This is a genomic window from Arthrobacter sp. 05N33_2 (assembly GCF_056397425.1).
In genome coordinates this window covers 1-54,680 of the sequence record NZ_JBFTNJ010000018.1, presented here as the reverse complement: position 1 = coordinate 54,680, position 54,680 = coordinate 1, and the positions used below count along the sequence as shown (strand labels likewise).

Genomic DNA, 54,680 nt, shown 5'->3' with positions numbered 1-54,680 from the left:
GCAGAAGGTTGTGCTGGCGAAATGGATGTTCACCGACCCGGACGTGCTGATCCTGGACGAGCCCACCCGCGGGATCGATGTCGGGGCCAAGTACGAGATCTACGGCATCATCCAGAAGCTCGCCAACGAGGGCAAGGCCGTGATCGTCATTTCCTCGGAGCTGCCCGAGCTGCTGGGCCTCTCGGACCGGATCTACACGATTTTCGAAGGCGCCATCACCGGCGTGCTGAACAAGGACGAAGCCAGCCAGGAAAGCCTCATGAAACTCATGACGTCCGCCCGCAAGACCGCTTGACCCTTTGGGACAAACCAGAACAATCCGAACACCCCGGACACAAGGACTGAAACAATGAACGCGCTCAAGAAGCTCTTTGGCGGCAACACCCGCCAATTCGGCATGATCTTCGCCCTGGTTGCGCTGATCGTGTTCTTCGAGATTTTCACGGAGGGCCGCACGCTCACATCGGGCAACGTCATCAACCTCTTCAACGGCAACTCCTACATCCTGATCCTCGCCATCGGTATGGTGCTGGTCATCATCGCCGGGCACATCGACCTCTCGGTCGGTTCCGTCGCGGCCTTCGTGGGTGTCTGCGTGTCACTCTTCATCCGCGACTGGGGCCTGCCCTGGTACATCGGCGTCCTGATGGGGCTGGGACTCGGCGTCCTGATCGGGGCCTGGCAGGGATTCTGGGTGGCCTACGTCGGCATTCCCGCGTTCATCGTGACGCTGTCCGGCATGCTGATCTTCCGCGGCGCCAACCAGTTCGTCGGCAAGTCGAACACCATCCCGGTCCCGGCGGATTTCCAGTACATCGGCTCCGGCTATCTGGCCGAGTTCGGCCCGAAGACCGGCTACAACAACCCCACCATGCTGATCGGCCTGCTCGCCGTAGCGTTCGTAATCTTCAGCGAGATCCGGTCCCGCCGCAACGCCAAGAAGCTCGGCGCCGAGGTCCCTGAAGCCTGGGTCATGGTCCTCAAACTGGTGCTGGTCTGCGGCGCCATCCTCTACGCGACATACCTCTTCGCCACCGGCCGTCCGGGCACGTCCTTCCCGGTTCCGGGCCTGATCCTCGCCGTCCTCATCATCGTCTACGGCTTCATCTCCTCCAAGACCGTCATCGGCCGCCATATCTACGCGGTCGGCGGCAACCGCCACGCTGCGGAGCTCTCCGGCGTCCAGTCCAAGAAGGTCAACTTCCTGGTCATGATGAACATGTCCTTCCTGGCCGGCCTCGCCGGCATGATCTTCGTCGGCCGCTCCACCGCCTCGGGACCGTTCGACGGCGTCGGCTGGGAATTGGACGCCATCGCGGCCGTCTTCATCGGCGGCGCCGCGGTCACCGGCGGCGTGGGCACCGTGATCGGCTCGATCATCGGCGGCCTGGTCATGGCCGTCCTGAACAACGGCCTGCAGCTGCTCGGCGTCGGCGCCGACCTCACCCAGATCATCAAGGGCCTCGTGCTCCTGATCGCCRTCGCCTTCGACGTCTACAACAAGACSCARGGCAAGAAATCGATCRTCGGMATGMTGATGAAAAACTTCGRCCGCAGCAGCGAGATCAAGGCCGACGAGACCACCCAGACCAAAGAGGTCATCTCGAGGGGCATCTGACCCCCTCCCCCGGTTCCCCAACCCCACAGTTCTCCGCACACCACCAAAAGAAAGTGAACCAAGCAATGCGAATGATTGGTAAAGCAGGAAAGGCAGCAGCAATCGCTGCTATTGCGGCACTGGCGCTGACAGCCTGCGGCCGTTCCGACACCGGAACCACCAGCGGTTCCTCCACTGGAGGCGAAGCATTCCCGAAGGGATCCGCGATCGGCGTCGCTCTCCCCCAGAAGACCTCCGAAAACTGGGTCCTGGCCGAGCAGCTGTTCAACGACGGCCTCACCAAGGCCGGCTACAAGCCGGACGTGCAGTTCGCCAACGGCGGCGTCTCGGAGCAGCAGAACCAGATCAGCGCCATGATCACCAAGGGCGACAAGCTCATCATCGTCGGCGCCATCGACGGTGCACAGCTGGGCACCCAGCTCCAGCAGGCCAAGGACGCCGGCGCAACGATCATCGCGTACGACCGTCTGCTGCTGAACACCCCGAACGTGGACTACTACGTGGCCTACGACAACTTCAAGGTCGGTGAACTCCAGGGCAAGGCGCTGCTGGACGGCATGAAGGGCAAGAAGCCGGAAGGCCCGTACAACATCGAGCTCTTCGCAGGTTCCCCTGATGACGCCAACGCGAAGGTCTTCTTCGACGGCGCCATGAGCGTCCTGAAGCCGAAGATCGACGACGGCACCCTCAAGGTCCTCTCCGGCCAGACGAGCTTCGAGCAGGCTGTGACCCAGGGCTGGAAGGCAGAGAACGCCCAGAAGCGCATGGACACCCTGCTCGCCGGAACCTACGGCACCGCCCCGCTTGACGGCGTGCTGTCCCCGAACGACACTCTGGCCCGCGCGATCCTGACCTCCGTCAAGGCCGCCGGCAAGCCGCTTCCGATTGTCACCGGCCAGGACTCCGAGGTTGAGTCGGTCAAGTCCATCATGGCGGGCGAGCAGTACTCCACCATCAACAAGGACACCCGCGCGCTCGTTGAGCACTCGATCGTCATGGTCAACGACGTTCAGGCAGGCAAGACGCCTGAGATCAACGACGACAAGTCCTACAACAACACGGTCAAGGTTGTTCCCGCCTACCTGCTGGAACCGGTCATCGTCACCAAGGACAACGTCCACACGGCGTACGAGAACGATCCGGTCCTCGGCCCGATCACCAAGCAGTAGTTCCTTATCTGGCGTCCGGTTCACCGGCCGCGCCAGAGCACAGAGCCCCGGCTCTCCCGCAAGGGAGGGCCGGGGCTCTTGCGTTGGCCGTGATGCGCTGGCGGTGGTCCGCCGGCTGGGACCTTGGCGGTGGTGCGCCGGCGGTGACCTTGGCAGTGACCTTGCCTGCGGCGAGGCGCTTCACAGCGGAGACATAGCTTTGCGGGGAGGTTCGCACAGCGGCCCGTACCACTGTGGGACCAGCGCCGGGCATCGGGCCCGGCAGGAGATACCCCCAGAGACACCCAAGAAAAACTAGGAGCACCGTGAGCGTTCTTGCCCGGAGTGTAGGCAACGCCTTTCGAAACAAGGTCAGGACCGCCGCCGTGGTGGCGGTCCTGGCCGTAGCCATTGGACTTGCCCTGGCCATGCTCGTGGCCAACCARGCCGTCACCGGCAAGGTTGCCGAGCTGAACGCCTCGGTGGGCACGGTCCTGACCGTGAACCCCGCCGGCGGCCAGGGGTTCGAGGGTGGCGGCGAGCCGCTGACGTCCGCCCAGGCGGCCACGGCGGCGGCCGTCCCCAACGTCAGCAGCGTGGTCGGCACCAAGGCGCTGCGCCTGCGCAACGCCGCTGACATTGCCGCCGAGGCCGCGTCAGGACGGACAGGCCAAGGCGGCCCCGGCGGCCAGTCGGCCACCTCCGTCACCACGAGCCTCACGGCCGCCGTCGACGCCGGCACCCTCGGCAACCGTAACCAAGCCAGTACCGGCGCCTCCGGAAGCAGCACCTCGGGCAGTACCGGCGGCACCGCGCAGGCCGCGCCGGCGTTCTCGCTGCCCATCACGGCAACGGGCATCGGCGCCGAGGTGGACTCCACCGGCAAGGCCCTGCAGCTGACGCAGGGCACCGGCCTGGGCAACTACACCGCTGCGTCCACCGGCGCCCTGCTGGGCACCACCCTGGCCACCAAGAACGGCCTCAGCGTGGGCTCGACGTTCACCATCGGTGATAAAACCTTCACCGTCCGGGGGCTGTTCGACGCCGGGACCGCGTTCGGCAACAATGCGCTCTACGTGACGCTGCCGACCGCCCAGACCCTCGCCGCGCTCCCGGACGAACTCTCCACCATGATCGTCACGGTCAACAGCATGGAAAACGTCGACGCCGCCAAAACCGCCCTGCAGGCGGCGCTGGGCTCCGACAAGGCCGACGTCACCCAGGGCCAGCGGAACCTTGAGACCGCCGTCAGCTCGCTGGACAGCGTCAAGAACATTTCCTTCATCGCCTTCGTCGCGGCCCTTGGCACCGCCGGCCTGATCATCCTCCTGATCATGGTCATGCTGGTCCGCGAACGACGCCGCGAGATCGGTGTCCTGAAGGCCATCGGCGCCCCGAACCGCACCATCGGCCTGCAGTTTGTGCTGGAGGCCCTCGTGCTGGTGGCCATGGGCAGCGTGGTGGGCGCCGCCGTCGCCTCCCTCGCCAGCGGCGGCATCGCCAGCGCCCTCATCAGCTCAAGCAGCAGCACGAGCGCGGCGGCCACCGGCCAGCGCGGCGGCGCTGGCGGCTTTCCAGGGGGCGGGTTCCCGGGCGGGGCGGGCGGACCGCTGGGCGGGGCCAGTCAGCTGCTGACCTCCGTGACGGCGAGCGCCTCCCCCGGCGTGATCGCCGCGGGCATCGCCGCAGTTTTCGGCGTCGCCATCATCGGCGCGCTCGTCCCGGCCCTGCTCACCGCCCGCATCCGTCCCATCGAAGTCCTCCGAGGAGAATAGCCATGATCGAAGTCAAAAACCTGGTCCGCACGTTCAAGTCCGGCGACCGGACCATCAAGCCGGTCAACGATGTCAGCTTCGAGCTGGAGCAGGGCACGCTGGCCTCGATCGTGGGCAAGAGCGGCAGCGGCAAGAGCACCCTGCTCTCCTTGCTCGGGGCGCTGGACAAGCCCACCAGCGGCGACGTGGTGGTCAACGGCGTGAGCCTGGCCAGCATGCCCGACGGGAAACTGACCAACTACCGGCGCCGGGACATCGGCTTCGTGTTCCAGCAGTTCAACCTGATCCCGAACCTCTCGGCCGTGGACAACGTGATGCTGCCGATGGAATTCGCCGGCGTGCGCAAGGCGGCGCGGGCCGAGCGGGCCCGGCAGCTGCTCGAACAGGTCCAGCTCGATCCGGAGAAGCACGGGCGGCGCATCAACCGGCTCTCCGGCGGCGAGCAGCAGCGGGTGGCGATCGCCCGGGCGCTGGCGAACGAACCCAAACTGATCCTGGCCGATGAACCCACCGGCAACCTGGACGAGCAGACCGGCGAGCACATCATCGAGCTGCTCAGCACGCTCAGCCGGGACCACAACATCACCATCCTGGTGGTCACCCACGACCGTGCCCTGGCCAACAAGACGGACCGGCGCTTCCGGCTCCAGCAGGGCCGGCTCACCGAGGAAACGGCCCGGACCCGTGCGACAGCGGCCCTGACCGGCTGAGGACCGGCCGGCTTCGGGGACTTCGGCGGCGGAGCTGCGGGCAGGCCTTGGGGGCCCGCCCGCGGCTCCGGCGTCGAGCCGCCGGGGCTGAACTTCGTGAGACTGGATCTCCGCGTCGAACCTCCGCCATGCCAGGGCCGTCAACACCGCGGCCCGCCCGCCCCTGGGTGAGAAGATGGCATCATGTCTGCCCTCATCGCAAAGCCGTGGCTGTTCAGCCAGCCGGACCAGGACCCCCGCACAGCCACCGGTGCCAGGCTGCGCTGGGGTGTCATCGCCACCGGCGGGATCGCCGCTTCGGTCACACGCGACCTTGGGCTGCTGGCGGATGCGGAACTGTACGCCGTCAGCTCCCGCACACAGGCGGCCGCGGACGCGTTCGCGGCCGACTACGGCTTTGTCCACGCCTACGGTGACCAGGACGGCGCCAGTGGCTACGCCCGCTTGCTCGCCAATGACGCCGTCGACGTCGTCTACGTCGCCACCCCGCACGCCCACCATCACAAGATAGCCCTCGCCGCCCTCAACGCCGGCAAGCACGTGCTGTGCGAGAAGGCCCTCACGATCAATGCCCGGGAAGCAGCCGAGCTGATCGCGGCGGCCCGGACCAACGGAGTCTTCCTGATGGAGGCGGTCTGGAGCCGGTTCCTGCCCAGCATGCAGCGGGCGTTCGAGATCGCTGCCTCGGGCGAGATCGGCGAGGTGAAATGGGTCGGCGCCGACCTCGGCTTTCCGGCGCCGTACTCGCCCGGTTCCCGGCTTTGGGCACCCAAGGACGGTGGCGGCGCCCTGCTGGACATGACGGTCTATCCCCTGCTCTGGGCGCTCGGCACCCTGGGGTTCCCGCAAACGGTCAGCGCCACGGGCTGGCTGAACGACGACGGCGTCGACGCCCAGAATGCGTTGACGCTCGGTTACCACCACGGCGCCCAGGCCCAACTGACCTCGTCATTGATGGCCTACGGCCCCCGCACGGCCACCGTCGCCGGCACCAAGGGCTACCTCCAGAGCCCGGGCTCCATCAACAACCCGAAGGAACTGCTGGTCCGGATCGGCTTCGAGGGGCCCCGGACGGAGCAGTTCACCGTGGTGGGACGTGGCTACACCTACGAGCTCCGCGAGGTCACGCGGTGCATCCAGCAGGGCCTCACCGAGAGCCCGGTCATGCCGCTGGAGGACTCCCTGAACACCATGCGGCTTTTCGACGGCGTACGCGCGCAGCTCGGCGTGAGCTACCCCAACGACGCCCACTAACCGCCTCGCATTTTCCACGCCCCAGGCAACGGACCCGGCGCATTCCAAGTGTCTCGGTATGCCTACAGTTTCGGCCCCGCTCTGGACTCTCCTGTTGGGGCCGACTTACCCTGTAGGCAATTGTCCAGTCTTGGGATCGGGGGTGCGCGCATGGATCCTGCAGCAGCGTCCTCCCGCGCGGGCCGCACCTTGCGCCCCCTGCGCCCCTTGCGCCGCGTGCTTTTGGCCGCCGTCGCCGGCGCCGCGTGGCTGACACTGACCTGCACGGCCGCGCAGGCGGACGACGCCTGCGCGTTCTACGGGACGGCCGTCGACGCCGGGGAGAGCACGGCCGCCGCCTCCTGTACGGACGCCGACGACCTCCCTGTTCCCTCCCTCGACGGCGTGGTTTCTGTGGACATCTCTGCGGTCCCGGCGGGCGCCTGGGCGGCGGGCGCTGTTCCAGGGCCGGGAGTAGCTTCCGCGGACGTCGTTGCTGCCGACCCGAACGGGCCCGCGGACACCGCCCCTGACCCGGCGGTTCCCGACGCGCCACCGCCCGCCCCTGGGCAGGCGGCACCGGACCCGGCGCTCCCCTCCCCGGTACTCCCTGACCCTTCGCTCCCTGCGCCGGCACTCACCCCGCCGGCAACCGGGCCTGTGGTGGACCCTGCGGTWCCGGTCCCCGGTGTTGTTCCGCCGGTGGTGGACCCTGCGGTACCGGTCCCCGGTGTTGTTCCGCCGGTGGTGGACCCTGCGGCCACGGTTCCGGTTCCGGCACCTTCGTCGCCCGGCGACCCGGCGGCCCCGGCTCCGGCTCCGGCTCCGGATCCAGCAACTCCGCTCCCCGGCGACCCTGCGGCCGGGCCACCAGACGGCGTCGTTCCAGACGGCGTCGTTCCAGGCGGCGATGTCGCGGCGGGATCGCCTGCGGGGACGCCGGCGGGGACGCCGGCCGCCGTCGATGGCGCATCGGCGCCGGCGGGCGGCGCAAAAGCAACCGCCGCCAACGCAGCACCGGCTGAACTGCCGGCGCCTGCTCCCACCGGCACCGTGGCGGCCCGTCCGTTCCCGGCATCTCCTTCCCCGGGTGCCACGGTTGCCTATCCCGCCTTGCTGATCCCTGAACCCCGGGGCGCGGCAGCTGTCCAGTCCGGCGCTGCCCCGCCGGCCAAGGCCCCTGCCGGGACCGGTGAACCGCCGGCTCCCTCCGGCAACCCGGGTCCGGGCCCATGGCATGGCGGAACGGGACTGCCTGCGCCTGACGCACTCCCGCCGGCTCCGGGCTCGGGGTCCGGCAGCGGGCACTCCGGCGGCGGGCCTGCCGGAACGGCTGCGTGGATGCCCAGCCTGGTCTTCTACGTGCCCACCATCGGGGCCGACGCCATCGGCGGACCGCTCCAGCACGAGTACGCAGCCGTTAGCGCTGATCCCGGTTCTTCTCCTGACTAGTCGGGCCGTCTCTGCCTCCACAGAGCACGGCCCGTCGGGCTGCCTTTGCCGCCCGCCAACAGTCACCCAGGAGAATCCCCCATGGACACGACCGTCCACCGCCGGGCTTCCGGCACCCCAATTCCCGCCGGCCTGACCCTCTCAGCGCCCGCCCACCCTGAGCGCTCCGGTCCGCAGCCGAGGCCCGGCTGCAAGCCCCGCCCGCCCTAGCGCATGCCACCGCTCCCATCAAGGTCCTGTACCGCCGGAGCGAGGTCGTTGGGTCCGCTGGGGGACCCAACGGCATGCTCCGGCGGAGGGGCGTCCGCGGGTGGGGGTCCGGTGAGGGAAGACGCTTCGGCGCCGGGACCGGAGGTCCCCCACGCACCACGCGGACCGCAATCAGATACCCGTACCCGTATCATTCTTTAGGAGCGCCGCCGGGGCGCACACGAAAGGTACGGGGACAGCGTGGACAGTTCGCCCAACAGCATCATGGCGGAGCCCCTGGGCGGCCGCTATCAGCTGGGGGAGGTGATTGGCCGGGGCGGCATGGCATCGGTCTACACGGCCAAGGACCTGAACCTTGGCCGGGACGTTGCCCTGAAACTCTTTGCACCGCAATCGGCGGATCCTGACGAGCTTCGCCGGCAGGAAGCGGAGATCGAACTGCTGGCGACCCTGAATCATCCAAGCCTGGTGACGCTGTTCGACGCCGGGACGGACACCCGGATTCCCGAGGAGCCCCGGCCCTTCCTGACCATGGAGCTCGTGGACGGCCAGGATCTGCGGACCCGGATCCGCCACAGTCCCCTGCCGCTGGCCGAGTTGGCCGTGGTGGGCGCCGGGATCGCCGATGCCCTCGCCTACGTCCACGGCCTCGGCATCGTCCACCGGGACATCAAGCCCGCCAACATCCTCCTGGTGCCGGTCCGGCCGGGAGAGCCGCTTCGGCCCAAGCTCACAGACTTCGGCATCGCCCGGATCATCGACGGGACCCGGCTGACCGCCACGGGAACCATGGTGGGAACTGCCGCCTACCTCAGTCCCGAACAGGCCCGCGGTGCCGACCTCGGTCCGGCGAGTGATATCTACTCGCTGGGCCTGGTCCTGCTCGAATGCCTCAAGGGCGAGGTGGAGTACCCGGGCAGCGCCGTCGAATCCGCTGTGGCCCGCCTGCACCGCGCCCCCGTCATCCCGGACGCCGTGCCCGAGGAGTGGGCCCGGCTCATCCAGGCCATGACCGTCCTGGACCCGTTGGACCGCCCCGCGGCCGCCGATCTCGAGGCAGCCTTCCGTGTTGCCCTCGTTTCCCCCGGATCGCTGCCCGGGCCCGTCACAACGGAACCCACCCGGGTCCTCCCGGCCCCGCCGGCAAGGCGGCCCCGCCCACCCAGGCCCGGAGCCGCAACGGCTGCGGCGTCGAGAACACGCCCCCTGAACTCGCTGGACCCGGATGCCCTGCCGCTGCGGCCGCGCCGCCGCCGCTCCGTGTCGCGCGGGGCCGCATGGTTCCTCCGGGCCCGGCCCCGCACCCGCGTGGCCGTGCTGCTCGCCGCGCTGGCAGTCCTTGCCGTCGTGGCGACGATCGCGGTCGCCCTGTCCGCCCCCGCGGCGCCCGACGTCGTCCCCTACCCCACCGTCACCGGACCGCTCGGCGATCACCTGAGGGAACTGCAGAAGGGTGTGGAACCATGAGCGATTCGCGAACCGCCGGGCAAGACCGCGGCCGGGTGAGGTATCGGGTGTCCGCAAGCCTCCTCGCCGGACTGCTGGCCGCCGGGGCTTTGGCCGGTTGCGGCTCCCCCGCCCCCGAACTGGGCAGCGGCGCGGCCCGGCAACTTCAATCCGAAGTCCTGGCTGTCAGCCAGGCTGCAGCCGCCAACGACCCGGAGGGTTCCCTGAAGCACCTTGACGAGTTGCTGACCCGGCTGGATGCCGTCGCCGCGAGCGGCGAGGTGTCCTTCAGACGCCACCAGAGCATCAAGTCATCGATTGACGCCGTCCGGGCGGACCTTACCGCGCAGCAGGCGGCCGAGGCGGCCCGGAAGGCTGCGGAAAAAGCAGCGGCTGACAAAGCGGCAGCCGACAAAGCAGCGGCTGAAAAGGCTGCCGCGGCTCAGGCAGCAGCCCAGGTCGCTGCAGCGCGGACGGCCCCGGCCGCCGTCGCCCCGGCCCCGGCCAAGGCCGCCACCGGGAAATCGAAGCACAAGGGCAACGGCAAGGGCTGACCCCGCAGCCCTCCCCCGCCCGGCTGCCCCTCTTTCCTGCCATCCTCCGACCAGCCACCCCTACGACCAGCAGCGACGCGCGCACCGGAATCCCGGGCGGACAGCAGAACGCCCCGCCTCCCTTTCGGGAGACGGGGCGTTCTGCGTGGCGGCCGGCCCGGGCGCTGCCTGAGGTCTGGCGCCGGTTGAGGCTGGGACTACTTGGTCAGCGTCGCAAGCACTTCGCTGAACTTCGCCGACGGGCGCATGACCGCTGCAACCTTGGCCGCATCCGGCCGGTAGTACCCGCCAAGGTCCACCGGGGAACCCTGGACGGCCAGGAGTTCGCCGGTGATGGTGTCCTCGTTGGAGTTCAGCGCGTCAGAAACGGCGGCGAAGGCCGCGGCGAGCTCGGCGTCGTCGTTCTGGCTGGCCAGTTCCTGGGCCCAGAACTTGGCCAGGTAGAAGTGGCTGCCGCGGTTGTCCAACTCGCCGGCCTTGCGCTTCGGGGACTTGTCCTCCAGCAGGAACGTGCCGGTGGCCCGGTCCAGGGTGTCGGCCAGGACCTGGGCGCGGGCGTTGCCGGTGCTGGTGGCGAGGTGCTCGAAGCTGACGGCGAGTGCGAGGAATTCACCCAGGCTGTCCCAGCGCAGGTGGTTTTCCTTGAGCAACTGCTGGACGTGCTTCGGGGCGGATCCGCCGGCGCCGGTCTCGAACAGGCCGCCGCCGTTGATCAGCGGCACCACCGAAAGCATCTTGGCGCTGGTGCCCAGTTCCAGGATCGGGAAGAGGTCGGTGAGGTAGTCGCGGAGCACGTTGCCGGTCACCGAGATGGTGTCCTCGCCCTTGCGGAGGCGCTCCACCGTGAAGGCCGTGGCCTCATCCGGGGACATGATGGCGATTTCCAGGCCCGCGGTGTCGTGATCCTTGAGGTATTCCTCCACCTTKGCGATCATCCGGGCGTCGTGSGCGCGGCCCTTGTCCAGCCAGAAGAYGGCSGGSGTGGCGGAGGCGCGGGCRCGGGTGACGGCCAGCTTSACCCAGTCGCGGATCGGCACGTCCTTGGTCTGGCAGGCGCGCCAGATGTCGCCCGGGGCAACCTTGTGCTCGATCAGCACCGTGCCGGCGTCGTCAACGATCTGGACGGTGCCGGCGGACTGGATCTCGAACGTCTTGTCGTGGCTGCCGTATTCCTCGGCGGCCTGGGCCATGAGGCCGACGTTCGGGACGGTGCCCATGGTGGTGGGATCGAAGGCCCCGTGGGCGCGGCAGTCATCAACCACGACCTGGTAGATGCCGGCGTAGCTGCTGTCCGGGAGGACGGCGAGGGTATCGGCTTCCTGGCCGTCGCGGCCCCACATGTGGCCCGAGCTGCGGATCATGGCCGGCATCGAGGCGTCGACAATGACGTCGSWSGGCACGTGCAGGTTGGTGATGCCCTTGTCGGAATCGACCATCGCGAGTTCGGGGCCCTCGTTGAGGCCCTTTTCGATGGCTGCCTGGACGTCGCCGCGGATCTCCTCCGGCAGGTCGTCGAGGCCGTTGAGGATGGAGGCAAGGCCGTTGTTGGGGCTCAGGCCGGCGGCGGCGATCTGCTCACCGTAGGTGGCGAAGAGGTCCGCGAAGTAGGCCTTGACGACGTGGCCGAAGATGATGGGGTCCGAGACCTTCATCATGGTGGCCTTGAGGTGGGCAGAGAACAGCACGCCCTCGTTCTTGGCCCGGGCGACCTGGGCTGCGAGGAACTCATCCAGGGCCGCGGCACGCATCACCGTGCCGTCGATGACCTCGCCGGCCAGGACCGGGAAGGCACGCTTGAGGACCTTGACGGTGCCGTCTTCCTTGACGAGCTGGATCWTGATGTTGGTGTCGGCCTCGATCACCACGGACAGCTCGTTCGAGCGGAAGTCGTCGGCGTCCATGTGGGCCACGTTGGTCTTGGACTCCGGAGTCCAGGCGCCCATGCTGTGCGGGTTCTGGCGGGCGTAGTTCTTGACCGAGAGCGGGGCGCGGCGGTCCGAGTTGCCTTCGCGCAGGACCGGGTTCACGGCGGAGCCCTTGATCTTGTCGTAGCGGGACCGGATGTCCGTTTCCTCGTCCGAGGAGGGGTTGTCCGGGTAGTCCGGCAGCGCGTAGCCGTGGCCCTGGAGTTCGGCGATTGCGGCCTTCAGCTGGGGCACGGAGGCGCTGATGTTGGGCAGTTTGATGATGTTGGCTTCGGGCGTCTTGGCGAGTGCACCAAGCTCGGCCAGGGCGTCGCTGACGCGCTGCTCTTCGGTGAGGTAGTCGCCGAACACGGCGATGATGCGGCCGGCCAGCGAGATGTCGCGGGTCTCCACTTCCACACCGGCCGTCGAGGCGAACGCCTCAATGATCGGCAAGAACGAATAGGTGGCCAGCATCGGCGCTTCGTCGGTGTGGGTATAGATAATCTTTGCCATTGCGCGGGCGTCTCCCTGAAGGTCTGGGTATTTCCGGAATCTTGTGTTATCTCAACACCCCTAACTTACCCGAGGTGCCCCCGTTGGCGCCTACCGGCGTCGTGCGCGGACGGATGAGTGACATCCCGACACGGCATAACAAAAATTGACAAGCGACTTTACAGGTTAGTCAAATTGCCGTAGTTTCGTTCCATCCAGCGGCCGCCAACAGCGGCCGCCCCGCTTTTCCACCGGTTAGGACACCCATGAGAACACCCAAGACTCTGGCCACCAGCCTGCTGACTCTTTCGGCCGCCGCGCTGCTGGCCCTGAGTGCCGCGGGGGCGGCCACGGCCTCCCCCGCACCGGCCAAGGCACCGCTTTCCACCTCCGATGTCTCTAGCCACACCGTCACCGAGACGGGCGCGGCCGACTACTGGACCGCTGAACGCATGCGCAGCGCCGTCCCCGGCGACGTCCTGGCCGACAGGGCCATGAAGCGCAACGGCAAGGCCACCGCGGCCAGGGGCCCGGCGGAAACGGGCGCGCCGGGCAAGGTCGAGGCCGCGGCTCCCAAGCTGCAATCCCAGACGCTCCAGACCAAGACCAATGCGAGCGAAACCCCCGTCCCGCACATCGGCAAGGTCTTCTTCACCCTCGGCGGGACGAACTACGTCTGTTCCGGCAACTCGGTCTCCTCCGGCAACAGGAGCACGGTCTCCACGGCCGGGCACTGCGTGAATGAAGGCCCGGGCGCCTTCGCCACCAAGTTCACGTTCGTCCCGGCGTACCTGAACGGCGCGGCCCCCTACGGCAAGTGGACGGCCAAGGCCCTCTACGCCCCCACCCAGTGGAGCTCCTCGGGTGACATGACCTACGACACCGGCTTCGCCGTCATGTCCACGCTCAACGGCCAGTACCTGAGCGACGTCGTCGGCGGCTCCGGGCTGCAGTTCAACGCCGCCCGCGGCCTGAGCTACAAGTCATTCGGCTACCCCGCCGCAGCGCCCTTCAACGGTGAATCCCTCAAGAGCTGCTCCGGCACCGCCACGAACGATCCCTACAACCCGCAGTTCAACACCCAGGGGATCCCCTGCAACATGACCGGCGGTTCCTCAGGCGGTCCGTGGTTCATCGGCACCAGCGCCGCCGGCTACCAGAACTCCATCAACAGCTACGGCTACGGCAGCAACTCCACCAAGATGTACGGCCCGTACTGGGGCAGCGTGATCCAGCAGGCCTACACCACGGCGGCCGCTTCCTGATCTGAGGGCACGGGCCCCGTACACGCGGGGCCCGCGCTCCGTTCGCGGGGGCCTGTTCGCGGGGCCCGCGCTCCGTTCGCGGGGGCCTGTTCGCGGGGCCCGTGCTCCGTTCGCGGGGGCCTGTTCGCGGGGCCCGTACTCCGTTCGCGGGGGCCTGTTCGCGGGGCCAGCGCAGCCGGGCTTGTCTACCCTGTTTACCCTGTTTGCCCCAGCGCGGGGTCATTGCGTCCCATCTTCAGCAGTGGGGAGGACGCAGTGGCCCCGCGCTGGCTTTATGTGCGACGGCGGATCGCGCCCGCCCCCTGGACATGCCCTCCGCTAACACCAAGGCCCGGACATATACCCCACATGTCCGGGCCTTGCCATGCGGAGTGGACATGTCCTCCCGGGTGGCTTCTCGGCGCTTGGCAACGAATGAGCATGTCCCCCGGATGGCCCCCGGCGCGCCAGAAAGAACGGGCATGTCCCCCGGCTGGCCCTGGCAGCCCAGGGTCGCACGGGACATGCCCTCTCCACACTCCGAAGCCTGGACATATCCCCCATATGCCCACTCCTTGCCGCGAAAAATGAGCATGTCCCGCGGAAAGAATGAGCCTGTCCCAGGGTCCGGCCACCAGCCCGCTCGATGGCACAAAAAATGGACATGTTGCCCGGCCAGGGAGGGCATGTCCCGGAAAGGAATGGGCATGTCCGACCGGGTCGGTCTCGAGCTCCTGAACCCGTGAGCACGTCCTTTGGGTTGGCCCGGTACGCACCGAAAAGAATGAGCATGTCCCCCGGATGGCCCTGGCAGCCCCGGTCGCACGGGACATGCCCTCTCCACACTCCGAAGCCTGGACATATCCCCCGTATGCCCACTCCTTGCCGCGAAAAATGAGCATGTCCCGCGGAAAGCATGAGCATGTCCCAGGGACCGGCCACCAGCCCACTCGCTGGCACAAAAAATGGACATGTCCCCCGGCCAGGGAGGGCATGTCCATTTTTTGTGCCGGTCTCTTGCGCGCGGGTCCCTTGTGCGCGAACCGCAGCCCGAGTGGAAGAGCACTACCCGAGTGGAAGGGCCCTAGTGGAAGAAGTGGCGTGCCCCGGTGAAGTACATGGTGATGCCGGCGGCGTTGGCCGCGGCGATGACTTCCTCGTCCCGGACTGAGCCGCCGGGCTGGACGACGGCGCGCACGCCGGCGTCGACCAGGATCTGCAGTCCGTCGGCGAACGGGAAGAACGCGTCCGAGGCCGCTACAGCGCCCCGGGCACGCTCCGGCGAAGCGGCGGCGTCGGCATTCGAGGCCCCGCCAGCACCCTCGACATCGGACTCCACGGTGACGCCGAGGGTGTTGGCGCGCTCGACCGCGAKCTTGCAGGAATCGAGCCGGTTGACCTGGCCCATGCCGATGCCGACGGCGGCACCGTTGTCCGCGAGCAGGATGGCGTTGGACTTCGCCGCGCGGCACGCGGTCCAGGCGAACGCGAGGTCGGCCAGGGTGGCGGCGTCGGCGGCGTCGCCCGCGGCCAGGGTCCAGTTCGCGGGGGTGTCGCCGTCGGCGTCGACCTTGTCCGTGGCCTGCACCAGCATGCCGCCGGAGACCTGGCGGAACTCGGTCGGGTAGCGGCCGTATCCGTCCGGGAGGGCCAGGAGGCGGATGTTCTTCTTCTTGGACAGGATCTCCACTGCCTCGTCGTCGAAGCCCGGCGCGATGACGACCTCGGTGAAGATGCCGGCGACGGTCCGTGCCATCCCGGCGGTGACCGTGCGGTTCGCGGCGATGACGCCGCCGAACGCGGACACSGGATCGCARGCRTGGGCCTTGGCGTGGGCGTCGGCGATSGGGTCGGCCGCCGACTCGGACCCCACGGCCACGCCGCACGGGTTGGCGTGCTTGATGATGGCGACGGCGGGTTCGGCGAAGTCGAAGGCGGCGCGCAGGGCGGCGTCGGCGTCGACGAAGTTGTTGTAGCTCATGGCCTTGCCGTGCAGCTGGTCGGCCTGGGCGATGCCGGCCGGGGCGGCCTTGTCCACATACAGTGCGGCCTGCTGGTGCGGGTTTTCGCCGTAGCGGAGCACCTCGGAGCGTTCCAGGGCCAGGCCGGCGTAGGCGGGCCAGTCGATCACGCCGTCGCCGTCCTCGTCACGGAACTGGCTGGCGGTCCAGGTGGCCACGGCGGTGTCGTAGGCCGCGGTGTGCGCGAACGCCTTGGCGGCGAGCCGGCGGCGGGTCTTCAGGTCAAAACCGCCCGAGGCGGCGGCCTCCACCACGGCACCGTAGGACGCCGGGTCCACCACGATCGCGACGGCGGCGTGGTTCTTCGCGGCGGAGCGCACCATCGCGGGGCCCCCGATGTCGATCTGTTCGACGACGTCGTCCGGCGCGGCACCGGACTTCACGGTCTCCACGAAGGGGTAGAGGTTGACGACGACGAGGTCGAACGGCTCGATCTCCATGTCCGCCAGGGTCTGCATGTGGGCCGGGACGCGGCGGTCCGCGAGGATGCCGCCGTGCACGCGCGGGTGCAGGGTCTTGACGCGGCCGTCCAGCATTTCCGGGGARCCGGTGACYTCCTCGACTTCCTGCACGGGGATGCCCGCGGCGGCGATCTTCTTGGCSGTGGAGCCGGTGGARACGATCTTGACGCCGGCGGCGTGCAGGCCTTGAGCGAGCTCCTCCAGACCGGTCTTGTCGTAGACCGAAATCAGTGCCCGGTGGATGGGAACTCGGTCGATGGATACACGGTCAAGCTGCGTGAAGCTCACAAAAGTCTCCGTCTTATATCGCGGCGGGGCCGCGGGTGGTGGGGATGCGGCCAGTTTATCGCGTCCCGCCGCCGGGCCCTCCCGCGCGCCGGAGTGTGAAGCACGCGCAGGCCGCGGCCCGGCCACGTAGAGTTTTCACAGGAGGCCAAGATGAACACGTACACCACTGTGCCCAGCGGCGAACAGGTGGTCCAGGAACTGCCGTGGCGGTGGAAGGTCCAAGGCCGGATCTTCCTGATCGGCGGACTGGGCTTCATGTTCGATGCCTGGGACGTCACCCTCAACGGCATCCTCATTCCGTTGCTGTCCAAGCACTGGTCGCTGAGCCCGGGCGATGCCGCCTGGATCGGCACGGCGAACCTCATTGGCATGGCCCTGGGCGCGTTTGTCTGGGGCACCATCGCGGACACCATCGGCCGCAAGAAGGCCTTCACCGCGACCCTGCTGATTTTCTCCATCTTCACCGTGCTCGGCGCCTTCTCCCCCGACTTCATGTGGTTCGTCGTGTTCCGGTTCTTGGCCGGGTTCGGCCTGGGCGGCTGCATCCCGGTGGACTACGCGCTGGTGGGCGAGTTCACCCCGCGCAAACAGCGCGGCCGGGTGCTCACCGCGATGGACGGCTGGTGGCCGATCGGCGCCGCCCTCTGCGGTTTCGTCTCCGCCGGGCTGGTCGCGGCCTTCGCGGACTGGCGGCTGACCATGCTGGTCATGGTGCTCCCGGCGCTGCTGGTGTTCTGGATCCGCCGCGGCGTGCCGGAATCCCCGCTGTTCCTGATCCGCAAGGGCCGCCGCGACGAGGCCGCCAAGGTGATCGACGCCCTGGTCCAGGCCACCGGCGCCGAGGCCCGCGTCTACAGCCTGCCCGCACCGCAGGATGCACCACGCCTCTCGGCGGGGAGTGCGTGGACGCAGTTGCGCGCCCTCTGGCAGTTCAACTGGAAGATCACGACGGCGGCATGGGCCCTGTTCTTCAGCATCCTGCTCGTCTACTACCTGTCGCTGACGTGGATGCCGCGGATCCTGATCGGCGCCGGCTTCGAGGAGTACAAGGCCTTCCTGACCACGGCGTCGATGGCCGCCGTCGGACTACTGGGCGTGGTGGTGGCCGCCCTGCTGGTGGAGCGGGTGGGCCGCAAGTGGATCCTGGCGATCACCGGACCGCTGTCCGCGCTGACGCTCGTGATCGTGGCGATCGTGGTGGACATCCCCACCGCCGCCGTGTTCTGGCTCCTGGTGTTCGGCTTCGTGGTGCAGGTGGCCATCCCGGTGCTCTACACCTACGTCTCCGAGCTCTACCCCACGGAACTGCGCGGCTCCGGCTTCGGCTGGGCCTCGACGTTCTCCCGGCTCGGCGCCGGGTTCGGTCCGCTGATCTTCGCGGCCTTCCTGTGGCCGGAACTGGGGCTCGCGACGTCGTTCGCCCTGGCCGGCGGCCTCGTGCTGCTCTCCGTGCTGTGGATGGCGTTTTTCGCCCCCGAGACGAAGCAGCGCCGGCTCGAGTAACGCCCCTCCGCCCCTGCGCTCACCCTCATCCCTAACCCAACTGACTCGCAGCAGGGGCCGTTCTGAGTCTTCAGAACGGCCCCTGCTGCGAGCTACTTGGGCTGCCAGCCGCGGTAGGCGAGAGCGGCGCGGACCTTGGCCACGGCGGCGCGCGCGTCGTTCTCCATGTGCCGTTTTGAGATCCTGACCAGGATCCAGCCACTGCCTGCGTAGTCCTCTTCCCTGGCGATGTCGCGGATGACCTGGGCCGCGTCGGAGTGCACGGCCCCCTCGTACTCCACAGCAACCCGGTGTTCCGGATAGGCAAGATCAGGTTGACGCACGACGCCGGAGCGCAGGACCGTGCGCATGTTCAGTTCCGGTTCCGGTAGTCCTGAGCGGCAGAGGGCAAGCCGGAGTCTCGTCTCGGGGGCCGAATCCGCACCGATTCGGGCCTGCTCCAAGGCGAGCCGCGCCTTGCGGATACCGGGTGTTCCCTTGTGGCGGTCCAGCATCTCGGCCAGTTCCCCGGGACGGGCATAGGGCATGGTCCGGCTTTCAAACTCGGGCCGTGGATGGCGCAGCAGGTGGTCCGCCACCACGGTCAGTTCGTCAATGCTCATCTTCCGGGCGCAGTCCAACCACGTCCTGGTCCGTGAGGTTACCAGCAGCCCGTCGATCGTGGTGATTTCGTCGGCGAAGAATTGCCCGACATGGYCAATCACGCCCCTGCGCCGCGGTATTGCCATCGTGTCCGGACGGGAAATGTGGATGCCGAGGGCGTCGGCACCCGGGAGGAAGCCCGGAAAGTCCCAGATCAGGAAGGCGGTCGCGTGGGAGGCTGCAGAGAATTGCGTCACAAGGGTGAGGGGCCGCGCATGGTGCGCTAGTTCAACGGGGTGTTCTGCTGGCAACCGGATCCCGCGGCTCGGAACGTGGAGCGAGCGATGCTTAAGCCGGCGCCGGCTGACTCCGGCGTCGACGGCCTCCCTGACTGTAAACGGCGCCGAACCGAGCGGGGACGGGAGCGGCCGGGGTGTCTTCATCGACCCATCGTCGCAAAACCGAGGACTGCCTCGGAGAGTTATCCACAAGCCGCGGCCCGTCTACCCAACTGGCCAGCAGCAGGGGCCGTTTTGAGCGCCCAAAACGGCCCCTGCTGCGAGCTAGTTGGGTCAAGCGGGGGAAACCCGGCAGCGCGGAACTCAGGCAGGGGTGTGGGCCGCGGCGAGGGAAGCCAGAGTGGAGACCAGGAGCCGGCGTTCCACCACCTTGATGCGCTCGTGCAGGGATTCCTCGCTCTCGCCGTCCCCGACCGCCACGGCTTCCTGCGCGATGATGGGGCCCGTGTCCACCCCGGCGTCGGCCCAGTGCACCGTGCAGCCGGTGACCTTCACGCCGTAGGCCAGCGCGTCGCGGACACCGTGGGCGCCGGGGAAGGACGGCAGCAGCGCCGGGTGCGTGTTGAGGTATTTGCCGCCAAACGCGTCGATGAAGTCGGCGCTGACAATCCGCATGAAGCCCGAGGACACCACCACATCCGGGGCGAAGCCGGCGACGGCTTCGGTCAGGGCCGCGTTCCAGGCGGCCCTGTCCGGGTAGGCCTTGAAGTCCACCACAAACGTGGGAATCCCGGCGGCGGCGGAGCGTTCCACCCCGAACGTCCCCGGCCGGTCGGCGCCGACGGCGGYGATCTCGACGTCGAGATCGCCGGACTTCACGGCATCGATTACTGCCTGGAGGTTGGAGCCGGTGCCGGAAACGAGGACAACTATGCGCATGGTCCTAGCTTATGGGGCCGCTCGCGTAGGCTGGAAAACATGAATCCCCCCACGGAATCCGGCAGCGGCCAGTCGGACCGGCAACCGGCCGGCCAGGCAGCACAAGATTCCGCACGGCTGACGCACACCCTGTTCCGGCTGTTCGTCATCGCGGTCCTGGGCTCGTTCTTCGTCTTCCAGCTCGACGTGGGTTACGTGTGGCTGACGGCGCTGCTCACGGTGGCGGGGATTGTGCTGGGCATCGTGGTCCTGGTCCGGGCGGTGAAATACAAAGAATCGCGGCTGGTTCTGTACGGCGCGATATCCGGGCTGGTGGTGTCGGCGGTGATGCTGCTGGTGGTCCTGGCCTCGACGCTGTTCTTCAACCAGATCCGCGATTACCAGCAGTGCGTCCGCTACGCCCTGACGCAGCAGGCAACCTCGGAATGCCGGACGCAGCTGGAGAAGTCCCTGCCGAGCCAGCTACCCACGCAGCTGCGCTAACAGCTGCACCGACGCCGCTGCCCTAGCTGTACTGCCCAGGGAGGTTGGTTAAGCGGCTGATGGGCGGCTGGCCTCCGATTGCGGTGTGGGGCCTGTGGTGATTGTAGTGGTGCAGCCATGCCGGGAGGGCGTTTCTGCGGGCTGATTCCGTGGCGTAGAAGCGCTTGAAGGCCCATCCGTCGGCGAGGGTGCGGTGGAAGCGTTCGATCTTGCCGTTGGTCTGCGGCCGGTAGGGGCGGGTCTTCTTGGCCTTGATGTTCATTTCACGGCAGGTGTCCCGCCAGAGGTGCGATTTGTAGGCCGAGCCGTTGTCGGAGAGGACCCGCTCAACGGTGACGCCGCGGGCGGCAAACCACGACACTGCACGCCTGAGCACTCCGACTGCGGTGGCCGCTGTTTCATCGCCGTGGATCTCTGCGTAGGCGACCCGGGAGTGGTCGTCGATGACGGTGTGGACATAGGCGGTCCCGATCAGTGGCCCGCGGTGTCTGCTGCGCGCCTTGTCCGGGGTTCCTGCCCGGTTCCGGTCTCCTTGCTGCCGCCCAACGTAGCGCCAGCCGCCGCCGTCGGGGATGTTCCCGAGCTTCTTCACGTCGACGTGGATCATCGCTCCAGGAGTCTCATGTTCATAGCGGCGGATGACCTCCCCGGTGCGCTTGTCCACGTGGTGCAGGCGGTTCAGCCGGCACCGGACCAGAACCGCGTGCACGGTCGAGGCCGGCATGGCCAGCTTCGCGCCGATCGCGACCGGCCCCAGCCGTTGCTTCCAGCGCAGGTGCACTACCTTGCGCACCAGCTGCTGCGGTGTCCGGTTCGCCACCCGGTGCGGGCGCGAGGACCTGTCGGCCATGCCGTCCTGACCCATCGCGGCGTAGCGGGTCGCCCACCGTTTGGCCGTGGGCCAGGCGCAGTTGAACTGTTCGGCAGCCCGGGACACCGGCCAGCCGTGGTCTACGACCAGACGCGCGACGCGCAAACGTTGGCGTGGAGTCAAAGCGGCATTAGCGTGGGACATTGAGGACCTCCTGGTCGCTGCAGGGGTTGTCTAAGCAACTCCACTGTGCAACCGGAGGTCCTCACCTTTAGGTCAACGACTCCAGCGAGTCATCACATTCACCGAACCAACGTCCCTGGGCAGTACACCTAGCGGCTGCTGACCGTTTCCAGGTCTGCCTCGCGCAGCTTCTGCTGGCGTTCCAGCCACGGTCCGGCCGCGTAGCCGATCACGACGCCGATTCCGACCTCCGCGGCCACGAACAGCGCCGTGCGCAGCGGGTCGGGCCCGATCTCCGTCAGCCGACCGATGCCGGCCGAACCGCGGGCCAGCCAGGCGAGCCCCGCCGCGAGCAGCCCGGCGACGGAGCCGATCACCGCACCCAGCACCAGGGTGGAGGCGGCGGCGGTAAACCAGCGGGCCCGGATCTTGATGGACAGCCATTCGTCGAAGTGGTTTTCGCCTTCGCGCAGGAACCACCAGCCGGCCAGCGCCCCGGCCAGCGCAGGCACCACCAGGGCCACGAAGCCGAAGTCAAGGGAACCGGCAGGCAGGGCGGCGAACACCGGAACGGACGGTAGCGGCCCGACGGCGGTCCCGAGCGGTCCGGCCAGCGACCCGACGCCCAGGGCGAACCCCGCGCCGGAGATCCAGGCCAGGGCAAAGACGACGAGGTTGGGCAGGAAGCCGAGCTGCACGATGGTGAGGACACCGCCGCCCATGGCACCGGCGTCGAGCCCTTCATAAACGGCGACCACAAGGTTCCAGTGGATGAAGAGGTCGACGGCAAGCAGCGCGGCGGACATCGCCAGGCTCGCCATCAGCGCCACCGAGCCTGCCTTGATGGCCGAACCCAGGTAGGACCCGGCCCAACGCGAGTGCTGGCTGGTACGGGAGAGCCAGGCCACGGCGTCGACGCCGATCAGCCGGCTCCACGACCCGGCCTCGCGGCGCGCGCCCACCACCATGCCGAGCCCGAACGGGACGAGGGGAATGAACGCGGCGGCCCACAGGCTGATGCCGACGTCGGCCGTGCGGCAGACGAAGCCCGTTGCAATCCCGAATCCGGCATACGCCAGCCAGGAGCCGAGCAGGGCCTGCCAGAGCTGGTCCGTATATGAGGCGCGGGCAAGGCGCCGACCGGCGCGCCAGGCGAGCAGGAACGGGATGAGGGCCAGGCCCAGCGGGATGAGCGAGAGCGTCCCGGATTCCGGCTGCGCGGCGGACCCGGCACCGGCGGTGTCCAGCAGCAGGGGCACGCCGTGGATCAGCAGCCAGGCCTGGCCGGCCAGGCGTGCCAGGACATCGAATCCGTCATGCTGGAATCCGGCCGTGGCCCAGACAATGACGATCGGGGCCACCACCACGAGGGCGGAAATGACGGCGGCCTGGGCGGACTCGAGGGCACCCTGCAGCCACAGGGGCATGGGAAGGCCACGTTGTCCGGTCTGATCAGCGCGCAGTTTCATCGAGATCCATGGTGCCACGGGCCCGGCACCCGGCCGGTTTCCGACAGGCACATTGGCCGGATCCGCCGGATTTGCCGTCGGGGGCCCCCGGCGCTTTTTGCGCACCCCGGTCGTAAAATTGTAAATGTCCGCAATCAGTGGTTGGAGGCAGATAATGACTACCGCATCTCCTCATGCGCACGGCGTTCATTTTGGTCGGACAGATGTACAGAACGTCGGCATGGGTGCAGGTATCGTCCTGATCGTCGTGGGCATCCTGGGGTTCATCCCCGGCATCACTACGAATTACAGCGAACTTAGGTTCTTCGGGCCCGATTCCAAGGCCCTGTTCCTGGGCCTGTTCCAGGTGTCGATGTTGCTGAACATCGTTCAGCTCGCGATCGGCGCCACCGGCCTGACCATGTCCCGGACTGCCATGGGCGCCCGGAATTTCCTCATGGGCTCCGGTCTGCTGTACATCGTCCTTAGCATTTACGGTTTCATCGTCGGCGTGGATTCGGCGGCCAACTTCCTGTCGCTGAACACCATGGACAATTGGGCCTTCATGGTGATGGGCGTAATAATGGCCGGCGCAGGCTGGCTGATGACAAGGCACCTGGAAGAAGACGTAAAGACCCGGTCATCAACCCCCGGGACATAGGGAGCCGCGAATGAGTAACGTTTCATAGTATTCAGAAAATTCGTACTACCTGCTGGTGCAGCGGTTTAGCGGAAACGCGGCGGCTGCACCAGCTTTCTGTGTGGCGTCTGGGGCCGCCCGACGGCGGAACCTCCCGGCACGGCGGAAGGCCGGGACTTTGTGAGTCCCGGCCTTCCGTGATGCCCTGCCGCTGCCGTTGCCGCCGGATGATGCGGGTGCCGCGGCGGCTCGTTAGCTTGCGTGTTCCTGAACGCGGGGCGGAACAGTGTCCCACTCCGTTTCGGTGGCACGCATCCAGGGAAAGGGCAGCAGTTCCTTGATCCGGACCTTGCCCACCTCGCCCCCGGCATCGACCAGTACAGACGTCTCAGTTCCGTAAGAACGCAGCAGCTCCCGGCAGAGGCCGCACGGGTTGGTGACTTGGGGGTGTCCCTGCCCGTCCATGCTGACGGCTACCACGGTGTGGATTGCTGGCTCCTGGGCCATGCGGGCATTGGCGAGGGCGCTGGATTCGGCGCACACATTAATGCGCTTGGCGCCAATGTGCAGTCCGAGATAGATGGCCCCCGACTCACCGCGCATGGCGGCCGCCACCCGGTGGTTCTCGCTGTGGTGGGCGGTGAGCAACAGCGCGCGCGCTGCCTCGTAAAGCTCCACGTCGGAGGCGTCGAGATCAAAGGAGATCACGTTTGCCTGCAAACCGTTTGTGTCCGGGCGACTGGCGTCCATGAGGGTTCCCACTTTCCGTTCCTGCTTACCGCTGTTCCTGCGTGCCTGTGTTCTGGCCTGGCTGTTTTGGTAACCGGCTGTCTTCGTAACCCGCCGTGGTCGTAGCCGGCTGTTTGCTCTACCGGCCGATGAAGATGCCGTTCTTCTTCCGGGCGAGCAGGTAGAAGACGATGCTGAGCGCCGACAGGACAGCCACGTAAACGGGGAAGATCCAGGAGGCGTTCATGGACTGGAGCCAGACCAGGAGGTAGGAGGCCGTACCACCGAAGAGGGCGACGCCCAGGCCGTAGCCGAGCGCGGTGCCGGCGCCGCGGCAACCCTTCGGCATCAGGGAGCTGGTGACCACGTTGTACAGGGTCATGTTCAGGACCAGCACAACCGAGCCGCCGAGGAGGACGGCCGCGAAGCCGGCGATGCCGGGCTTGACGTACATCAGCATCAGGAACACGGACGGAATGGCCAGCGCACGGGTGATCAGGAACCACTTGGACATGGACTTGCCGTCAGCGACCTTGCTGATGATGAGGCTGCCGACAACCAGCACGACGCCGAGGATGGTGGTGAGCGCGAAGACGGCGGTTGCGTCCTCCTTGAAGCCGGTGCGGGCCGCCGTSGGRAGGCCGGTGTTCCASGCGTAGTTGTAGGCCTGCGCCGCKCCGACGACGAASGTGATGGCCAGGACGCTGAGCCAGTGCTTGCGCACTCCACCCCAGACGGTCTTGGCGGAGTTGTTCGCCAGTTCTTCCGGTTTCATGGTTTCCGGAAGCGTCCGGCGAAGGTAGACAACGACGAAGCCGAAGGCTGCGCCGACGATGAACGGCACACGCCATCCCCAGTCGGCCATGACGGCCCCACCGAGCATCAGGGACGAGAGGTAGCTGACCAGCGAGGCGAGCAGGATGCCTGCGTTGACGTAGAAGGAGATGATGCCGGCGACAAAGCCCTCGCGTCCCTCGGGGACGAGTTCGACGGCGTGGGCGGTGGACAGCGGAGCTTCGACACCGGTGGAGATGCCCTGAACGATGCGGCAGACCAGCAGGATGACGCCGGCCGCGGGGCCAATCTGGTCATAGGTCGGCGACACGGCAATGATCAGGGTGGTGATCGCCATCATCATGATGGACCAGAGCATTACCCGCCGTCGTCCGATCCTGTCGGCGAAGGTGCCGAGCAGGATGCCGCCCAGCGGACGGAACGCGAAGCCGACAGCAAAGACTGCCAGCGCGCTCAGCGTCGCGGCAACGGGGTCCTGCGACGGGAAGAACTTGGGTCCGATGAAGGCCGACAGCAGGCCGAAGACCATCCAGTCGTACCATTCCAGGGTGTTTCCAAGTCCAAGGCCGAGCAGTCCCCGGCGGACTTCCGGAGATAGCCGGGACTTGCGGCCGGTCTCCAGGTCAGTCTTGACGACAGTGTCAGTCATGATTCCTTTTTCCTTCCCCCGCACTTTCGGGGTGCGTGAGGGTACGGATTGCCGGCGGGCACCCTTGTTGGGGTCGCCGGCAATCGAAACTATCGTTTGGCTTGGTCCGCGGGGCGGGACCGGCTCACCACATGGGAGGCGAGTTAGCCCAGATAGCTACGCATGCCTCTTCGTAGCGCTTGAATGCAAACGGGCCATCCAGCTCGGCAACAAGGAACTGGTCCCTGGTGACCGGCCAACATCGTGCTCTGCGGATGGCTTGGCAGATGTCACGGCAGCTTCGCTTAAGGAAAGGAACGGGTTTGCGGGTCGGATGCACCTTCCGCCAGAAGGCTGTGCGCCCTAACCTGTTTGAAGCGTTCTTCCCAAAAGTGTTGCGGCTCACACAACTATATTGAAGATCTTCACAGAGTCAATGGTTTTCGGAGAAGTCCCGTCCGCCCGCAGCAGGCCGGGCCCGGGCCGGACTACAAAGCCCCACGTCAGGCGCAGATTCGGCCCGGAACCGCAAAAATATTCAGCAAAACCTTGATTCGCTAAAAGTTTTCACTATAGTTATGTGTGTTAGCTCACCAAGAGAGAGTCGGAGCATGACCAACGAAATCGTCACGGGACATTCCCCCGCCGGCACAAGCGTCCTTCTTGCCACTGTCGGCAACAAGGTCCGCAACATGCGCAAGGACAAAGGGATGACCCTCGCGAAGCTCTCGGAAGTCACTGGCCTCAGCCCGGCGATCGTCAGCCAGATCGAACGCGGCCTGGCCAATCCCTCTTTCACCACCTYGGCGCAGCTGGCACACGGCCTGGACATTCCGGTGGGGAAGTTCTTCCTCGGACAGGAGGAAACCAGGTCCCCCGTGGTCCGCAAGGCCGAGCGGCGGAACCTCAAGGGCGTCACCAAGAAGTCCGTAGGTGAAGCAGTCTATGAACTGCTCACCCCGGACCTCAACGGTGCGCTGGAGGCCCAATGGATCGTGAGTCCGCCAGGCCACGACACCAGCGCCACTCCTTTCCGGCACAGCGGCGAGGAATTCGGCATCGTGCTCTCCGGCCGGAAGGACATCTTCCTGGACGGCGAGAAGTACACCCTGGAAGAAGGCGATTCGATCACCTTCTCCTCGGATACGCCCCACTGGTACAAGAACAGCTACGAAGAGGTCTGCGTAGCAATCTGGGTTAACGCACCTCACGCGTGGTGATCCGCCGGCCCTAGCCGCCGTCACCTTTCTCCGGTCCGGACGCCACTTCTATACCGCGGTGTCCGCCGGAACCCCTCCAACAGCCCGCACCACGGCCCCGCAACGGGCCGCGATGCGTCACACCCTCTGCCGGGTCGATTTCGCGGTCAGCGTTGCCGCGTTACTGCCGGGCACCGTCTTCTACGTCACCGGCACCGTTCCAACGGCACCCGTTCCCACGGCACGCCTCTAACGGCACTTCGGCCGAAACAGTAAGGATCCCCCATGAACCCGTCCACAGCCATGTCGTCGCTGGAACTCAGCACCACCACGGCGGACCTCACCGCCCCCGTCATCTCCCGCTCCGACGTCCTCGTTGTCGGCGGTGGCCCCGCAGGTGTGGCCGCAGCCGTCACCGCGGCCCGCTCGGGCGCCTCTGTCACGCTGCTGGAACGCTACTCCTCCCTGGGCGGCCTCGCCTCCGGCGGCATGGTCCTGGTGCTCGATGACATGATCAACGGCCAGGAAATCACGGTCACCGGCATCGTCTCCGAGTACGTCGAGCGGCTGCAGAAGCTGGGCCTGGCGATCGTCCCGCCGGCCGATGACCGCAAGACCTCCGAGGAACTGTGGAACAAGTGGGGCCGCTACGGCACCTTCGACTTCCACTCCCACACCACCCCCAAGCCGGTTTGCTACGCCGCAGCCTTCGACCCGGACGGCTGGAAGCGTGTCTCCAACGACCTCGTCCGCGAGGCCGGCGTCAATCTGCGCCTGCACTCCTGGTTCTCCCGCCCCATCGTGGACAACGGCGTCATGAAGGGCGTGATCTGCGAGACCAAGTCCGGCCCGCAGGCCTTCATGGCCGACATCGTCATCGACACCACCGGCGACATCGACGTCGCCTCCCGGGCCGGCGCCAGCTACGTCAAGGACAGCTACCTCACCACGCTCGTCTTCCGCCTGGGCAACGTCGACACCAACGCCGCGGAGGCCTTCGAACAGGCCAACCCGAAGGAAGCCCGCGCCATCAACCGCAAGATCAAGCGCCTCCTCGGCGGCGCCTGGGAACTGTGGTGGCTCAAGACCCCCATCGACGGCGTCGTCTGGTGCAACGCACCGCACATGACCGGCTTCGACGGCGTCGACCCGGCGGACATGACGGCCGCCGAGTTCGCCGCGCGGGACCGCATCACCGAGGCCGTGGACTACGTCCGCGCCAACCTGCCCGGCTTCGAGAACTGCTACATGCTCGACGTCGCGTCCCAGATGGGCGTGCGCCAGACCCGCCTGCTCGAAGGCGAGTACGTCATGACCAAGGAAGATGTCACCTCCCGCCGCCACTTCGCCGACACCGTGGCCCGCGGCCGCGACTACTACTACCCCTTCCGCTCGCTGCTGCCCAAGGAAGTGGACCAGCTGCTCGTCGCCGGCCGGCACTACTCCGCCACCCCCGAGGCCCAGAAGATGTCCCGCGAGATCCCGCCCTGCATGGCCATGGGCCAGGCAGTCGGCGTCGCCGCCGCCCTGGCGATCCAGAACGGCACCCTCGTCCGCGACGTCTCCGCCCTGGACATCCAGCAGGGCATGCGCCGGCACGGCGCGGACCCGGGCGACGTCCCGTCGTCGAACGCCACCCTTGACGTGGACGCGGTGGTGGGGGCATGAGCACCGTCATCGACGACCTGCTGTCAGGCACGACGGCGGCAACCGCCGCCGCTGAGGCCGGCACCCCGCTCCCCCTGGACGGAATCAAGATCGTGGACTTCACCCAGGTGTTCATGGGCCCGTCCTGCACCCAGCTGCTGGGCGACTACGGCGCGGACATCATCAAGGTGGAACGCCCCGGCGCCGGAGACATCTCCCGCAACTCGTTCCCGGACAAGGACGGCCAGGACAACCCGATCTTCCTGTCCATCAACCGGAACAAGCGCAGCATCTCCGTGGACACCCGCACCGATGAGGGCAAAGCCGTCCTCCGCCGGCTGCTCGCCGACGCCGACGTCGTGGTCAGCAACTTCCGTTCCGGCGTGATGGAGCGGATGGGCTTCGGCTACGAGGACCTCAAGGAGCAGAACCCGGGCATCATCTGGGCCTCCGGCACCGGCTTCGGCCCCGAGGGCCCCTACTCGCACAAGGGTGGCCAGGACGCGATCGCCCAGGCCTACTCCGGCGTCATGTGGCGGCGCGAGTCCGATGACATGAAACCGGCCATCTACCCCACCACGCTGTGCGACTACATCACGGGCATGCACCTCATGCAGGGCATCCTGCTGGCACTGCGCACCCGCGAGTCCGCCGGCGTCGGGCAGAAGGTGGAGGTGACCATGTACGACTCCATGCTGCACCTGCAGATGCAGGAGGCCTGCATGCAGCTCAACCGCGGCTACGAGGTCAACTGGGGCGCCATGCCGCTCAGCGGCGTCTTTGAAACCACCGACGGCGCCGTCTGCATGGTGGGCGGCTTCACCCCGGACCCGCTGCTGCGCATTTCCGAGGCCCTGGGCCTGGACGAGGACCTCACGCTGCGGCCCGAGTTCGCCAACCTCGAACAGCAGTTCAAGCACAAGCCGGCATTGCAGGCGATCTTCCGCGAGCGCATGGCCACCAACACCACCGAATACTGGACCACCCGGCTCGAAGACCAGGGGCTGCTCAACGCCCCGGTCCACACCCTGGAACAGACCCTGGCCGATGCGCAGACACACGCCAACAACATGATCGTCGAGGCGGAACACCCCGGCGTCGGCACCGTGAAGATGCTCAACGCACCCATCCGGCTCTCCGCCACCCCGCCCACCATCCGCCGGGTGGCCCCGCGCCTCGGCGAACACAACGTCGAGGTGCTGTTGGAGAACGGGTTCGACGCCGAGACCATCGAGCGCCTGCAGCAGCTGGGGGTCCTTCGGTGACCGCCGTTTCAGAGGCCGGGACGACCGCCTCGGTTCCCACCGCCGTTGACCAGGTCACCCTGACCATCGAGAACCACGTCGCTACCGTGGTCATCGACCGCCAGCACGTGCTCAACGCCGTCGACGGCGGCGCGCAGGCCCGGCTCAACGAGATCTGGGACCAGCTCGAAGCCGATCCGGACGTCCGCGCCGTGGTCATCACCGGCGCCGGGACCCGGGCCTTCTGCGTCGGGGCGGACATGTCCGCCTCCGCCGTGGACAAGACCGGGCTCGAATACTGGGCGGGCCTGGACCCGAACGGGTTCGGCGGGCTCAGCCTGCGCACCACGCTGGACATCCCGGTGATCGCCCGGGTCAACGGTTATGCGCTCGGCGGCGGCATGGAGATCGTGCTCGGCGCGGACATCGTAATCGCCGCGGACACGGCCCGCTTCGGGCTGACGGAACCGCGCGTCGGGCGCCTGGCGCTCGACGGCGGCATCCACCAGCTGGTGCGCCGGATCCCCTACACCCAGGCAATGGGCATGCTCCTGACCGGGCGGAAGGCCGAGGCCACCGAGATGCAGTCCATGGGCCTGGTCAATGAGGTGGTCCCCGCGGACCAGCTCGACGCCGCGGTACAGCGCTGGCTGGACCAGATCCTCGCCTGCGCCCCCACCTCGGTCCGGGCGGTCAAGCAGATGGTCACGCAGACCGCGCACCTGACCGCCGCCGAGGCCCGCGGCCTCCGGCTCCCCGCCCTCATGGCGGCGCTGGACAGCGAAGACTCCGCCGAGGGCGTCCGCGCCTTCCAGGAGAAGCGCGCCCCGCACTGGCCGGGACGCTAGCCGTTCCACGGCCCGAAGATTCAGCCGCTCGAAGAACAACAAGAGCTTAGAAGGAGAAACCAATGCGGGAGTCACTGACACCCGGCGTGTGGGGCGTCGTCGCCACACCGTTCCAGGGCAGCGCCCTGGATGTCGACACGGACAGCCTGGCCGGGCTCGTGAGCTACTACGAGTCGATCGGCGCCACGGGACTCACGGTCCTGGGCGTGTTCGGCGAGGCCGCGGCCCTGACGGCGGCCGAGCGCAGCCTGGTCCTGGAAGTGGTCATGGAGGAAACGCGCCTGCCCCTCGTGGTGGGAGTGACGTCCCTCTTCACCGGCACGGCCGTCGATGAAATCCGTTCCATCCAGGCCGCCACCGGGGACCGGCTGTCGGCCGTCATGGTCCAGGCCAACTCCGCCACCCCCGGGGTGGTCATCGCGCACCTGAACGCCATCCACCACTCCACCGGCGCCAACGTGGTGCTGCAGGACTACCCGCTGGCCAGCGGCGTCCACATCAGCACCGAGGCGCTCATTTCCGTGGTGCAGGCCTGCGGCTTCGTCACCGCGGTCAAGGCCGAGGCACCGCCCACGTCCGTGGCGATCGGGCACCTCACCGCAGCCCTCGACGTCTCGGTCTTCGGCGGCCTCGGCGGCCAGGGGCTGCTGGACGAGCTCATGGCCGGCGCCGCGGGGGCGATGACCGGTTTCTCCTACCCGGAAGCGCTCATCGCCTGCGTGCAGGCCTGGCAGAAAGACGGCTACGAGGCCGCCCGCGATGCCCTGCTGCCCTACCTGCCGCTGATCAACTTCGAGCAGCAGGCGAAAATCGCGCTGGCCATCCGCAAGGAATGCCTGCACCAGCGCGGACTCATCGCCGACGCCGGCGTCCGGGCACCGGCCGCGCCGTTCCCGGAGGTTCTCCGGACCGGGCTGCGCACGCACCTGGCCGAGGCCGCCGAGGCCCTCGGCCAGAACCCGGCCGCCGTGCTGACCACGGCGGGGAGGAACTGATGGATTTCGGAATCAGCGGAAAGACCGCCTTTGTGGCCGCCTCGACCGGCGGCCTGGGCCTCGCCATCGCCCGGGCCCTCGCCGCCGAAGGCGTCCGGGTGGCCATCACCGGCCGGCGCGAAGTCCGCGCCAAGGAGATCGTGGCCGAACTGACGGACGCCTACGGACCGGGCGCCGTCGCCATCGAAGCGGACCTCAGCACCGCCGAAGGCGTGGCCGCAGCCGTCGAGCAGACAGTCGCGGAACTCGGGCCCATCGACATCCTGGTCCTCAACGGTCCCGGGCCGAAGCCCGGCGCGGCCGCCACACTCGGCGCGGACGACATCGCCGCGGCGTTCGAACAACTCGTCAAACCGCACCACGCCCTGGTCTCGCACATCCTGCCGGGCATGCGGGAACGGCGCTGGGGCCGGATCCTGGCCGTCGGGTCGAGCGGCGTCGTGGCACCACTGCCGAACCTGGCCGTGTCCAACACCGGCCGCGCGGCACTGGCCGGCTACCTCAAGACCCTCGCCGCCGAGGTCGCCCTCGACGCCGTCACGGTCAACATGCTCCTTCCCGGACGCATCGCCACGGACCGGGTTGCGGAACTGGACCAGGCCGCCGCCAAACGGCGCGGCACCACGCCCGAGGAAATCCAGCTCGAATCCCGCAAGACCATCCCTGCCCGCCGCTACGGCGAACCGGAGGAATTCGGCGCCGCCGCGGCGTTCCTCTGCAGCGCCCCGGCCTCCTACATCACCGGCGTGGCACTGCGCTGCGACGGCGGCCTGATCCGCGGGCTCTAGCCACAGGCGCTGAACACTCASCACWCACCCWGCTCCGACTCYCMCGAAGGAACACCATGACTTCCACCGACACAGACACCTCAACCGCAACAGCCCGGGACCTCCTCACCGCCCGGCACCTGATCAACGGCGAATGGCTCGGCGGGGCGGACACCGAGCGGATGAACCCGGCCCGCCCGGGCGAGCTCGCCGCCCTCTCCCCCAGCGGCACCGCAGCCGACGTCGACGCCGCCATCACCGCCGCCGCCGCCGCGCAGCCGGGCTGGGCAGCACTGCCCGCCCCGTCCCGCGGCGCGATCCTGATGGCCGCCGGCAACCTGATCCTGGAGCGCCAGACCGCCATCGCCGAGGACCTCGTCCGTGAAGAGGGCAAGACCCTCGCCGAGGCCAAGGGCGAGGTCAAGCGCGCCTCCGACGTGCTGCGTTTCTTCGGTTCCCTCGGCTGGGCCGCCACCGGCGAGGTGCTGCCCAGCGGCCTGCCGGACACCACCATCACCACCCGCCGCGAGGCTCTCGGCGTCGTCGGGCTCATCACGCCGTGGAACTTCCCCATCGCCATCCCGGCCTGGAAGTCCGCCCCTGCATTGATCAGCGGCAACGCCGTGGTCATCAAGCCGGCCGAGCTCACCCCGCTCTCCGCCACGCACCTGGCCCGCGCCCTGCAGGACGCCGGGCTGCCCGCCGGCGTGTTCAACGTGGTCCACGGCAAGGGCCGCGTGGTGGGCGACGCCCTGGCCCGCGATCCCCGCATCGCCGGGTTGTCCTTCACCGGCTCCACCAGCGTCGGGCTCGGGCTGCAGGAGATCCTCAACGCCCGCCGCGCCCGGGTCCAGCTGGAAATGGGCGGCAAGAACGGCGTGCTGGTCCTGGACGACGCCGATCCCCGCAAGGCCGCCCAGGTGGTGGCGGCCGGCGCGTTCGGCCTCACCGGCCAGGCCTGCACCGCCACGTCCCGCGTCTACGTCACTCCCGGCATCCGCGAGAAATTCCTGGCGGCCCTCACCGAGGAAGCCGCGCAGTACACCGCCGGCGACGGCCTCGAGGCCGCAAAGATGGGCGCCGTGGTAAGCAGCCAGCAGTTCGAACAGAACCAGGCCGCGGTGCGCACCGCCGTCGAACGCGGCGCCACGCTGCTGCACGGCGAGTACGACGGCGGCACGGACGCCGGGTTCCTCTTCCCGGCCGCCATCCTCACGGACCTGCCCTTCGACGACGCCGCCGTGACCGAAGAGATCTTCGGACCCGTCGTGGCCGTCCTCGAGGTCCCGGACTACGAGGCCGGGCTCGCCGCGATCAACGACTCCCGCTACGGCCTGACCGCCGGGATCTGCACCGACTCCCTGGCGTTCTCCACGGACTTCGCCGCCCGCGCCCAGGCCGGCGTCATCAAGGTCAACCGTCCGAYGGCGGGCCTGGACCTGAACGTGCCGTTCGGCGGCGTCAAGGACTCCTCCACCAACACGTTCCGCGAGCAGGGGAAGTCCGCACTGGACTTCTTCACGTGGGGCAAGACCGTCTACACGGGTGTGTAGCCAGCCATGACGTACGTGATCGCCCAGCCCTGTGTGGATGTCAAGGACAAGGCCTGCATCGACGAATGCCCGGTGGACTGCATCTATGAGGGTGAACRCTCGCTCTATATCCACCCGTCCGAATGCGTGGACTGCGGCGCCTGCGATCCCGTCTGCCCGGTCGAGGCGATCTACTACTCGGACGATGTCCCGGACGAGTGGGCCGACTACGTGCGCGCCAACGTGGAGTTCTTCGAGGAACTGGGGTCGCCGCAGGGCGCCTCAGCCCTCGGAAACCTGCACCGCGACCACCCGGTGGCGGCGCGTGCGCCTCTAGGCGCACGCGCCGTCGGCTGAGCCCGTGACTGAACTGGCTGATGACCGGGGACAACCGTTCCCTACCCCTCCCTTTTCTCCCGTTGGAACGCCCTCACTGCTTCGCTCACTGTTGGGTAGAAATGTTCGGGAGAGAAGCGGGCGCCCATGCCGTACTGCAACAATCTGTCTTTGACCGGGTCTTTGAGCTCGGCGAACACCAGGTCCACGCCGTGCCGGTCCAGCCATTCGTCAAGCTGCACTAACTCGTCCAGTGCAGTCGTGTCGATTCCCGTCACTGGTTCTGCCGCCAGCACCACGCGTTCTATGCCGTCCCCCGCCTGGTCCAGTTCGTTGCGCACGAAGGACCCCAACAAGGCGCCGTTGCCGAAGAACAGCGGTGCGTCGAAGCGCAGGATCAACAGGCCGGGGATGCGTTCCCCTTCCGGATGACGGCTCACGTCGTGGTACCCCGGAACCCCGGGCACGTCCACCAGTTCAGCACGGTAGGGGTCCCAGGCCTGCCGTAGGAAGTCCAGAATTGCCAAGCCGATGGCAACGGCGATGCCCGGGAGGACGCCCAGTATGGTCACCCCCAGGAAGGCCGCGAGCATCACCAACGATTCACTGCGGCTCATGYCGATGAGCCGTCGCACACCGGCCGGGTCGGCTATTGCGGCGGCTGCGGCGATGACAATGGCTGCAAGGGTTGTGGCCGGCAGGAACTCGGTGACGCCAGGCGCCACAAGCATGAAGCCGAGCACCAGGACGGCGCCTACGGCCCCCGTGAGCTGGGATTTCGCCCCGGACTCGACTGCCACCGGCGTGCGGGACGTGCTGGCCGACACCGGGAAGCCACCGAGCAGCCCGGTGGCAGCGTTCGCCGCGCCCAAGGCTGCCATTTCGTGGTTGCCGGATACCCTGCCGTCCTCTGCGGCCGCCAGGGATTGTGCCAGGGTTCCGGTATCAACGAAGACGATGAGGGCGATCGCGGCGGCGGCGGGCAACAGTGTCAGAACGTCGGCCCAGCCAATTCCGCCCAGGGCCGGTGCAGGGAGCCCCTGCGGGAGGGCACCAGTGACCTTCAAACGCTCTTGGAGTCCCAGCACGGCCACGGCGATGCAGGACACAACCACCGCAATGAGCACGCCCGGAACCTTCCATTTCAGCCGGCGGGGAACCCAGATGAGCGCCAGCGAGACCAAGCCGAGCAGTAGTGCCGTCAAATTGGTCTCGCCGGCAAGCACCTTCGGCACGGCGGCGATGAGTTTTTCCCAGGGTGTACCGCCTTCCACGGAGATCCCCAGGAGGGTGGGAAGCTGGGACACGGCCACCAGCAAGGCGATGCCGTTGAGATAGCCGAGCCGGATGGGCTTCGACAGCAGTCCAGTGACGATTCCCAACCTCAGCACTGAGCCGAGCAGCAAGATGCCGCCAATCAGTATGGCGAGGAGACCGGCCAGGGCCACGGATTTCTGCTCGTTATCCGCGGCCAAGGGAATCAAGGCTGCCACGATCATCGGAGCGAGCGCGGAATCCGGGCCCAGCACCAGCACACGCGATGGCCCGACTGCCGCGTAGACAAGCAGGGGCACTACCGTCGCGTACAGGCCGGTCACCGGTGGAAGGCCGGCGGCCTGGGCGTACGCCATGCCAGCTGGGACCAAGATCGCGAAGAGCGCGGCGCCCGCCACCAAGTCGTGGCGCAGCCACTCGATCCTGTAGCCACGCAGGGCCGGCGGGACCGCCCAGAATGCAGTCCTTCCGGATCGGCGCATCTTCTGATCATGTCCCATCACGCCGCTGCCCGCCATCCATCATCGGGCGACCCCAGCCTTGCGCAGATAACTGTGAGCTGCCGGTTTGACTCTGGTGAATACTGACCCGGATGGGCCGCCAATCAGCTCGATCGCATGGCCGCGATTCACGGGCTAATCGGGCCGATCCGGGTGTCAGTCTTTTTTCAGTTTCTCGGCGAGCATCACGAGGATTCCGCTGGGACCTCGGAGGTAGGTGAGTTTGTAGACGTCACCGTAGGTCGCCACACCGCGTAGCGGACGGCATCCGTGCTTCGCAGCTACCTCAAGGGCCTCGTCGATGTCGTCRACYGAGAAGGCCACGCGGTGCATGCCRATGTCGTTGGGACGRGTYGGGTTCGACTCGATCGCTTYAGGGTGGATGTACTCGAAGAGCTCAAGTCGACCATGACCGTCCGGGGTCTGGAGCATCGCAATCTTGGCGTGGTTGCCATCAAGTCCGACGGCAGTGTCGGTCCACTCGCCGCTGACGGTATCACGGCCGACGACGGTGAGACCGAGGTCGGCGAAAAAGGCGATTGTTGCTTCGAGGTCACGAACCGCAATACCGACGTTTTCAAGTTTGATGGCCATGCGTTGAAGCTACCAAGACGGACCGACTAGCTCCAGTGCCGGGCCGGATTATGGTCAGAGTGTCTTCGTAGTGAAGAGAGAATCGCCGTGGATTTCGTCAGGTTCTACTTGCCCGGTTTCGACAAATCCGAGTTTGGCCAGCACACGGCGTGACGCGGTGTTCCAGTCACGGACTGTAGCCCACAGGCGTCGGTAGCCCGACGCCTGCGCCCGCTGGAGGACGGTCCACGAGGCCTCGGTCGCAAACCCCTGGCGCCAGACTTCGCGGAGGAACTCGAACGCGAGTTCTGGCTCTCCAGCCCGTCCGTGCTCGTTGGGAATCAGCCCGCAGTAGCCGATGACCTGCCCCGAACTCTTTTGCTCTGCGGCCAGCAACCCAGGGAAGGGGTGTCGGCTATCACGACGGATCCGGTCCTCGATATCTTCCAGCGTGGGGTGACCATCGGGACTGATGCGACGATGCGGAGGGACGCGAGGATCGCGCTCGGTCCACAGCTCGCGCAGGACGGCGGCGTCAGACACCCGCCATGGCCGCAGCAGCAGCCGATCCGTTTCGAAGACGACCTCGATCCGAGGTACTCGCGCATGGTCCACAGCGATAATTATGGATGATCGAAGGCTTTGAGCCCGCTGCGCCGGTTGCCCGCGATCTCGGAATGTCGCAAGCAACGTCGAATCCATACCCGTGACTTATGGCTCTGGTCGACTGATGTCTGCCTGAGGACCATCACAAGCATTAGGACTGTGCCTGGCTGGGGGCGTTTTCCTGCCCTGACTGCACTCCCGACCTGCAAGAAGGACCCTCATGCCGATGGTCTGGATCCGCGAAAAATCCCGCCGGTTCACGGCCGCAATCCTCGCCGTCGTGCTTACAGCCGCCCTCGGCGGCTGCGTCCCCGGGCCGAAACCGCCGGCGCCGGCGCCGCCCGATTCCGGCTACCGGTCCGTGCTCGAACAGTTCGGCAGGAGATTGCTCGACGAGGGCGCCCCGGCCGTCCTCATCCAGGTCCGCGTGGGCGGGGACGAGTGGTCCGCGGCCTACGGGGTCCGAAACCTGAACAGCCCGTCCCGGGCCGAGATAACGGACCCGGTGCACATCGGCGGGGTCACCAAGTCCATGGTGGCCGTCTGCGTGCTCAAACTGGCCGAGGAGGGCCGGCTGGAACTGGACGCGCCGGTCAGCACCTACCTGCCGGAGTTCAACAAGGTGATGCACCCGCCGGGACCGGTCACGGTCCGCCAGCTGCTGCAGCACCGCTCCGGCATGCCGTCGGTGGACGGGCCGTTGTTCGATCCGGCCACAGTGCGCGAAGCCCTGACCACCAAGGTGAGCCTGGCGGATCTGCTGGCCATGGCGGGGCGGATCTCCTGGCAGGCGAAGCTGGCCCAGGGATTTGAGTACTCCAACTCGAATTACATTGCCCTGGCGCTGATCGTCGAGCGCCTCAGCGGCCGGCGGATCGGCGAGGTGATCAGCACCGACATCATCGAGCCGCTGGGTTTGAGCCAGACCTTGATGACGGCGGCCGGGCCGGCGCCGTCGTCCATGATCCACGGCTACATCGCGCTGGACCGCAAACAACTGGACGTCACCTATCCGGCCGCCCAGATCGACAACGCCGCGGGCGGCATGGTGTCCTCCGTGGCGGACGTGAATACGTTCTACCGCGCGCTGCTGCAGAACAAGCTGCTCAAGCCGGCGACGATCACGCAAATGGAGAGCCCGCTCTACGCCAGGTACGGACTCGGCGTGGTCCGCTGGAACGATCTGTGCACCAACGACTTCTACTACGGCCATCCCGGCGACGTGCCCGGCTACGGCACCATCACCATGACCAGCGCGGACGGAACCCGGCAGCTCACCATGGCCGTGGCCTACCCGCCGGAACCGCTCCCACGCGGGGACACCCACATTCTGCACCAAATGGAGTCCATCGCGGAGGACACCCTCAACGCCACGTGCATGACCGGGCCGACCGGGCCGCTCAACAATGCCGCAGGCAGTCCGGGCACTGCGACAATGGGCAGATGACAGCAATCATCCTCGTCTGGGACCCCGACGAATGGAACGATTGGACCTACCCGGCCGTGCTGGAGGAGGTCGCCGAAACCGGCCGGCACCTGGCCAGCTGGGACGTCGGGACCTCTCTCGACAGCGACGCCGGCAACGCGGCCGGCACGGACGCGTGGCTGGTGCTCCAGGGCCGCCACGGACGCGGCCTGATCGGCCACGGCGTTATCGTCGCGGAAAGGCCGGTTCCCCGCGTCCAGGCACCGGACTCCGCGAGCGCCGCCCGGACCGGCGTACCGGCCGACTCGCCGCCCGGCGCACCGCCCGGCGCACAAGGCGCGTCCCCGCTCTACCTCCAGGTGGACTTCGACGCCCTCCTGCCCGCCGGCGACCAGATCCCGACCGGGGTCCTCGCCGAGGCCGTGCCCGGCATCGACTGGGAAGCCCTTCACGGCCCCGCGCTGGCCGTCGACCCCGCCGTCGAGCCCCTGCTGCGCGGCCTCTGGGGTGAGTTTGGCCCGGTGCCGGCTGACCCCACGCAGCCCGTGCCCGGCACCGTCCCGGCGGCGGCGGTCACCCGGGTCGAAGTAAACAAGTACGAACACAGTCCGGACGCCCGACGGGTCTGCGTCGCCCACCACGGGACCAGCTGCGCCGCGTGCGGATTCTCGTTTGAAATCGCCTTCGGCGAGATCGGCAAGGACTTCATCCCGGTCCACCACCTGGTCCCGGTGTCACAGCTGGGCAGCGGGTATGAACTGGACCCCATCACAGACCTCGTCCCGCTCTGCGCCAACTGCCACGCCATGGCGCACCACGGGGTGCGGACCCCGCGCAGCGTCGCGGAGCTGCGCCGGATCATGGCCGCCGCCGGGTTCCTGACCGGACAGTCCGTGACCCCGGAGCAGCTCCAGGCCCAGCAGGACGCCCGGCGGATCCTGGAACAGCACTAACAGCCCTAACAGCCCTAACAGCCGCGGCAGCAGCAGCGGCGGCAGCAGCCGGCTCAGGCGGACCACACCTCGCGGAACTTGCCGCTGCGGTCCGGCCGGGGCGGCTCATCGCTAAAGCGGACGTCGACGCCGGCGGCGCCCTGGGCGGCGAAGAACGCACCCAGGCGCTCCCCCACCGCCGTCCGCACGGCCGTCGTCGCGGCTTCCGGCCAGAGTTCGAGCCGCACGGTGAGCGAGCGCGGCCCGGTGCGGATCGCCTGGAACCGGCGGACGCCGGCGGTTTCCTCGATCACCGTGCCCAGCGCCAACGGCAGCACGGTGACCACTTTCCCGTCCGACCCTGTCCTGTCGGCGGCAGCGAAGCTCAGCACGCCGCCACTGCGGCCCTCGACCCGCAGCGTGGGAAACGGGCTGCCGCAGGCGCACGGGCTGGCAGCCAGCTGCACCCGGTCGCCAAGGTTGTACCGGATGAGTGGCTGGACCCGGTTGGCCAGGTTGGTGACCAGCACGGTGTGGGAGAGTTCGCCGGGCGGGACGGGCCGGAAGGCGTCGTCCACCGGTTCCACGATGTTCCAGTCCGCGTTGACGTGCAGCAGCCCTTGCCGGCAGCGGCTGGTCAGGGCGAGCGCCTCCGAGGCAAGGTATCGCTCAGTGACCCGGCAGCCGAGGGCCGCCTCGATCTCGGCCGCGGCGTGGGCTGCCAGGCTCTCTCCGGACGCGACCGCCAGGAGCGGATGAATCCGTAGCCGTCCCGCTTTCTGTTCGGCGGCCAGTTGCACCATGGCGCTCGGATACCCGTAAAGCACTGTCGGCTGGAAGTCGTTGAGGTCCGCCACGAGGTCCGGGAGCGGCCGGAGCACGGAGAATACGCGCACCCGGCGGGCGATGCGGGGGCTGCGCCGCCGCGCGGATTCGGTCAGCACGACGCCGGCAAAGTGGTCCCCGTCCGCGATCAGCGCCGCGGCCCGCAGTCCCCGGTGCGGGAAAGCCCGCGCCTCCTTGGCCGCCATCAGGGTCCGCCGTTCGCGGATCGGGCCCAGGAGACTGGCCACCAGCTGCGAGGTCCGGTCATGGACCAGGACCGCGGGTTCACCGGTGGACCCCGACGTCGTCACCACGAGGTACTGTCCGCGGTAGAGGCCGCCGATCCGCGACGGGTCATCGAGCAGGTCGTGCTTCAGCCCGGCGAGCGTGATGTGGGGATCGGTCACCCAGTCATCGAAGTTCTCCATGAGCTCGCGCTTGCCCACCGGGGGCAGCTCCCCTAAATACGTGCCCAGATCCTTGGCCCGGTCCGTGGCTGAGTCCGGGACCACGTCCGGGACGTCCCGGTACAGCCCGCGGAAGAAGGGCGAGGAGGACCGTGCGCACTCAACCAGCGCGGCGAGCCGGTCGCGCTGCCGGCGGGCGACCTCATCCTGGTTTGCCCGACCGGCCCGCCAGATGTCCCACGCGATCCCGGTGGTCCGTGTCATCCCGAGAGGAGAGCCGAGCATCACCCATCACCCCTTTCACGGGCAGGCACTCATGGCCTCCGCCGTTCCCCGCTCACTCAGGCCGGCACGCTCGTCCGCCCTTCCACGCCCGCACCCTCTCCCACGCTGGCACGGCGGCGGAGGCTCCCAACAGGGGCTTTAGGCACCGGCGGGACTTGGGCGTATGCCCGGACATCGTCGAATTGCTGGACTCCCGGCCGGAAGCACCACAGACTGTGTACAACAGCTGGCTGGGCGGCGTGGGAATTCCTGCCTCCAGGCCGGCCGGGGACTACCAGCAGCATCGTTTGGGGCTTTGCTTAATTTCTTTTCCACCGCCGTGAAAGGACCTGGTTATGCCGGACTTGTCATTTTTGTATCCGCTCATTTCGATCATCCTGGGGGCGGTCGCCGTCGTCGGCGTCATCTGGGTGGCGACAAAACTGATGTGGAAAGTGGCGGAACCGAACGAGGCCCTCATCATCTCCGGGTTGACGCGCGGCACGCTGGAAACCCGTGAGGGGATGGACTTTAAGATCGTCACCGGCAAGGGGGCCCTCGTGCTGCCGGGCCTGCAGACGGTGCGGCCGCTGTCCCTGACGCTGAACGAAACCGAACTCAAGGTCTCCTGTGTCACCTCTCAGGGCATCCAGGTGATTGTCGACGGCGTGGTCATCTACAAGATCGGCGATGCCCCGCCGTTCATTGCCAACGCCGCGCGCCGGTTCCTGGGCCAGCAGCCCAAGATGGAAAGCCAGGTGTACAACGTCTTCGAAGGCCACCTGCGTTCGATCATCGGCAGCATGACGGTCGAGGAAATCATCCGCGAGCGCGACAAGCTGGCCTCCCAGGTCCGCAGCGCCAGCGGCGTGGAAATGGAGAAGCTGGGCCTCGTCGTCGACTCGCTGCAGATCAAGGACCTCCAGGACCCCACGGGCTACATCCAGAACATCGCCAAGCCGCACATTGCCATGGTCAAAATGGAGGCCCGCATCGCGGAGGCCACCCGGAACCGCGAGGCGGCGGAAAAGGAAGCGGAGGCCGAGGCCTTGATTGCCGATGCCCGGAGCTTGTCCGCCATCCGGCAGTCCGAGGCGCAGGCCAATGCCGAGCGCGCCAAGGCGAACGCGGCCCAGGCCGGGCCACTGGCCGACGCCACGGCGCGCCAGCAGGTGGTGGTCCAGGAAACCGAGGTGGCCAAGCTCGAGGCCGACCGGGAGGAACAAAAACTGCAGACCACCGTCCGCAAGCCCGCCGATGCGAGGGCCTACGCCAAGCGCACCGACGCGGAAGGCCAGAAATCCGCGGACATCAGCGCTGCCGAGGCGCTGGCCCGGCGCACCGAGCTGGAGGCCCAGGCCAACGCCCGGCGGACCGAGGTGCAGGCGCAGGCGAACGCGACGGCGGCAGCAGCAGCGGCCGGGGCCACCAAGGTCACCGGCGAGGCCGAGGCCGCCGCCACGAAGGCCCGCGGCGATGCCGCCGCCTCCGCCATCAAAGCCAAAGCACTGGCAGAGGCAGATGGCATCAAGGCCCGCGCCGAAGCATTGGGCACCAACCAGGACGCCGTCATCTCCCAGCAGCTCGCCGAGAACATGCCGGCGATCGTGGCGGCGGCGGCCGAGCCGTTCGCGCACGTCGGCCAGATGACCGTTCTCAACGGCGGCGAAGGGGTCAACCGGATGATCGGCGGGATTTTGGCACAGGTGGGCGACTACCTCCCGGCGCTCTCCACGGCCCTCAAAAACACCCGGGATGGCGGCAAACGGCCGGCGAAGGCGCCTGAGGCGTAGGGGCGGGAATGCGCGCGGGGAACCGGAGGATCTGATGTACTGGGATTCTGATGTACTGGGGTTCTGATGCATAAGGATGTTGACCGGAGCCTGACCGGAAAGATCGGCCGCGTCACCGGACGGATCGGCCCGGGCACCATCGGCGAGGTCATGCTGCCGGTCCGCGGCGGAACCAGTGCGTTCCACGCGCACCCCTTCGATAAGACCAGCGTTTTCGCCGTGGGCGAGCAGGTCCTGGTCATCTATTTTGAACCGCCGCAGACGGTGTTTGTGGACGAACTTCCGGATGTCCTCAAGGGCGATTGACCCTCTGGACGGTAGGAGGCGACGGGCGTATTCTGAAGTTCCGTAGCCTCTGGAGGTATTTCTGATGGAAGGCAACAAGCGTGCGCGTTGCGGTCCGGTTTCCGGCATCCGTGCCCGCTTCCCGGTCGGCAACTGGCCCGACCCGCTGTAGCTCGACTTTCGTCATGCCATCCGGCACCGCTGCTTCGTAGGGTTTGCGCCGTGGACGCATGGCCGCGTTGAACTGCGCCCACGTGAGGGCGCCCGACTAGTTCCCGGCAACCGTCCGCCTTTCCGCGCGCCCTGTGGCGGGTCCTTCCTGAGTTCGCCCACCTGTTAACCCAGTCTTCCCCTCCCGGCCACGCCTGCTCCCCCGCGCCGCAAACCGCCGCCCGCACCGTGGAGGGGTGAGGATCGCAATCGTCGCCGAATCATTCCTGCCGCTCATGAACGGGGTCACCCACTCCATCCTGCGCGTGCTGGAGCATCTGCAGAAGCGCGGGGACGAGGTGCTGGTGATCGCGCCGTCCACGCAGGACACGGATGTACCGGACGAGGTCTATGGCGCCCACGTCCTCCGGCTCCCCTCGGTCCCGCTGGCCGGCTACGCGAATCTGCGGGTGGCGATGGGCGGTGTGTATCGGGTCAAGCGAATCCTTGCCGACTACGCGCCCGACGTCGTGCACCTCGCGTCCCCGTTCGTGCTCGGCTGGCGGGCAGCGCAGGCCGCCCACCAGCTCGGCATCCCCACGGTCGCCATCTACCAGACCGAGGTCCCCGGCTATGCGGGCCGCTACGGCGTCCCCTTTCTGGAGAACTGGGCCTGGAACCGGGTGGACCAGATCCACCTGCTGGCCTCGCGCACCCTGGTCCCTTCCACGTTCGCGCTCAACCAGCTCCGCGGCCGCGGCATTCCGCGCGTGGACATGTGGCGGCGCGGCGTGGACACGCAGCGGTTCAACCCCGCGAAGCGCGACGCCGGCTGGCGGGCTGCCGTGGCGCCCGGCGGCGAGCGCCTCATCGGCTACGTGGGCCGGCTGGCGGCCGAGAAGCAGGTGGAGGATCTGGCGGTGCTGGCGGATGTTCCCGGGACCCGGCTGGTGATCATCGGCGACGGGCCCCAGCGGGCCGCCCAGGAAGCTGCCCTGCCGCGGGCGGTCTTCACCGGTTTCCTCGGCGGCGACCACCTCGCCCGGGCCGTGGCCTCCTTCGATCTCTTCGTCCATCCCGGCGAGTTCGAGACCTTTTGCCAGACCATCCAGGAGGCCATGGCGTCCGGGGTGCCCGTGGTGGCCACGGGCCGCGGCGGCCCGCTGGACCTCGTGGAGAACTCGCGGACCGGCTGGCTGTACGAGCCCGGCGACCTCGCCGGGTTCCGTGCCCGGGTGATGGACCTGATGGGCGACGACGCCAAGCGCCGAGCGTTCGCCGCGGCCGCGCACGCCTCGGTCCAGGGCCGGACGTGGTCCGTGCTCGGCGCCGAACTCGTTGGCCACTACAGGGCCGTGATCGGCGAGTCCCAGGTGGGCCGCTCCCCCCACGTTGCCCTATCACTTAGGGCTGCCAAACCGCGGTTTTAGGCACCCTAGGTGATAGCGCAACTGGGCGGTAAGTCCTCCGCCACGGGCACGGATCCGGCCCCGCCCACGTGTTGACACCCTCTTGACACCCAAGGGAGGCTTCCGGCGCCTATGATTTCCCGATGGGAGGGTTCTAAATGTCTCGTTGGTGGTCTCAGGTTCGCACGGCGGTAGCCGAGTGACGGCGTCGTCGTACCCGGAGGAAGCCCCCGGCACAGTCCCAACGACAGTCCCCCAGGAAGTATCCGCCGCGGTCCCGGGCTACGGGGACCTGGTGGAATCCAGCCCCGACGCCCTGCTGGTGGTGGCCGAGGACGGGACCATCAGGATGGTCAACACCGCCGCGGAGCGCATGTTCGGGTACSYYCGYGRGGARCTCGTGGGCTCGGACCACCGCATSCTCCTGGCCGAGGGGTTCCGGAACGGSCTSGARCGGCTGTTCTTCAACCTCCGCCGCGGCGCCCACCCCGACGCCGCTGCCGCTGCCGCCGAAACTGACACTGACACTGCCCCCGTGGAGGCTTACGGGGTGCGGCGGGACGGTACGGAGTTCCAGGCCGAGGTGGCCGGATCYATTTTCTTCACCGGTACAGGCGCCCGGGACGGGACTGGTAAAGGGACCGCGAGCATGATCGCCGCGGTCCGGGACACCTCGCACCGGCCGGAGAACGATGACAGCCTCCGCGAGGCCATGTCGCTGCTGAGCGCGACGCTCGAATCCACCGCCGACGGCATCCTGGTGGTCAGCAGCGACGGCGAGATCGCCGGCGTCAACAATCAGTTCGTCACCATGTGGGGCATCCCTCGGGAGATGCTCGCCACCGGGGAGGACGAGGCGGTCATGGCCTTCGTCCTGGACCAGTTGCAGGATCCGGCCCAGTTCGTCGAGAAGGTCGAGGCCCTCTACGCCGACCCCGCGGCGGAAAGCCACGACATCCTGGAATTCCGCGACGGCCGGACTTTTGAACGCTATTCCCGCCCGCAGAAAGTCGCGGACCAGGTGGTCGGACGCGTGTGGAGCTTCCGGGATGTGACCGCGGCCAAGGTGGCCCAGGACCGGATCACCCGGGCCATGGCCGACCTCGCCGCACAGTCCGCGCAGCTGACGGCGCTGGCGTTCCGGGACGGATTGACCGGACTGTCCAACCGCCAGCTGTTCAACGACCGCCTCGCAAGCGCCCTGGCGGACCAGCACGGCGGCGCCGTCGACGTCCTGCTCCTTGACCTGGACGACTTCAAGGAAGTCAACGACATCCTGGGCCACCACGCCGGGGACCAGATGCTCATTGAGGTCGGCCGGCGCCTGCGCGCGTGCGTGCGCCCGAGCGACATCGTGGCCCGGCTGGGCGGCGACGAGTTCGTGGTGCTCCTGCTCGACTCGCTGGAGCCCGAGGCGGTCGCCGCCCGGATCGTCGACTCGCTGCGCGTCCCGGTGTGGATCGACGGCACCATGCTGCGGCCCAGCCTCAGCCTGGGGCTCGCCTCGATCGGCGAGGCCGCCGTGGACGCCTCCGAGCTCCTGCGCCGTGCCGACGTCGCGATGTACGCCGCGAAGACTGCCGGGAAGAACCGGTACATGCGCTTCAAGCCGGAGATGATGAAGGCCCTCGTGGACCGCAACGACCTCGAGGCCGGCCTGCGGCGCGCCGTGGACAGCGGACAGATCGCCGTCCACTACCAGCCGATCGTCTCCGCCGGCAGCGGGACCGTGACAAAGGTCGAGGCCCTGGCCCGCTGGGTGCGCGACGGCGCGCTCGTCCCGCCCAAGCATTTCATTCCGGCGGCGGAACGCAGCGGCCTCATTGTCGAGATCGGCACCGAGGTGCTGCTTCGCGGCTGCACGGAGCTCAAGCCCTGGCTGGACGAGGACTCCACCCGGTCCCTGGCCGTGAACGTCTCCGGTGTCCAGCTGCAGCACGGGGACTTCGCCGAGCTGGTCATGGCCGTGACGGAATCCTGTGGCGTGGACCCGCGCCAGCTGATCCTGGAGGTCACGGAGAGCGTCTTCTTCGAAGACGACTGCCACGTCATCCAGCAGCTCATGACCCTGCGTGCGGCCGGCGCCCAAGTGGCGCTGGACGACTTCGGCACCGGCTTCTCCTCCCTGGGACGCCTGCAGGGCCTGCCCGTGGACACGCTGAAGATCGACCAGTCGTTTGTGTCCATGATCAACACCGGCACCGAGCAGTTGCCCATCCTGAACGCCATGATTGGGATGGCCCACGGACTGGGGCTGACCGTCACCGCGGAGGGCGTGGAAACGGCCGCCCAGGCCCGCTACCTGATGGGTCTGCACTGCGATTCGCTGCAGGGTTTCCTGTTTTCAGGCCCCCAGCCGGAGGCCACGCTCCAGCCCGCGCTGGACCGGGCGGCCCTGGCCATCGCCGCGCTGCGGGGGGATCGGGTGCCCGGCAACCGGTGACCCGCAAAGTTCCGTGGCCGATGTGCTGGACACGGGGCCGAAGGACCCTATGATTCAGTGAAACGCATTGCTCCGGGCCCTCGGCCGGGAACATCATCGCTCTATGAACTTCCGTCGCTTGGGGGCCGGTATCGTCGTGGGAACTGGATTTGGTGAAGACCTGCTGGAGCAGGGTCCTGATGCGTTCCTGCTGCTGACCGCGGACGGGACCATCGCCTTCATGAATTCGGCCGCGGAACGGCTGTTCGGCTACCCCCGCGAGGAACTCCTCGGCGTTCAGCACACCATCCTGCTCTCGGAGGAAGCCCACAGCGGCTTCCTCCGGGTCTTCGGCCGGCTGGGACGCAAAAGCCCGGCCGGAAGCCGCCCGTTCGCGGCCGCCGGACTGCACCGCGACGGTTCGGACCTCGCCCTGGAGATCACGTGCTCGCTGGTGAGCGTCGACGGCGGCACGGCCATGGCGGTAGCCGTCCGCGACGCCGAGCACCGCAACGACCCCGATTCCGGCCGCCGGCTGGCCCTCTCCCTCGTGGACGCCACGCTGGAGTCGACGTCGGACGGTATCGTCGTGCTCTCCAGCGAAGGCCAAATCACCGGGATCAACGACCAGTTTCTGTTGCTGTGGGGCATGCCGCCGGAACTGATCGCGGCCGAGGACCCCGATGCGCTGGCGCGGTTCATCGCGGACCGGCTGGTGGATCCCGACTCCTTCCTGCAAAAGGTTGCAGCGCTCTACGCGGACAACATGATGCAGAGCCACGACATCCTCGAGTTCGCCGACGGCCGCATCGTGGAGCTGTACTCGCGCCCGCAGAAGGTGGCGGACGCGATCGTGGGACGGATCTGGAACTTCCGGGACATCACCTCACGCCGGCGCGCCCAGGACCAGGCCCGCCGCGCCATGGACGAACTGGCCGAGCAGGCGGGCAAGCTCAAGGAGCTCGCGTTTCAGGACCCGCTTACCGGGCTGGCCAACCGGATGCTCTTCAACGAACGGGCCGCCGCGGCACTGCTGACCCCGGAACCGGTGCACGTGTTGCTCCTGGACCTGGACGACTTCAAGGAAGTCAACGACGTCCTGGGCCATCATGCCGGCGACGAGATGCTGGTCGAGATTTCCCGCCGGCTCCAGAACTGTGTGGGTCCACACGGCACCGTCGCCCGGCTGGGCGGGGACGAGTTCGTGGTCCTGCTGGTCGGCTGCCGGGACGCCGACACCGTGGCCCAGCGTGTGGTCAGCACCCTGAACGCCCCGGTCTCCATCGAGGGAACGCTGATGCGGCCGGGCCTGAGCCTGGGCGTGGCCTCGCGCGACGCCGGGACGGAGACGTCGTCGGAGCTGCTCCGGCAGGCGGACTTGGCCATGTACGCGGCCAAGGAGGCCGGGAAGAACTGCTATGTGCACTTCCGGCCCGAGATGCTGGCCGCGCTGCTGGAGCGCACCCAGCTCACGGCCGGGCTGCGGCGGGCGGTGGAACTGGGGCAGATCACCGTGCACTACCAGCCCGTCATCTCCAGTGACAGGCTCGAGGTGGTGCAGTTCGAGGCCCTGGCCCGCTGGGAGTGGGACGGCGAGCTGATTCCGCCGGACGAGTTCATCGAGACCGCCGAACGCAGCGGCCTGATCCGGGAAATCGGGGCCGAGGTGCTCAGGCGCAGCTGCACCGAGCTCGCCCCGTGGCTCGGGGAGGACCCGTTCCGGAGCGTGGCCGTCAACGTCTCCGGCGTGCAGCTGCAGCACCGGGACTTCGCCGAGCGCGTCCTGGACATTGCGGCGTGGAGCGGCGTGGACCCGCGCCAGCTGGTCCTGGAGGTGACCGAGAGCGTGTTCTTCGACGCCCATTCCCACGTGATCGGCCAGCTCGAGACCCTGCGCGAGGCCGGCATCCGGGTGGCCCTGGACGACTTCGGGACCGGCTATTCCTCGCTGGGCCGCCTGCAGGACCTGCCGGTGGATGTGGTGAAAATCGACAAGTCCTTCGTGTCCATGCTGCAGACCGGCGTCGAAAAGCTGCCCATCCTCACCTCCATGATCCACATGGCCCGGAGCCTGGGGCTGAAGGTCACGGCCGAGGGCATCGAGACACCGGCCCAGGCACGCTATCTCATGGACCACGGCTGCGATGCCCTGCAGGGCTTCCTCTTCTCCCGCCCGGAACCCGGGGCGGCCAGGCACCGCGCGGTCCGGAACTCCGCGGCGGCCATCGCCGACCTCGAGGGCGTGCCGCTGCCCGGGTAGCCGGGGCCGTTCGACACATTTGATTGCGGCATGATGGCCATCCCGTCCGGGGAGCCCGCACCGCATATGATTCAGTCAGCGCAGTGCGCCTGCTCTCCGCAAGGTGCCCGCTATCCGTATTCATCGCCGGGGGGCTGTTAGACATCGTGGAAGCTGGTTTCGCACAACAACTGCTGGAGTACAGCCCGGACGCACTTTTGCTGGTCGCCCAGGACGGAGCCATTTCCTTCCTCAATGCGGCCGCGGAACGGCTCTTCGGCTACCCCCGGGCGCAGCTGCTCGGCGCGGACCACAGCATGCTCCTGGCCGAGGCCTCGCGGGAGGAATTCCACGGAGTCCTGGCCGGGCTGGCCAAGGCCGCAAGCCCCGGCTCGCCGTCCGCCGGTTCCCCGTTCGCCGGCTCCCCGTTCGCCGGCTCGGGCCGCCGCGCCGACGGCACGGAACTCCCCGTTGAAATCACCTGCTCGCTGGTCCCCGCCGCGGCCGGAGCGGCCGACGCCGGAACGTCCGTTGCCCTCTCCATCCGCGGCGCCGCAGGGCGGAACCCGGGCGCCGGCAGCGCCGGGCGCACCCTCAGCGGCGACTTTGCCCGCCGTCGTGCTTCCGGTGCAGCGGGAGTTTCTCTTTCCGGAGGTCCAGGGGCAGCCGCTCCTGCGGCGTTTGCCGAGCACGACGACGAACTCAAGGCGGGCTCGCTCCGCGACCCCTTGACGGCGCTGCCCAACGGCCCGCTCTTCAACGAGCGGCTCGCCGCGGCCCTGCGCCGCCCGGATCCGGTGGACATCCTGCTGCTGAACCTCGATGACTTCAAGCACCTCAATGACGTGCTGGGACGCTCCGCGGCCGATGAACTGCTGGTGGAGGTTGCATCCAGGCTGCGCAACTGCGTCCGCCCGCATGACACGGTGGCCCGGCTCGGCGGCGACGAGTTCGCGGTGCTACTCACCGAATGCCTCAACGCGGACGCGGTGGCCAAGCGGATCGCCGAGTCCCTCTACGCCCCCCTGCGCGTCGGCGGCTCCATGGTCCGGCCCGGCGTCAGCATGGGCCTGGCGTCAAAGTCGGGGCAGACGCTGGACGGCGCGGAACTGCTGCGGCAGGCCGACGCCGCCATGACCGCCGCGAAGGCTGCCGGGAAGAACAACTGGATGCGGTTCCGGCCGGAGATGCTGAACACCGCGGCCCACAAGGCCGACGGCGATTCCGGGCTGCGGCGCGCCGTCGAACTGGGCCAGATCTCGGTGCACTACCAGCCCGTGGTCTCTCCCGGCATCGGTTCGGTGGTGCAGTTCGAGGCGTTCGCGCGGTGGGAACGGCACGGGCGGCTGGTGCCGCCGAACCAGTTCCTGCCCGTCGCGGAGCAGAGCGGCCTGATCCGCGAGATCGGCGACGAGGTCCTGCGCCGTGCCTGCGCCGAGATCCGGCCCTGGCTGGCCGGCGATCCTGCCTACAGCGTCGCCGTGAACGTCTCGGGCCTGCAGTTCCAGCACCGGGACTTCGCCGCGGACGTGCTCGCGATTGCCGCGTCCACGGGCGTTGACCCGCGCCAGCTCACGCTTGAGCTGACGGAGAGCGTGTTCTTCGACGCCTCCTCGGACGTGCTGGGCCAGCTGCGGCAGCTGCGCGGCGCCGGCGTCCGGATTGCCATGGACGACTTCGGCACCGGGTATTCCACCCTCGGCCGGCTCCAGGAACTGCCCCTGGACAAGGTCAAGATCGACCGCTCCTTCGTGGCCATGATCAAGACCGGCCAGGAACAGCTCCCGTTCTTCGCCACCATGATCAGCGCAGCGCATGCCCTCGGCCTGAAAGTCACGGCGGAAGGCATCGAGACTCCCGCGCAGGCCAAGTACCTGATGGACCGCGGCTGCGACTCCCTGCAGGGCTACCTGTTCGCCAAGCCGGCCCCCGCCAGCCACCTGGCCGGGACCATGGAGAGTGCCCTGAACGCCCTGGACAAGGTCGACGCCGCGCGGTAGGCGGGGCGGGCCGGCTGACGTTAGGCCTGCCGCTGGCCGTCCGGGCGGGTCGCGTAGACGCCGCCAGACTCCGCCATTGGACGCAACCGGCCGCTAAGCATCATGGCTTAGCGGCCGTTCGCGTCACTTCGTTGGATGGYCCGGGCCTGCCCCAGGAGTCAGAGTCCCGGCAGGCTCCCTGCCCTAGCGCTTTTCGCAGGCGATGCCGTCGTTGTCGCGGTCGAGGTCGTACTGGCGGAAACCGCCGTCGTTAAGGCTGTACAGGGTGTTGTCGACGCGGAACGTGGTGACCGGCTTTCCGCTGGTCTTGTCGCGGGCGCCCTTCTTGCCGACGCCGTGCGGGTAGACCTTGTTCAGCTCCGTGCAGTTCTTGTACGACTTCGGCGCGGGCGCGGCGGATGCCGGCACGGCCGTAGCGCTCAGGACGACGGCGGATGCCGCCAGGGACGCGATAAGCAATTTCTTCAGGCGCACGTTTAAGAGCACTCCCCCAGGTAGAAGCCCTCGGCCGCGGATCGGCGAGGGGCAGGAAAATGCTAACCCACGAATTCGGCGTTTCCGGTCAGGCTCAAGCGCCGTGATCCGAGCCCTGGTCCAGCTTGTCGAGGTCCTGGGCCACCATCGCCTCGCTGCGCTGCCACAGGGCCTTGGCCAGGCCCGCGTCGTAGGCCTGCCTGTTGGCCTTGGAGAGCGTCCGCTTGGCGTAGTAAGCGCCGGAGATCCAGTCGTGGCCCGGGGTGGCGTTGGCGAGCCACACAAGGGTGTCCGCGCCCTGGTCAGGGGTCAGCATGAAGCGCTTGAGGAAGGACTTGTAGGCCAGGCGCATGGGGCTCGTGGAGTCGGCAGCGAAGTTGGTGGCCACGCCGCCGGGGTGGAACGCCGCCGTCGAGATCCCCTCGGTGTTGTAGCGGTTGTGGAGTTCGGCGGTGAAGAGGATGTTGGCGAGTTTGGCGTTGCCGTAGGCGCGGTTGGTGGAGTAGCTCTTGGCCGCGTCGAGGTCGTCGATGTCGAACTTGGCGAAGAGCGAATTCGCGACGCTCGAGGTGTTGATGACGGTGGCCTGGCTGGCGGTCAGCACCTCGATCAGCTCGGTGGTGAGGAGGAACGGGGCCAAGTGGTTCACTTGGAAGGTTTTCTCGTGGCCGTCCACGGTGAGCTCACGAGGCCCCATGATGCCGCCGGCGTTGTTCGCCAGAACGTCGATCCGCGGGTACTTTTCCTTCAGCTGCGTGGCCAGGGTCCGCACCTGGGCAAGGTCGGCGAAGTCGCTGACAAAGAATTCCGCGCCGATTTCGTTCGCGATCGCTTCGGTCTTTTGCGCGGAACGCCCGACGACGACCACACGTTCCCCCTGCCGGGCGAAGGTCCGCGCGGCGGACGCGCCGATGCCGTCGCTGGCTCCGGTGATGACGATAGTGCGCTCGGGCATTGAGGTGTCCTTAGAACGAAGCGATGGGCTGGTCTTTGGGAATCCAGCCCCGTCGAATTCTAACGAGTGCAACTGAGAGTTCGTTCCGCCGGAGCCGGGAGCTTTCCGAGACTCTGCTGGGAATCCCCCGCAGTGCCTAGATGCGCAGCGGCGACCGGAAACTCAGGGCCGTGCCGGCGTTCTGCAACTTCAGGCCGATGGCCAGCATTTCTTCGGTGGTCCGGAGCAGCGAGTAGTGGCTGTAGTTGCCCTGGATAACGGTGCCCGGGACCACGGATGGTGCCACCACGAAATTGGGTACCGGAGTATCTTCGTCAAAGAGCACGAATATCGCCGTGCGTCCCGCCCGGTAGCTTTGGCTGTTCAAGATGACCGGCAGCCATTGCGAGAGCCAGGTGTCGCCCGTCGCGACGCTGCAGTCATGCATGTCATTGCAAACGTTCGGCACCACCACGGAGAAATTCGGCAGAGTGTTGTTGGCGAGGTCGCCCGCCAGCTGCCCGGCGCTCACGGTGCCCAGGGGCACATTGTTGACCGCGCATGCCGCTCTGTCCCCCGTCCCTTGGTAGTAGATTTCGGGGTTGTGCCGCTCGGCATACAGCCCGGACGCGCTCAGCCGGCAATTCGACGGCATGTCCTCCATATAGCTCTTGTAGGACTGGGCGGACGTGCGCACCTGCCGGAAGATATTGTCGGCCGTGATGGGCGGCAGGCCGCTCGGGCTCGAATCGGACGTGACGCCCTGTGTGCTGCCGGAGGTCATGGCCAGATAGCTCGGCAATGAGGGCAGTCCCAGGCCGGCGTCAGCCCAGGTGGAAACCGAGGCGCACTGGTTCGCCTTCGTACTCATGTACGGCGCGCTGGCGTTCCCGATGACCTGTGAATAGGTCTTGTTCTCAAAAAGCACCCACATGACGTGGTCGTACTTTGCCGGAGGGGCGGTCGCCGTGCCACACGGGTTGTCGCCGGGGGGCGGAGGCGGCGGCGGCGGCGGCGGAGGAGGGGGCGGCGGCGTCGCGTTCGTGGTGACAGTCAATCGAGGCCGTTGCGTGGTGACGGAAGTTTCCTTGGAACTGTAAATGACGCCGTCAGAGGATGTGTTGCTGATGCGGAACGAATACGTCCCGTCACCCTTAATCGCGCCGAAGAGATCAAACTCCACAAAGGTGTTGTCGGCAACAGCGCCGCGCGAAGCCACAATCGGCGTTTCCGCAACGGGCGCGTTGTTGAAGGTGATCGTGTTCTCACTCCAGGAGTTGTTGAGGACCCGTCGGACTTGGCCGCCCGAGTTGGATGGATCCGTAGCGAACAGCCGGAGCTTGGCGCCGGTCACGGTACTGCCGGCGGTGCCGGTGACCGTGAGCTTGAGGAAGATCATTTCGACCGGCGAATTATCAGCCTTGAGGCCCGTCGCCGTGCGGAAATTGATAGTGGGACTGTCACGCTTCACGACGGCATCGGCCGTGGTAGAAAAGGTCAAAGTGGCGGCTTCTGCGGGGCCGGCAATAAGGGAAATTGTGGCAGCCACCAGGAAGACAACTGACGCCAGGGAAATCCCTCGGCGCCCCACAAAGGACCGGGCAAACCGATGCCCCTTAGTTGCCTTCTTGCCCAAGGCGAATCCAGGATCTACGCGCATCGCGGGACTCCTATAAGGTCCGGTCGACGCACCCTGCGCCTTAGTGGTCCGTAGGAATTCAAACCCTAGCCGGTCAAATCCTGCCCCTCAATGCGCATGACCAAAATAGCCGGCGGTTTAAAGGTATTCCCAAGGTCTCCATCGATTAAGGAAATGCCCAAGGTTTTTCCATGGTTCTTACGCATGGCCAGAACTGCCCGCCTGTTTCATCAGGGCTTTTGGGCCGTTAAATGCGGGAGGACCCCCACCTKGTGGTGGGGGTCCTCGACCGTTAATGGTGTTCCGGCGGTGACCTACTCTCCCACACCCTCCCGGGTGCAGTACCATCGGCGCTGTGGGTCTTAGCTTCCGGGTTCGGGATGGGACCGGGCGTTTCCCCCACGCTATGACCGCCGTAAC

Annotated in this window: 43 protein-coding genes, 1 rRNA gene and 1 pseudogene; 29 read left to right on the top strand and 16 right to left on the bottom strand. The window is 67.6% G+C overall.

From position 1 onward, the window contains the following. The 9 genes and pseudogenes from AC1DHX_RS10670 to AC1DHX_RS10630 all read left to right on the top strand — a co-directional run. Positions 1 to 295 (top strand): annotated as a pseudogene (locus AC1DHX_RS10670) (ABC transporter ATP-binding protein); the annotation flags it as partial. A gap of 54 nt (positions 296 to 349) precedes the next feature. Then, positions 350 to 1,618, top strand: a complete 1,269-nt coding sequence (gene mmsB, locus AC1DHX_RS10665; protein WP_476900021.1) for a multiple monosaccharide ABC transporter permease — start codon at positions 350 to 352, stop codon at positions 1,616 to 1,618. Positions 1,619 to 1,683: 65 nt separating this feature from the next. Continuing rightward, positions 1,684 to 2,787, top strand: coding sequence for a substrate-binding domain-containing protein (locus tag AC1DHX_RS10660; protein WP_476849132.1), 1,104 nt, complete (start codon positions 1,684 to 1,686; stop codon positions 2,785 to 2,787). A 305-nt stretch (positions 2,788 to 3,092) separates the two neighbouring features. Then, positions 3,093 to 4,541, top strand: a complete 1,449-nt coding sequence (locus AC1DHX_RS10655; protein WP_476859176.1) for an ABC transporter permease — start codon at positions 3,093 to 3,095, stop codon at positions 4,539 to 4,541. A 2-nt stretch (positions 4,542 to 4,543) separates the two neighbouring features. Next, the gene (locus AC1DHX_RS10650) at positions 4,544 to 5,251 is read left to right on the top strand and encodes an ABC transporter ATP-binding protein (RefSeq protein WP_476859177.1); all 708 of its coding nucleotides are present in this window, start codon (positions 4,544 to 4,546) and stop codon (positions 5,249 to 5,251) included. 183 nt (positions 5,252 to 5,434) lie between these two features. After that, a complete protein-coding gene (locus AC1DHX_RS10645; RefSeq protein WP_459384147.1) occupies positions 5,435 to 6,505 on the top strand; it encodes a Gfo/Idh/MocA family protein in 1,071 nt (356 codons plus the stop codon). Positions 6,506 to 6,655: 150 nt separating this feature from the next. After that, complete coding sequence (locus AC1DHX_RS10640; RefSeq protein WP_476859178.1) at positions 6,656 to 7,936, top strand: hypothetical protein; 1,281 nt, start codon at positions 6,656 to 6,658, stop codon at positions 7,934 to 7,936. Positions 7,937 to 8,410: 474 nt separating this feature from the next. Continuing rightward, positions 8,411 to 9,613 (top strand): serine/threonine-protein kinase, encoded by a 1,203-nt coding sequence (locus tag AC1DHX_RS10635; protein ID WP_476859222.1) that lies wholly within the window; start codon positions 8,411 to 8,413, stop codon positions 9,611 to 9,613. Beyond that, positions 9,610 to 10,146 carry a mucin-associated surface protein gene (locus tag AC1DHX_RS10630; RefSeq protein WP_476859179.1) on the top strand — a complete coding sequence of 179 codons (537 nt, stop codon included), beginning with the start codon at positions 9,610 to 9,612 and terminating at the stop codon, positions 10,144 to 10,146. The genes AC1DHX_RS10635 and AC1DHX_RS10630 overlap by 4 nt, the downstream gene beginning before the upstream one ends. 197 nt (positions 10,147 to 10,343) lie before the next feature. Here AC1DHX_RS10630 and AC1DHX_RS10625 read toward each other — a convergent pair whose 3' ends face one another. Then, positions 10,344 to 12,566: an NADP-dependent isocitrate dehydrogenase gene (locus AC1DHX_RS10625; protein WP_476900020.1), complete on the bottom strand. Its 2,223-nt coding sequence runs from the start codon at positions 12,564 to 12,566 to the stop codon at positions 10,344 to 10,346. Positions 12,567 to 12,811: 245 nt separating this feature from the next. On the opposite strand from AC1DHX_RS10625, the gene AC1DHX_RS10620 reads away from it, so the two are divergent. After that, entirely contained in the window at positions 12,812 to 13,810 is a 999-nt protein-coding gene (locus AC1DHX_RS10620; protein WP_476859181.1) for a trypsin-like serine peptidase, read from the top strand. A gap of 1,063 nt (positions 13,811 to 14,873) precedes the next feature. Here AC1DHX_RS10620 and purH read toward each other — a convergent pair. After that, positions 14,874 to 16,559, bottom strand: a complete 1,686-nt coding sequence (purH, locus tag AC1DHX_RS10615) for a bifunctional phosphoribosylaminoimidazolecarboxamide formyltransferase/IMP cyclohydrolase (protein WP_476900019.1) — start codon at positions 16,557 to 16,559, stop codon at positions 14,874 to 14,876. Between the two features lie 150 nt (positions 16,560 to 16,709). On the opposite strand from purH, the gene AC1DHX_RS10610 reads away from it, so the two are divergent. After that, positions 16,710 to 18,062, top strand: coding sequence for an MFS transporter (locus AC1DHX_RS10610; RefSeq protein ID WP_476859183.1), 1,353 nt, complete (start codon positions 16,710 to 16,712; stop codon positions 18,060 to 18,062). A gap of 92 nt (positions 18,063 to 18,154) precedes the next feature. On the opposite strand, the gene AC1DHX_RS10605 is transcribed toward AC1DHX_RS10610, so the two are convergent. Next, positions 18,155 to 18,901 (bottom strand): hypothetical protein, encoded by a 747-nt coding sequence (locus AC1DHX_RS10605; RefSeq protein WP_476900018.1) that lies wholly within the window; start codon positions 18,899 to 18,901, stop codon positions 18,155 to 18,157. A gap of 345 nt (positions 18,902 to 19,246) precedes the next feature. Next, positions 19,247 to 19,822 (bottom strand): phosphoribosylglycinamide formyltransferase, encoded by a 576-nt coding sequence (gene purN / locus AC1DHX_RS10600; RefSeq protein ID WP_476900017.1) that lies wholly within the window; start codon positions 19,820 to 19,822, stop codon positions 19,247 to 19,249. Positions 19,823 to 19,861: 39 nt separating this feature from the next. Between purN and AC1DHX_RS10595 the strand changes: the two genes are divergently transcribed. Further along, the gene (locus AC1DHX_RS10595; RefSeq protein WP_476859185.1) at positions 19,862 to 20,305 is read left to right on the top strand and encodes a hypothetical protein; all 444 of its coding nucleotides are present in this window, start codon (positions 19,862 to 19,864) and stop codon (positions 20,303 to 20,305) included. A 22-nt stretch (positions 20,306 to 20,327) separates the two neighbouring features. Here the strand turns inward: AC1DHX_RS10595 and AC1DHX_RS10590 are convergent, their stop codons facing one another. Further along, on the bottom strand, positions 20,328 to 21,320 hold the full coding sequence (locus AC1DHX_RS10590; protein WP_476859186.1) for an IS481 family transposase: 993 nt from the start codon (positions 21,318 to 21,320) through the stop codon (positions 20,328 to 20,330). A 128-nt stretch (positions 21,321 to 21,448) separates the two neighbouring features. Beyond that, positions 21,449 to 22,768, bottom strand: a complete 1,320-nt coding sequence (locus AC1DHX_RS10585) for a cell division protein PerM (protein WP_476859187.1) — start codon at positions 22,766 to 22,768, stop codon at positions 21,449 to 21,451. A 220-nt stretch (positions 22,769 to 22,988) separates the two neighbouring features. Between AC1DHX_RS10585 and AC1DHX_RS10580 the strand changes: the two genes are divergently transcribed. Then, the gene (locus AC1DHX_RS10580; protein ID WP_476859188.1) at positions 22,989 to 23,408 is read left to right on the top strand and encodes a DUF4383 domain-containing protein; all 420 of its coding nucleotides are present in this window, start codon (positions 22,989 to 22,991) and stop codon (positions 23,406 to 23,408) included. A 231-nt stretch (positions 23,409 to 23,639) separates the two neighbouring features. Here AC1DHX_RS10580 and AC1DHX_RS10575 read toward each other — a convergent pair whose 3' ends face one another. Then, positions 23,640 to 24,107: a cytidine/deoxycytidylate deaminase family protein gene (locus tag AC1DHX_RS10575; RefSeq protein WP_476863718.1), complete on the bottom strand. Its 468-nt coding sequence runs from the start codon at positions 24,105 to 24,107 to the stop codon at positions 23,640 to 23,642. 148 nt (positions 24,108 to 24,255) lie between these two features. Beyond that, positions 24,256 to 25,560, bottom strand: a complete 1,305-nt coding sequence (locus tag AC1DHX_RS10570) for an MFS transporter (RefSeq protein ID WP_459384138.1) — start codon at positions 25,558 to 25,560, stop codon at positions 24,256 to 24,258. A 590-nt stretch (positions 25,561 to 26,150) separates the two neighbouring features. Between AC1DHX_RS10570 and AC1DHX_RS10565 the strand changes: the two genes are divergently transcribed. The 8 genes from AC1DHX_RS10565 (at position 26,151) to fdxA (ending at position 34,128) form a co-directional block, all read left to right on the top strand. Then, positions 26,151 to 26,759: a helix-turn-helix domain-containing protein gene (locus tag AC1DHX_RS10565; RefSeq protein ID WP_476900016.1), complete on the top strand. Its 609-nt coding sequence runs from the start codon at positions 26,151 to 26,153 to the stop codon at positions 26,757 to 26,759. A 264-nt stretch (positions 26,760 to 27,023) separates the two neighbouring features. Beyond that, positions 27,024 to 28,406 (top strand): FAD-dependent oxidoreductase, encoded by a 1,383-nt coding sequence (locus AC1DHX_RS10560; RefSeq protein WP_028277300.1) that lies wholly within the window; start codon positions 27,024 to 27,026, stop codon positions 28,404 to 28,406. Continuing rightward, positions 28,403 to 29,650 carry a CaiB/BaiF CoA transferase family protein gene (locus tag AC1DHX_RS10555; RefSeq protein WP_476859190.1) on the top strand — a complete coding sequence of 416 codons (1,248 nt, stop codon included), beginning with the start codon at positions 28,403 to 28,405 and terminating at the stop codon, positions 29,648 to 29,650. Before AC1DHX_RS10560 ends, AC1DHX_RS10555 begins: the two co-directional genes overlap by 4 nt. Next, positions 29,647 to 30,477, top strand: a complete 831-nt coding sequence (locus AC1DHX_RS10550) for an enoyl-CoA hydratase-related protein (RefSeq protein ID WP_476859191.1) — start codon at positions 29,647 to 29,649, stop codon at positions 30,475 to 30,477. The genes AC1DHX_RS10555 and AC1DHX_RS10550 overlap by 4 nt, the downstream gene beginning before the upstream one ends. Positions 30,478 to 30,539: 62 nt before the next feature. After that, on the top strand, positions 30,540 to 31,472 hold the full coding sequence (locus AC1DHX_RS10545) for a dihydrodipicolinate synthase family protein (RefSeq protein WP_476859192.1): 933 nt from the start codon (positions 30,540 to 30,542) through the stop codon (positions 31,470 to 31,472). Continuing rightward, complete coding sequence (locus AC1DHX_RS10540; protein ID WP_223915886.1) at positions 31,472 to 32,260, top strand: SDR family oxidoreductase; 789 nt, start codon at positions 31,472 to 31,474, stop codon at positions 32,258 to 32,260. Before AC1DHX_RS10545 ends, AC1DHX_RS10540 begins: the two co-directional genes overlap by 1 nt. A gap of 56 nt (positions 32,261 to 32,316) precedes the next feature. Continuing rightward, positions 32,317 to 33,792, top strand: coding sequence for an aldehyde dehydrogenase family protein (locus tag AC1DHX_RS10535; RefSeq protein WP_476900015.1), 1,476 nt, complete (start codon positions 32,317 to 32,319; stop codon positions 33,790 to 33,792). Between the two features lie 6 nt (positions 33,793 to 33,798). After that, on the top strand, positions 33,799 to 34,128 hold the full coding sequence (fdxA, locus tag AC1DHX_RS10530; RefSeq protein ID WP_476900014.1) for a ferredoxin: 330 nt from the start codon (positions 33,799 to 33,801) through the stop codon (positions 34,126 to 34,128). A gap of 41 nt (positions 34,129 to 34,169) precedes the next feature. On the opposite strand, the gene AC1DHX_RS10525 is transcribed toward fdxA, so the two are convergent. From AC1DHX_RS10525 to AC1DHX_RS10515, 3 genes are all read right to left on the bottom strand, one after another. Further along, a complete protein-coding gene (locus tag AC1DHX_RS10525) occupies positions 34,170 to 35,864 on the bottom strand; it encodes a SulP family inorganic anion transporter (RefSeq protein ID WP_476900013.1) in 1,695 nt (564 codons plus the stop codon). Between the two features lie 174 nt (positions 35,865 to 36,038). After that, positions 36,039 to 36,476: a VOC family protein gene (locus AC1DHX_RS10520; protein WP_476900012.1), complete on the bottom strand. Its 438-nt coding sequence runs from the start codon at positions 36,474 to 36,476 to the stop codon at positions 36,039 to 36,041. Between the two features lie 54 nt (positions 36,477 to 36,530). Continuing rightward, positions 36,531 to 37,070, bottom strand: a complete 540-nt coding sequence (locus AC1DHX_RS10515) for a GNAT family N-acetyltransferase (protein WP_476849152.1) — start codon at positions 37,068 to 37,070, stop codon at positions 36,531 to 36,533. Positions 37,071 to 37,281: 211 nt separating this feature from the next. On the opposite strand from AC1DHX_RS10515, the gene AC1DHX_RS10510 reads away from it, so the two are divergent. Both AC1DHX_RS10510 and AC1DHX_RS10505 read left to right on the top strand, forming a co-directional pair. Further along, on the top strand, positions 37,282 to 38,508 hold the full coding sequence (locus tag AC1DHX_RS10510) for a serine hydrolase domain-containing protein (RefSeq protein ID WP_476859196.1): 1,227 nt from the start codon (positions 37,282 to 37,284) through the stop codon (positions 38,506 to 38,508). Beyond that, positions 38,505 to 39,440: an HNH endonuclease gene (locus AC1DHX_RS10505; protein WP_476859197.1), complete on the top strand. Its 936-nt coding sequence runs from the start codon at positions 38,505 to 38,507 to the stop codon at positions 39,438 to 39,440. The genes AC1DHX_RS10510 and AC1DHX_RS10505 overlap by 4 nt, the downstream gene beginning before the upstream one ends. A 53-nt stretch (positions 39,441 to 39,493) precedes the next feature. Here the strand turns inward: AC1DHX_RS10505 and AC1DHX_RS10500 are convergent, their stop codons facing one another. Continuing rightward, positions 39,494 to 40,915 (bottom strand): phenylacetate--CoA ligase family protein, encoded by a 1,422-nt coding sequence (locus AC1DHX_RS10500; protein WP_476859198.1) that lies wholly within the window; start codon positions 40,913 to 40,915, stop codon positions 39,494 to 39,496. 356 nt (positions 40,916 to 41,271) lie between these two features. On the opposite strand from AC1DHX_RS10500, the gene AC1DHX_RS10495 reads away from it, so the two are divergent. The 6 genes from AC1DHX_RS10495 (at position 41,272) to AC1DHX_RS10470 (ending at position 51,213) form a co-directional block, all read left to right on the top strand. Beyond that, positions 41,272 to 42,708 (top strand): flotillin family protein, encoded by a 1,437-nt coding sequence (locus AC1DHX_RS10495; protein WP_476859199.1) that lies wholly within the window; start codon positions 41,272 to 41,274, stop codon positions 42,706 to 42,708. Positions 42,709 to 42,774: 66 nt separating this feature from the next. Next, positions 42,775 to 43,014: a hypothetical protein gene (locus tag AC1DHX_RS10490; protein ID WP_018774803.1), complete on the top strand. Its 240-nt coding sequence runs from the start codon at positions 42,775 to 42,777 to the stop codon at positions 43,012 to 43,014. A 386-nt stretch (positions 43,015 to 43,400) separates the two neighbouring features. Then, complete coding sequence (locus tag AC1DHX_RS10485; protein ID WP_476859200.1) at positions 43,401 to 44,573, top strand: glycosyltransferase family 4 protein; 1,173 nt, start codon at positions 43,401 to 43,403, stop codon at positions 44,571 to 44,573. A gap of 178 nt (positions 44,574 to 44,751) precedes the next feature. Then, the gene (locus tag AC1DHX_RS10480; protein ID WP_476900011.1) at positions 44,752 to 46,995 is read left to right on the top strand and encodes a putative bifunctional diguanylate cyclase/phosphodiesterase; all 2,244 of its coding nucleotides are present in this window, start codon (positions 44,752 to 44,754) and stop codon (positions 46,993 to 46,995) included. A 103-nt stretch (positions 46,996 to 47,098) separates the two neighbouring features. After that, positions 47,099 to 49,234: a putative bifunctional diguanylate cyclase/phosphodiesterase gene (locus AC1DHX_RS10475; RefSeq protein ID WP_476859202.1), complete on the top strand. Its 2,136-nt coding sequence runs from the start codon at positions 47,099 to 47,101 to the stop codon at positions 49,232 to 49,234. A gap of 146 nt (positions 49,235 to 49,380) precedes the next feature. Further along, on the top strand, positions 49,381 to 51,213 hold the full coding sequence (locus AC1DHX_RS10470) for a putative bifunctional diguanylate cyclase/phosphodiesterase (protein ID WP_476859203.1): 1,833 nt from the start codon (positions 49,381 to 49,383) through the stop codon (positions 51,211 to 51,213). 183 nt (positions 51,214 to 51,396) lie between these two features. Here the strand turns inward: AC1DHX_RS10470 and AC1DHX_RS10465 are convergent, their stop codons facing one another. The 4 genes from AC1DHX_RS10465 to rrf all read right to left on the bottom strand — a co-directional run bounded on the left by AC1DHX_RS10465 (position 51,397) and on the right by rrf (position 54,678). Next, positions 51,397 to 51,687 carry an excalibur calcium-binding domain-containing protein gene (locus AC1DHX_RS10465; RefSeq protein WP_223915864.1) on the bottom strand — a complete coding sequence of 97 codons (291 nt, stop codon included), beginning with the start codon at positions 51,685 to 51,687 and terminating at the stop codon, positions 51,397 to 51,399. A gap of 94 nt (positions 51,688 to 51,781) precedes the next feature. Beyond that, the gene (locus AC1DHX_RS10460) at positions 51,782 to 52,642 is read right to left on the bottom strand and encodes an SDR family NAD(P)-dependent oxidoreductase (protein ID WP_476859204.1); all 861 of its coding nucleotides are present in this window, start codon (positions 52,640 to 52,642) and stop codon (positions 51,782 to 51,784) included. 136 nt (positions 52,643 to 52,778) lie between these two features. After that, positions 52,779 to 54,281: a CBM96 family carbohydrate-binding protein gene (locus AC1DHX_RS10455; RefSeq protein WP_476900010.1), complete on the bottom strand. Its 1,503-nt coding sequence runs from the start codon at positions 54,279 to 54,281 to the stop codon at positions 52,779 to 52,781. Positions 54,282 to 54,561: 280 nt separating this feature from the next. Then, a 5S ribosomal RNA gene (gene rrf, locus AC1DHX_RS10450) occupies positions 54,562 to 54,678 on the bottom strand. Between the last annotated feature and the right edge of the window lie 2 nt (positions 54,679 to 54,680).

Coding starts and splice junctions, on each gene's coding strand:
- AC1DHX_RS10455 (WP_476900010.1), bottom strand. CDS start 54,281: ATGCGCGTAGATCCTGGATTCGCCTTGGGCAAGAAGGCAACTAAGGGG.
- AC1DHX_RS10650 (WP_476859177.1), top strand. CDS start 4,544: ATGATCGAAGTCAAAAACCTGGTCCGCACGTTCAAGTCCGGCGACCGG.
- AC1DHX_RS10545 (WP_476859192.1), top strand. CDS start 30,540: ATGCGGGAGTCACTGACACCCGGCGTGTGGGGCGTCGTCGCCACACCG.
- AC1DHX_RS10635 (WP_476859222.1), top strand. CDS start 8,411: ATGGCGGAGCCCCTGGGCGGCCGCTATCAGCTGGGGGAGGTGATTGGC.
- AC1DHX_RS10560 (WP_028277300.1), top strand. CDS start 27,024: ATGAACCCGTCCACAGCCATGTCGTCGCTGGAACTCAGCACCACCACG.
- AC1DHX_RS10645 (WP_459384147.1), top strand. CDS start 5,435: ATGTCTGCCCTCATCGCAAAGCCGTGGCTGTTCAGCCAGCCGGACCAG.
- AC1DHX_RS10555 (WP_476859190.1), top strand. CDS start 28,403: ATGAGCACCGTCATCGACGACCTGCTGTCAGGCACGACGGCGGCAACC.
- AC1DHX_RS10500 (WP_476859198.1), bottom strand. CDS start 40,915: ATGACACGGACCACCGGGATCGCGTGGGACATCTGGCGGGCCGGTCGG.
- AC1DHX_RS10580 (WP_476859188.1), top strand. CDS start 22,989: ATGGGTGCAGGTATCGTCCTGATCGTCGTGGGCATCCTGGGGTTCATC.
- AC1DHX_RS10495 (WP_476859199.1), top strand. CDS start 41,272: ATGCCGGACTTGTCATTTTTGTATCCGCTCATTTCGATCATCCTGGGG.
- AC1DHX_RS10620 (WP_476859181.1), top strand. CDS start 12,812: ATGAGAACACCCAAGACTCTGGCCACCAGCCTGCTGACTCTTTCGGCC.
- AC1DHX_RS10540 (WP_223915886.1), top strand. CDS start 31,472: ATGGATTTCGGAATCAGCGGAAAGACCGCCTTTGTGGCCGCCTCGACC.
- AC1DHX_RS10595 (WP_476859185.1), top strand. CDS start 19,862: ATGAATCCCCCCACGGAATCCGGCAGCGGCCAGTCGGACCGGCAACCG.
- AC1DHX_RS10475 (WP_476859202.1), top strand. CDS start 47,099: ATGAACTTCCGTCGCTTGGGGGCCGGTATCGTCGTGGGAACTGGATTT.
- AC1DHX_RS10585 (WP_476859187.1), bottom strand. CDS start 22,768: ATGAAACTGCGCGCTGATCAGACCGGACAACGTGGCCTTCCCATGCCC.
- AC1DHX_RS10490 (WP_018774803.1), top strand. CDS start 42,775: ATGCATAAGGATGTTGACCGGAGCCTGACCGGAAAGATCGGCCGCGTC.
- AC1DHX_RS10610 (WP_476859183.1), top strand. CDS start 16,710: ATGAACACGTACACCACTGTGCCCAGCGGCGAACAGGTGGTCCAGGAA.
- AC1DHX_RS10460 (WP_476859204.1), bottom strand. CDS start 52,642: ATGCCCGAGCGCACTATCGTCATCACCGGAGCCAGCGACGGCATCGGC.
- AC1DHX_RS10590 (WP_476859186.1), bottom strand. CDS start 21,320: ATGTCCCACGCTAATGCCGCTTTGACTCCACGCCAACGTTTGCGCGTC.
- AC1DHX_RS10505 (WP_476859197.1), top strand. CDS start 38,505: ATGACAGCAATCATCCTCGTCTGGGACCCCGACGAATGGAACGATTGG.
- AC1DHX_RS10630 (WP_476859179.1), top strand. CDS start 9,610: ATGAGCGATTCGCGAACCGCCGGGCAAGACCGCGGCCGGGTGAGGTAT.
- AC1DHX_RS10660 (WP_476849132.1), top strand. CDS start 1,684: ATGCGAATGATTGGTAAAGCAGGAAAGGCAGCAGCAATCGCTGCTATT.
- AC1DHX_RS10510 (WP_476859196.1), top strand. CDS start 37,282: ATGCCGATGGTCTGGATCCGCGAAAAATCCCGCCGGTTCACGGCCGCA.